Raw genomic sequence first — 44089 nt, 5'->3', positions numbered from 1 at the left:
AATCTGATATCTTTCTGTCTCGGTCAGTTGTGTATAGGCCATAGTGCATTTTCCTGTGGCGGGAAAGGTGCCTACTATAGCAACTGACCGCCTTTCTGAAAAATTGCACTTATTAGTCGAATCCGCCATACGTTAAAATTTGATTATCTCAAAGGATATATAATAATGAATACAAATACCTACCTCTTCCTCAACACAGAAAATATTAAATATTATGATGATCCACAAATAAATAAAGGAACCACTCCACAGCCTATCAGTAAATATTGGCCCAACCTTCCTGACGAGTTTCAAAGGCATATTGACGATGTAATTAATTTAAACGGTTACTTGTATTTTTTTAAAGGTTCAAAATATCTTAAATTCGATATAGCGAAAGCTCAGGTGAGTGAAGGGCCAAAACCCATTGTAGACGGATGGCCTGGATTAACAGGAACCGAATTTGAAAACGGAATAGATGCAGCCACAGAATGGGTAGACGAAAAACAAAATATTGTTTATTTTTTTAAAGGAAGCCATTATCTCAAATATACTATCAGTTCACACACGATTTATATGGATACTATATCAGCCGGGTGGGGAACAATTAATAAATATGCAGAGTACAGTAATAATCTAGATTCCGTTATTTTATGGAGAAATATTGCCAGCTATTTTATTTACTTTTTCAAAAACAATAATTACATCCGATATAATACGAAAACAGGCGCTATTGATGCTGGACCTGGATCCATCCAAGCTGGTTGGCCTGGAGTAACCTTCAACAAAATTCAAGCCGCAGTATCAGTTGACGCAGATTTGTTAGGCAGTAAGCGGGACAATAATAATGGAAAGTGTGGAGTATGCGGTACCAATGACACAGGTAAACACTGTTTTGAATTACCTCACAGTATCAGATTTGGCCTGACAGCCTACGCCAATACAAGCACTCATCAGCAAACTATAAAAGTGTATATTGACAACCTTCTGGTAGATACATTGACCAGAAGAGGAACAGATAATGTCATTGGCGTTAAAACCTATACATCAGGTACAGGTAAAGTCTGTATCGAAATTGTCGGGGATAGCAAACCATGCAAACTCCGTTATTTCGATAATACCCTTGACGGAAAGCCTGGAGCCGTTATCATCGGCGCCGAAAATGGTAACAAAAATAACTATAATGACAGCATAGTGGTATTGAACTGGCCGTTGTTGTAAATTTCTTACTAAAATAATATTACAGCTATGCACATTCATCTCTATACTTGACCAAAGTTAGACAATCTTAAGAGTTCCTGTGTAAATATTTATCCGCTGGTTTAAATATGGGGCTAAAAAAAGCCCCTTTGTATATGTCACGCAAGATATACCCTTCATCTTTCAAGTTGCTGCTTTGTTGGCTGCTTTCACTCACCCCAGTCACATAGTTATCTATGCTCCTGGGGATTCATTCACTTGCCGCCTCGCTGCAACTCGAAATCTATTAGGTATATATCATACAAGATGATTAAATTAACCAGATTCCATATTAAAAATCTTGCAAAAATATCGCTCGATCAAATGGTGTTCGGTAAAGAGAATTTTGTTGATCTACTGTGGTAGCGTTAGAAGACATACCATACATAATCCCTATCTGGCCTGACGCAAGATTTCCTGTCATAAGCGTATTCATATTGTACTGGCAAAGTTCTACCTTCCATTTATCTGCCACAGTGTTATACCACTCGATTATTAATGTGCCGTTATTTTCAGCAAGCAATCCAATTCGCCAGCGTGACCAAGTATTTTTCGGCCATTCATAACTCAGTGCAACACCAGAAGAAGTACTACCTAGTGTCGGTTGACCTTTATAAATACCATCTATTTGTTTACCAACAAAATTAACTGACTGAATCAAATTAGCCGCTTGAAGATTCCAAACCATGACATAAGGCGTTGCAGTATCAATCGAAGTACCCAATGGAATGTTTGATGGCATCCATTGAGGCTTACCTTTATACCCCCCAGTCAAGTGAATCGCCATATAGCCGTAACCAATATTTCGATATGTACCGCTTGCACTGGTTTTCTTGGATAATACACACACTGTAATTTCAGGGTATGGATTACAAAATAAATCAAGCTCACAATAGCAATGTCTGGCATCAACAGGTATATCTGTTGCAATCCCGAAACATTGACTACCATAACTGCTAGATTTAGACAAAGTTAGCGCCTTGAAAGCTTTCCTTCCCCCAACACTGACTATATCCCAAGCGCTAGTCGCATAGGCTGAATCCTTAAACAACACGCCAACTTGCTGTGTTGTCGCATCTATCCACCGACCTTCATGATACAAATTTGGCTCCCATACCGTTATTGGAACGGAATTGGAATTAGATAAATTTTCAATTGAGATTGAACTTTCATGTTGTTCTAATTTCATGACTAAAATATCCCCCTATATAAAGATAAAATTACACTTCAATCTTACTTTTCATACCTAAAATCAGGGTTAGATTTAATTTAAAAATAAATAAAAACCCTCACAATCATTTAAAAAAAGAAGAAAAACCCAACCAAATAAAATACCAGCTATAGAAATTTAAAAGAATCAAAAAAAACAAACAGCATTGAATTCACTAATGAATTGTTAATATATAGCTTTATTTATAATCCATTAATGGTATTAATTTTTACATATACAAAATAACTTTTCAAAACATGGATCACTTGGAGAAAACTCAGTCCAATTTTTGTGATCTGATCAATTGCAAAAAATCCCAAACCACTAAACGGACTGAGTTATAACTATAATAACACTAATATACCGAAATGAACAACACCAGATAAAAAATAAGAGAAATGATGAAACTTTTGTATCTAAATTATCTGTCAATTAAATATTAACATTGAGTTAAAAATCAGTGAAAATAATATAAATCATCTATCTATTTAATTTAGCCATGAACTTTATTAATAAAAAACAGTGATGTTTGTTTAATTTTTAAAGAGATAAATAATAGAATCCTATGATAAGGTGATTTGTATAAATTAAAAATTAGGATAAGCATTATAGAGGGATCTAAATAAGAAAAAACGAAAATAACTAACCTAGGAGTATTAATTATGGCAATTGTTTTTACATCAATAGATCCACGCAGCAATCCCTTACAAACATCAAGCCAAAATTATGTTGATATACCTGGTTTGGAACTTAATGTTTCAAAGTATTCGAATTCACCATGCTTAACAGCATTAATCACGTTAAATATACCAACTCCCTATGCTTCAGGTAACAATTTTCCTGGAGGGAACTTTATCATTGTAACTGATAAAGGCGAACAATTGGCTTTTGGTGGATTTACTTACAGTAATAAGAGTCCAGAATCCTATGGACGTATGCCATTCACACTGGTCGCCCGTTGTTCTCTTGCGTCTAATGTTTCTACTATAAAAGCTCAATGGAGTAATGTACGTGGTAGCACGGTACATATCGATTCATATGCATCTATCTCTGCGGTTATTCAGTGCAATCATTTGGCTTAATTAATTTCAGCGATTATACCCTATAGATTTCAAGATGCATCGCGGCGGCAAGGGAGCGAATCCCCGGGAGCATAGCGAACTATGTGACCGGGGTGAGTGAGTGCAGCCAACAAAGAGGCAACTTGAAAGATAACAGGTATATATTACAACAATATATGGGGCTAAGAAGAAAGCCCCTTTATATATATCATAAAAGATAGTTAAATAATCAAACTCAATACTCCATATTAAAAATCTTGAAAAAATATCGCTCGATCAAATGGTGTTCTATAAAGAGAATTTTGTTGATCTACTGTGGTAGCATGAGAAAGCGTACCATACATAATCCCAATCTGACCTGACGCAAGATTTCCCGTCATAAGCGTGTTCATATTATATTGGCAAAGCTCTACCTTCCATTTATCGACCACAGTGTTATACCATTCGATGATTAATGTACCATTATTTGCCGCAAGCAATCCAATACGCCAGCGTGACCAAGTATTTTTCGGCCACTCATAACTCAGCGCAACGCCAGCATGAGTATTACCCAACGTCGGTTGGCCTTTGTAAATACCATCTGTTTGTTTACCAACAAAATTTACTGACTGAATCAAATTAGCCGCTTGAAGGTTCCAAACCATGGCATAAGGCGTCGCCGTGTCAATCGAAGAACCTAACGGAATGTTTGATGGCTGCCATTGAGGCTTATTTTTATATCCCCCACTCAAGTGAATAGCCATATAGCCGTAACCAATATCTACATATGTACCGCTTGCATTAGTTTGTTTAGATAGCACACACACTGTAATTTCAGGGTATGGATTGCAAAACAAGTCAAGCTCACAATAACAGTGTCTGGCATTAACCGGCGTATCTGTTGCAATCCCAAAACATTGACCATTAGCGCCAGATTTAGTCAAAGTTTGCGATTTGAAAGCTTTCCTTCCTCCAACAGTTACTACATCCCAGGCACTCGTCACACGGGCTGATTCCTTAAACAACAATCCAGCCCGTTGCGTTGTAGCATCAACCCACCGGCCAGCGGGATACAAATTTGGCTCCCATACTGTTATTGGCACTGCATTGGAATTAGATGAACCGTCAGTTGAGATTAGATGTTCATTTTGTCCTAATTTCATAATTAAAATATCCTCTTATAAAAGATACAATTACACATTAATTTTTTATTTCTCAGAGAGAATTCATTTTTAATGCTAAAATAAAGAAATATCTTCATGTCTATTTGAAAAACAAGAAGATAAATTCAACCACATGAAATAAATTACCAATTCATAACGCCATTTTCAAAAAACAAATTACGCCTATTTCAGTTAATAAACAAAAAATTATAATTTCTCTTTATTATTATAGCTTATTAAAACAATCAGCAGGAATTGTGAATCCATTTCAAATAATAACCTCTGAATCATATGGGTTTTATTTTCATAGCTAAACATCAACCATAATATAAGTCAAATTTTATTAAATACTCTGTTAACCAAAACAGCATACACAGTTACAAAAAACTCAACAACATTAAATCTATTAACAAGTTACCAATATATAATCTTGCTTATAACCTATCAAAAGCATTAACTTCAATAATATAAATACTCCTATATAGCCGACAGGTAAAAACATGACAAAATTAAAGTATAATATTTTAACATCATTCTTACCCTATTTTTTCAGTTGCAAGAAAAAAAATTAAAATAATATGCTAAAGTCTAATCATCATAAAGGACATATAACAATGAATACATCCAGTTATCTTTTTCTTAATGCAGAAAATATTAAATATAATGAAATCTCTGGCTCTAATGGCGTATACTCAGGTTATCCCAAACCTATCAATAATGATTGGCCTAACCTTCCTGCCGAATTTCAAAGGCATATCGATGATATTATTAATTTAAATGGCTATTTATATTTTTTTAAGGGTTCACAATATCTTAAATTCGATATCGCGAAAGCGCAAGTAAGTGATGGACCGAGGCCCATTGTGGAAGGATGGCCTGGATTAGCAGGAACCGAATTTGAAAACGGGATAGATGCAGCCACGGAATGGATAGATATAAATACCCCAGACAAAACAGATGTTGTTTGTTTCTTTAAGGGTAGCGATTGTATCGATTATACCGTGAGCTCACATACGATAAACCAGAGAACTATCTCTGAAAAATTAGGAACAACAGGAAAATATGCAGAATTCAATGCGAATCTTGATGCGGCTATTTTATGGCGGACCCGAGGATACCATTATATCTTCATATTCAAAGGTAATTCTAACATTCGATTTAACCTGAAATTAAATGCTATTGATGGAGGGCCAACTACCCCTAATAAAACTAATTGGATAGGCGTCACTTTCAACAAAATTCAAGCCGCAGTATCGGTTGATACAGATTTATTAGGCAGTGACAGCGATATAGGTAGTGACAAGAATACAAGCACCTACTTATTCCTTAACTCAGAAAATATTAAATATGATGACCTATTAGATAAAGTAGACACTGGCTATCCCCAATCTATCCGTAACAATTGGCCCAACCTGCCTATAGAGTTTCAAAGACATATTGACGATGTGATTAATTTAAATGGTTATTTGTATTTTTTTTAAAGGCTCACAATATCTCAAATTCGATATAGCGAAAGCACAGGTGAGTGAGGGGCCAAAACCCATTGTGGATGGGTGGCCCGGATTAAAAGGAACTGAATTCGAAAATGGGATAGATGCCGCTACAGAATGGATAGATGTAAAAAAAGATATTGTTTACTTCTTTAAAGGTAAAGATTGTGTCAATTACACCGTGAGTTCACATACCATTGACAAAAAAACCATCGCAGAAAGATGGAATATTACCGGAAAATACGCAAAATTCAGTGCAAATCTGGATGCGGCTATTTTATGGCGAAATGTCGGTCCTTTTATTTACCTTTTCAAAGGTAATGATTATCTCCGATTACATCTGATGTTGAATACTATTAATGGTGAGCCAGCCCCGATTCAAACTAAATGGAAAGGTGTTACTTTCAATAAAATCCAAGCGGCAGTATCGGTTGATGTCAATGCATTAGGCAGTGATATCAGTGGGAGCTGTGGTGGAGCATGCGGTACCAATAACACCGGTAAACATTGTTTTAAATTGCCTCATAGTATCCGGTTTGGCCTGACAGCTTACGTAAATACCGACATTCATCAGCAAACCATAAAAGTGTATATTGACGATCTTCTGGTAGACACAGTAACCGGTAAGGGAATAAGTCACATAATAGATGTCAAAACCTACACATCCGGTACAGGAAAAATCTGCATCGAGATTACCGGAGATGACAAACCATGCAAACTCCGTTATGCCTATAACCCACTCGACGAAAAACCGGGAACCACCATTATCGGCGCCAGCAATGGAATCAATAACAATTACGACGATAGTGTGGTAGTGTTGAATTGGCCATTATCATAAGACAGAAATGTATTGCTGTTATATCTGAAAGCAGAAAGTTAATAAATCACCAAAATAATGTTTAACTCAACTATGATTAAGGATACACACTAATGAATACCAATACCTACTTCTTTCTTAATACAGAAAACATTAAATATTATGATGATCCTCAAATAAACAAAGGAGATACTCCCCAGCCTATCAGTAATGACTGGCCCAACCTGCCCATCGAGTTCCAAAAAGATATTGACGATGTGATTAACTTAAACGGCTCATTATATTTTTTCAAAGGATCGCAATATCTTAAATTCGACATTGCAAAAATGCAGATAATCGATGGACCAAAACCCGTTGTGGATGGATGGCCTGGGTTGAAAGGAACTGGATTTGAAAACGGCATAGACGCAGCCACAGAATTGACAACAAATACCGTTTGTTTTTTTAAAGGCAAAGATTGCATCGATTATACAATGAGTTCACATACAACCAATAAGAAAACTATTTCAAACCGATGGGGAACAACAGGGAAATACTCAGGATTCAGTGAAAATCTGGATGCTGTTATTTTATGGAAGAATATTGCCGGCTCTATAATTTATCTTTTCAAAGGCAATCGCTATATCCGATATAACACGAAATCGAATGCTATTGATGGTGGACCTACCACCATTCAAACCTATTGGCATGGAGTGACTTTCAATAAAATTCAAGCTGCGGTATCGGTTGATACCGATCTATTAGGCAGTAACAGCAGTGGAAATTGTGGCGGAACATGTGGCACCAACAACACCGGTAAACACTGCATCCAGTTACCTCACAATGTAAAGTTTGGCCTGTCTGCCTACGTTAATACCGATATCCATCAGCAAACGATAAAAGTGTATATTGACGACCAGCTGGCAGATACATTAACCGGTAAAGGCATAAATAGCGTATTGGGCTTCAAGACCTATCCATCAGGCACAGGCAAAGTCTGCATCGAAATTGCAGGTGATGGCAAACCATGCAAGTTGCGTTATGCCAATAATCCTCTTGACGCAAAACCAAGGACAACCATTATTGGTGCTGAAACAGGTACCGCCGATAAGTATAACGACAGCGTAGTGGTGTTGATCTGGCCGCAGGCGTGAATCACAAAAAGTAAAAACATATCGTCCTGGCAAATCCAGCAATGTCAGTAGAGATGAAATATATCTATCAATTGAAGCGGCGTTATGTCGCTTTTTGTTGTGCTCCACGATAGATATATCAGCAAAAAGATACTTCTCTCACGGCTATAGTACACTGTGATAAACAGAAAAAATAATATTTCAACTTTTAGGTAACGTAATAACCAGGAAAAAACCGGCAATCCGCCAAATACCCCCTCATTCGATAAAAATTAACTTTTTTATCTTTTCTTTCTCTATCTCCCATTGCTATGAATATTCAGTCATGCAGGCATTCGACCCTATTTCTAGCCCACAAGGGATCACAGAAAAGGCGAGATAACCCGCTTGTTACGATAGCCAAACCCTGAAATGACGCCAGGAATATATGCAAGAAATAGCATTATCAAATGGAAAGTAATTTCAGGTAGGTATCAATTGTTCAGAGAAAAATAACATACTTGCCGAGGAAATGATGGAGAATATACTTAAATATGGAGATACCGTGACAATATTAAACAGCTATAAGAACTGGAGCGGTGGATATCTCAGTGTATTTGGCAACGGTAATAGACCCGGTACCAAATATGCTGTTGTAACAGTAGATGCATCTTTAGCTATTTATGGCGGAGCATGGCGAATTGAATCAGCAACAGAAAAACCTACCGGGAGTGAGATAATGAATAATGATATTATCTTACTTCACAACCTGTATTACTGTGATGGCGGTTACTTACGGTACTATGATGTGAGGGATCAAGATGAGCAATCAACGGAGATACACCAAGTCTACACCTCAGATATCCGTAAAAAAGCAAGCTTGGAATGGGTTATTTATTGCGAAACTACGCCGCCAAATGGAAGCATCAGAGAAGGCGATAGCCTTTCTCTCTATAATCAGTGGGGAAACAAAGGCTTCCTCGATACCCATAATCATGCCGGAGACACAGGTTCGTTATATCAAGTATTTATGTCCAATAATGCTGCCCGTAAAAGCCATACCGGTTTATGGAAAATGACAAAGGTGAATGATCCTTGTCCTCCCCCTGACGTATTAACCAATATCATGCCATTGTGGCGCAAGATGCGGTAATAACAAGCATCGTTATAACTCAAATGAAGCTGGCAAGAGCGAATAAAACCGGCTTTTGTGCGTTTTAGCCAGCAAATAGACAGAGAGGATATTTATTCACGAAGCGTCTAAAAATTATCAATAAATTGGCTGGCAGAAGATCAAACACGCCCCGATAAATACAAGCCTGATTATTTTCAGGCTCAAACCGTTATGTGGTTCCTCCACTGCCATCATTGGATTAATTTTTTGTTCCTGGATTAATAAAAAATAAGCTTAACATAATAAGCTCCCACACTATAAAGTCATCCCTCTATCAATTAGGAAAACTTACTAAATAGTGAAGTAAGTCTAATACCTAAGATAAATCATGGATTAGTCCATTATCATCAATTAATTTTTATAGCACCTTTTGCCATAAGCATATTGGATAGGATTTCTCGAGCTGGTCATTTTATCCATCCATGTACCACATTAAATGAATTAGCAATAAATAAGTAAAAATAGAAAGGAATACTTATGAGTTGTCACACAAAGAAAGCTAGCTTGATCTTCGCAACTAACCTTCCGAGACGTGCTAATTCTAAGCCATGTCATGGTGACTGTTATGCAAAATAAAACATCATTGTTATCAGGTACACCCGAACAACATGAGTAGCGAAAAGAAACGCCGCATTAAACGTATCGCGGTAACCCTGCCAACACGGCTGGGGCCGTATCGGGATATTGAAGCCACGCTGACAATGGATGCGGAAATCGCCACATGATCGGGTTGCCAACTTGAGTGACATCATTGTGCATCTGAATTACATCATTAGAGACGCGTAAATTTCTTTTCTTTGTCTATCACAGGTCCCTGTAAGGGGCCTGTCATAAGGAGTATTTTATGCAGGATTCATCAGAAGTATCAGTTACAACGCTGTCACTTCCCAAAGGCGGCGGCGCTATCAGTGGTATGGGAGAAGCACTTAACGCCGCCGGTCCTGATGGAATGGCAACTCTCTCCCTGCCGTTACCTCTCTCTGCCGGGCGGGGTCCTGCTCCTGGGTTATCACTAACGTATAGCAGCAGTGCAGGTAACGGGCCTTTCGGTATCGGCTGGCAATGCGGCGTCACGACTATTAGCCGACGTACTCAACACGGTATTCCACAGTACGATAATAACGACACATTTTTATCCCCAAGCGGTGAAGTGATGAATATCGCTCTGAATGATCAGGGACAACCCGATATTCGACAGGACGTTAAGACGCTGCAAGGCGTTACCCTGCCGGTTTCCTATACCGTGACCCACTATCAGCCCCGCCAGATACAGGATTTCAGTAAAATCGAATACTGGCAACCGGCCTCCGGTCAGGAAGGTCGCGCGTTCTGGCTGATATCATCACCGGACGGACAATGGCATATTCTGGGAAAAAAAGCACAGGCTTGCCTGACTAATCCGCAAAATGACCAGCAAATCGCCCAGTGGTTATTGGAAGAAACTGTGACGCCGACCGGTGAGCATGTCAGCTACCAGTACCGGGCCGAAGATGAAGCTAATTGCGACGATAACGAAAAAACACGTCACCCGAATACCACCGCACAACGCTATCTGGTGCAGGTGAATTATGGGAATGTCAAACCGCAAACCAGCCTGTTTATATTGGATAACACACCACCTGCCCCGGAAGAGTGGTTATTTCATCTGATCTTTGACCACGGTGAGCGGGATACTTCACTTTATGCCGTACCAACATGGGATACAGGTACAGCGCAATGGTCTGTACGCCCGGATACTTTCTCCCGCTATGAATACGGTTTTGAAGTGCGTACCCGCCGTCTGTGTCAACAAGTGCTGATGTTTCACCGCACCACGTTGCTGGCCGGAGACGTCGGCACCAATAACACTCCGGAGCTGGTCGGACGCCTGATACTGGACTATGACAAAAATGCCGGTATCACCACATTAACTGCCGCCCGTCAATTAAGTCACGAACCCGACGGCACTCCTATCACCCTGCCTCCTCTGGAGTTAGCCTGGCAACGATTCGACCATGAAAAGATACCGGCCTGGCAACGGTTCGATGGGCTGGATAACTTTAATCCCCAACAACGTTATCAACTGGTTGATTTGCGCGGAGAAGGGTTGCCCGGCATGTTATATCAGGAACGTGGTGCCTGGTGGTATAAAGCCCCGCAACGTCAGGAAGGCGAAGACAGTAATGCCGTGGCCTACAGCAAAATAGCGCCGCTGCCCACCCTGCCCAATTTGCAGGAAAATGCCTCATTGATGGATATCAACGGGGATGGTCAACTGGATTGGGTGGTCACCGCCTCCGGTGTCCGGGGATACCACAGCCAGCAGCCCGACGGTAAATGGACTCACTTTACGCCAATCAATGCCTTGCCAGTGGAATATTTCCATCCAAGCGCCCAGTTCGCCGATCTTGTCGGGGCAGGCTTATCCGATTTGGTGTTAATCGGGCCGAAAAGTGTACGTCTGTATGCGAACCAGCGAGATGGCTGGCGCAAAGGTCAGGATGTCCCCCAATCCGCAGGTATCACCCTGCCGGTCACCGGAACCGATGCCCGTAAACTGGTGGCATTTAGTGATATGCTCGGTTCCGGTCAGCAACATCTGGTGGAAATCCGGGCTAACCGCGTCACTTGCTGGCCCAATCTGGGGCATGGCCGTTTCGGTCAGCCACTGATCCTGCCAGGATTCAGCCAGCCCGAAAGCAGCTTCAATCCTGAACAGCTGTTTCTGGCCGATATTGACGGCTCCGGCACCACCGACCTTATCTATGCTCAATCCAACTCCCTGCTGATTTATCTCAACCAAAGCGGTAATCAGTTTGATGCCCCACTAACATTAACTTTGCCTAAAGGGGTACAATTCGATAACACCTGTCAGCTACAGGTTGCCGATATCCAGGGGCTGGGAGTAGCCAGCCTGATTTTGACCGTGCCTCATATGGCACCACATCACTGGCGTTGTGACCTGTCACTGACCAAGCCCTGGTTATTAAATGCGATGAACAATAACCGCGGCGCACATCACACCCTGCATTACCGCAGTTCTGCCCAATTCTGGTTGGATGAGAAGTTACAGCTCACTAAAGCGGGCAAATCACCGGCTTGTTACCTGCCGTTTCCAATGCATCTGCTATGGCATACCGAAATTCAGGATGAAATCAGCGGTAACCGACTCACCAGTGAAGTCAGCTACAGCCACGGCGTCTGGGATGGTAAAGAGCGCGAGTTCAGAGGGTTTGGTTGTGTCAGACAGACAGATATCACGACGTTTTCTCACGGTACCGCACCGGAACAGGCCGCACCGTCACTGAGCATCAGTTGGTTCGCCACCGGGATGGATGAAGTAGATAGCCAGTTAGCTGGGGAATACTGGCAAGGAGACACTCAGGCTTATACCGGATTTGAAACCCGCTATACCACCTGGGACAATGCCAGCCAAACAGACAAGGTGTTCACCCCCAATGACACACAGCGTCACTGGCTGACCAGAGCACTTAAAGGCCGGCTGCTGCGCAATGAGGTCTATGGTCTGGACGGAACAGATAATCAAACAATCCCTTATGCCATCAGTGAGTCGCGCTATCAGGCACGGTCTATTCCCGTCAATAAAGAAACTGAATTAGCCGTTTGGATCACCGCCATTGAAAACCGCAGCTATCACTATGAGCGTATTACCAGTGACCCACAGCTCACTCAGCATATCCAACTGCAACAAGATATTTTTGGCCTCCCTCTGCAAAGCGTTGATATTGCCTGGCCGCGCAGGGTAAAACCCGCTGAAAATCCCTACCCGCCAACGCTGCCGGATACGCTGTTCGACAGCAGCTATGATGACCAGCAACAGTTGCTGCGTCTGGTTCGGCAAAAAAGTCGCTGGTATCACCTGATTGACGGAGAAAACTGGCGGCTGGGTTTACCTGATGCGCAACGCAGTGATGTTTATACCTATGACCGGACTAAAATTCCAGCAGAAGGGATTTCTCTTGAAGTGTTGCTGAAAGAAGATGGCTTGCTGGCAGATGAGAAAGCTGCGGTTTATCTGGGACAACAAAGGACATTGTATACCGCAGGTCAATCAGATACACCGCTGGAAAAACCAACACTTCAAGCACTGGTGGCATTCAGCGAAACTGCCATGCTGGACGAAACTTCATTGCAGGCTTACAAAGACGTCATGGAAGAGCAGGAGCTAAATACCGTACTGACACAAGCCGGTTATCAACAGGCTGCACGGCTGTTTAATACCGGATCAGAAAGTCAGGTATGGGTAGCACGTCAGGGATATACCGATTACGGTGATGCCGGCAAATTCTGGCGGCCTCAGGCTCAACGCAACTCATTACTAACAGGAAAAACCACCCTGAGCTGGGATACCTATTATTGTGTGGTCACTCAAACTCAGGACGCCGCAGGATTAACGACGCAAGCCCATTACGATTATCGTTTCCTGACACCGGTACAACTGACAGATGTTAATGATAATCAACACATTGTGACACTGGATGCGCTGGGCCGCGTGACCACTAGCCGGTTCTGGGGCACAGAGTCCGGACAAACCACAGGTTATTCAACACCAGAAGAGAAACCCTTTACGCCACCAGATTCCGTTGATAAAGCGCTAGCGTTAACAGGTGCGCTTCCCGTTGCTCAATGTACAGTTTATGCCGTTGACAGTTGGATGCCGTCGCTATCCCCGTCTCAGCTTTTCGGATCACAAGAACAGGCCGAAACCCGATGGAAGCAACTTCGTACCACTCAGGTAGTCACCGAGGATGGGAAGGTGTACGCTCTGGGCTGGAAACACGCGACAGACAGCCAGAAACTGACTGTTCATGAAGCCTCCTTATTGGCGGATATTCCCCGTTTGCCTCCACATGGGCTGATGATCACCACCGACCGTTACGACAGCGAGCCACAGCAGCAGCACCAACAAACGGTGAGTTTTAGCGACGGTTTTGACCGGTTACTCCAGAGTTCTGTTCGTCATGAATTCGGTGATGCCTGGCAACGGCAAGAAGACGGCGGGCTGGTAGTGGATGCTAATGGGACGTTGGTCAGCGCGTCAACGAACACCCGTTGGGCCGTTTCCGGTCGCACGGAATACGATGACAAAGGTCAGCCTGTGCGCACTTATCAGCCTTATTTTCTGAATGACTGGCGCTATGTCAGTGACGACAGCGCGCGCGATGACCTATTCGCCGATACCCACATTTATGATCCATTGGGACGTGAATACAAAGTCATCACCGCGAAGAAATACCTGCGGGAAAAACAGTACACCCCGTGGTTTATCATCAGTGAAGATGAAAACGACACCGCGTCAAGAAACCCATAATTTTACCCGTTGCCCCGCAATACATGGCGGGGCAGTATCTATCAACATGAGGAACAGTAATATGACATCCTTTTTTAATCCGGTAACCTTTGCCGGCACTCCTACCGTCAACGTTCGGGACAACCGTGGCCTGACCATCCGTGAAATCAGTTTTCACCGCACTACAGCAGGAGGTGATACCGATACCCGTATCACCCGTCATCAGTACGATGCTTATGGATTCCGGATCCAACGTATTGATCCGCGCCTGTATGACGCCATGCAAACTGATAGTTCAGTAAAACCCAATTTTACCTGGCAGTACGATCTGACCGGCAATATCCTAAGTACAGAGAGTGTTGATGCAGGCCACACCGTCACCCTCAATGATATTGAAGGCCGCCCGGTACTGACAAAAACCGCAACCAACGTTATACAAACCCGGCAATATGAAGCCACTTCCTTGCCGGGCCGCCTGTTATCAGTCACTGAACAGGTATCTGGAGAAGCAACTGCCCGAGTGACTGAACGCCTTATCTGGTCCCGGAACACACAGGCGGAAAAAGACCACAACCTTGTCGGCCAGTGTGTGAATCACTATGACACCGCGGGGCTAACCCAGTTAGAAAGCCGGTCACTAACCGGAACCGTCTTATCACAATCCCGTCAATTGCTGTCCGATAATTATCAGGCAGACTGGAAAGATGGTAACCAAGTCACCAACCAGAGTCTACTGGATAGCGAGGCCTACACCACACAAAACACCTTTGACGCTACCGGTGCATTACTGACGCAGACGGATACAAAAGGCAATATACAGCGTCTGACCTACAATATTGCCGGACAATTGAGCAGCAGCAAGCTGACAGTAAAAGACCAGAGTGAACAGATTATAGTCAAATCCCTGAATTATTCAGCCGCTGGGCAGAAACTGCAAGAAATACATGGTAACGGTATAATTACCGAATACACTTATGAACCGGAAACACAACGTCTGATTAGCATTACCACCCACCGCGAATTAGACAGCAAAGTGTTACAAGATTTACGCTATGAATATGATCCGGTGGGTAATGTCATTAATATTCGTAATAGTGCAGAAGCCACCCGCTTCTGGCGCAACCAAAAAGTGGTACCGAAGAATACCTATAGCTACGATTCTCTATACCAGTTAATCGAAGCAACTGGCCGGGAAATGGCAAATATCGGCCAGCACAATAACTTACTACCCTCTCCTGTTCTGCCTTCTGACAGCAATACTTACACCAGATATATCCGTACCTATACTTATGACCGTGGCGGCAATCTGACTCGAATCCAACACAGTTCACCCGCCATCCAAGGCAGCTATACTACAAAGATAACGGTTTCAAACCGCAGTAACCGCGCAGTGTGGAGCACATTGACCGATAATCCAATGCTCGTGGATGATTTGTTTGACGCCGGCGGCCACCAGAATACATTAGTACAGGGACACTACCTGAGCTGGAACACCCGCGGTCAGTTAGAACAGGTGATACAGGCAACTCAGGGAAACAGAATCAATAGTGATAGGGAATGGTATCGCTATGGCAGCGATGGAATGCGATTGCTGAAAGTGAGTGAACAGCAAACCCAATACCTCACTCACCAACAGCGAGTCATTTATCTGCCAGGATTGGAGCTGCGCACAACCCAACACGGCCCTATCATAAAGCAAGAATTGCAAGTTATCACTGTGGGTGAGGCCGGTCGTGCACAAGTGCGGATACTGCACTGGGAAACCAAACCACCAACAGATATCAAAAACAATCAAATACGTTACAGCTACGATAACCTCCCCGGCTCCAGCCAGCTTGAGCTAGATTACAAGGGGGGAATTATCAGCCACGAAGAGTACTATCCATTCGGTGGTACGGCTTTATGGTCAGTGAGAAACCAAACTGAAGCCAGTTACAAATTTATTCGCTACTCAGGCAAAGAACGGGATGCTACGGGGCTGTACTACTATGGTTATCGATATTATCAACCGTGGGTAGGGAGATGGTTAAGTGCAGACCCTGCCGGAACAGCAGATGGAGTGAACCTTTACAGGATGGTTCGGAATAATCCAGTGACATTACATGATCCCGATGGATTAGCACCGGAACAGTGGTATACCCGGGAAGCGTTTAAACAATTACCTTTCAGCGAGCATAGTTTGGGTACACGCGATGAACTTGCGCCAAAAATATCAGGCACAAATAGTTTATGGCATGAAGCTTATCGTGGGCCAACCAAAGAACGGGAAACATTGGGTCTCTTTAACGAGTTGCCTTTTGCAGAACCTAAAGTGGCAACGGCTGAAGAAATTAACCTGCATGGCATAACAACTGAAAACGTCACTGTTTATCGTGTGGAAGTGGCGCAACAATCAGAGAAGTTTCTTTATACTGGGATTACCGGTACCGGGGGAGTGAAAATAGCGATTCCTAACAGGAATAACGAACATGGCGGCAAAGAGGACTACCTGAATAAAACCATGCCAGGCGAGGCGCAGAAGAGAGGTGGATGGTATCAATTTTCTAAAAATTATATTGCTGCCAATAAGGGTAAATCCAGTGGCAATCTTGCGTTCTATAATTTCGGCAACCCACGTCGGGCATTACAGTTTTACGAACAAAAAACTGAAAATCCCAAAGAAAAACTGCCGTTTGTTATAAAATCATTCGAGATACCTTCTTCAGTATTTAAAGCGATTGCAGAAGATGCCATTTTAGAAAAGGACTACAAAAAGTTCCCGACAGCACCAATGAATGTCGATGTTGCAGCATTTAACCAACTTGGTCTACAACCTCACCATGTTGATTTACTCGTTGGCTCTATCATTCCTAAGAGTGGAAGAGTCTATTCGGAAAATGAGCATTGGAAGTTAATGGATAAACCCTCTCAGGTCACCAGCCGGCCACTGCTGCGCGGCAGACGATAATAAAATAGCCAGGCTCATCCCAAAAAATTTGAGCGGGCATCGTTGCAAATACGGATATTCAGCATTTCCGGTACGTTCTGCTGTCCTTATATAATCATGCAGGTCTCCTTTAAAGGAAACCTGCATACCCGAAAAATTAAAAATGAAACATCAATCCTGATTTTTTCTCTCAGTAAAAGCCGGGACAGGCTCAGGTGTCGGGACAGAGCTATCACAATTATAATGCTCTCCTGTCAGCCCTATTTTTTTACAGGCAGTAGACAAAACATCATTAGGTGTTGCCCACTCATCTTTCCAGTTATTTCCGTCATAACGCTCCTTCTTAAACAGATCCCACATAATAAGGCCAGTTTTACCGTATTTGATCGTACCATCCAATATGCTGTTGAGCTTGGCTTTCGTGAGCGGTAAATTGCCGGTTGCAGGTTTACCAACTTCAAACCCCACCGTAATAGGCGGCAAAACCAATAATTTTTGCGGTTGAATTGATGCCTGAGCGTAATTACGCGCTCCTTTCAGTTTGACATGAAAAGTCACAACTTCATTGCCTGATTTAAGCCAGTTAATATATTGACCATAATAATACTTAACTTGTCCCGGAAGGTCACAAGGAATATAAGTTTCACCTCCCCCGATAAATCCACAGTCTTTTTCACTCAAATCATAAGTCATGACACCAATATAGCTGAGTCGGTTGATAATTTTGGGGTAACTCAGTGCGGTATTATAAATCAAACCATAGAGATTTCCTCCCCACCAGGCACCACCATAAATACCACTGTTCCTCGCGTTGGTTCCCCAATTAGCGGACATATTCGGGATACCCCCAGTTGCAGGACCAGCGGTACTTAACTGAAGCGATGGTTTAACTGCATTAATTGAAGTGTAAAAAGACTTTAAAATAGCGGCGAATTTATCCACGGTTGCAGGCATCGCGCGGGGAATTCTTTCTGCGCCAGGGACAATATTCATTGACGCATCATAAACATAACCACCTAATCCCTTTGCTATTAACGTTGATGTAATAAGAGTTTCACTGTTATTAGAGGGAACCTTGATTGAATCAGGCGTTAATTTCCAGCTTTTTGCATTAATATCAGCGTGCCAAAACTCTTCATAATCCACATCAATCCCTGCTACATCTAAGTCGGCAGCCAAATTAACAATATTTCTATATGCGCCATCTGCCGCCTTACCCGTAATACTGCTATCAAAACGAGGAATTTTAGTCATTGGATTGGGAAAAATATCATAGACCGCACCCGGTTCATTACCACAAGCGTCTTTTTTATTGGCGGTTATATCATAAATTTTTGGATAACAACTAAAGTTCCATCCGCCTACAGCAATATAAGTACTCACTCCATGAGATTTTAAATCAGCAATAATACCTTTTAATGTCACAAAATCAGACCTGGCATTTTCAGCTTCTCTTGTGCTAATGACTTGGTCAGAGGTACAGGTATAGCCAAATAACCCTGAACATTTCAGGCTATTTTTCTCATAATTAACAAAACCAGGCTGGACAAAAGACAATACCAGCGTATTAAAGTTACTCTTGTTTTCAGCAATATCTCCACTTAATTTTTTAAAATTATCAAGACTGGCATAATACTCTTGAGTATCAACCTGTGCAGCAGGTCCACTCAGATAATATGCAGATATTTTAGGATTGGCTGCAATAACATTTCCTGACATGAAAGATAATAATACAGCACTTGCTAATATACATCGGTTTAATTTGTATTTAGACATACATCTATCTCCACTTGGTTAACATTATTTTTCTGACTATAGCCAATGAGTTATCATGACACTTCATTGCCTTTTCATCATGAATGGCATAAGTTTTTCCCTAATAGAGCGTTAATATATTCAGCGTGTTATTATCGACTGTGATGTAGTTACTGAACGGCTATATCCGCATTAATTATTTCAATGCATCAATTTCATAATAGTGTAGTTTTCACCGTTGTCCACAAAGGATATATAAATTATCCGGAATAATATCCCTCTCTATCTAAATAAAAAATCAATATTATTACAGAATAATCCCATCAACTTATATTTATGTTAATTGATTATTACAAGCATAATGCTTTAGCGATAAACATTTATTTCTACAATTGAACGCTACTTTCATTATATACATCATTTCTAAATTTCAATAAGAACATTACATATATCTCCCATAGTATACACGTAATAAGAGTCATGTATTTTGCTCTATAAGTATGACAATGCTTTTTCCCTTCCTAAAACATGGCTATTTATTATTTTCTACAATTCACTGGCACAAGATACCTGGAAGACAAACTTAAACACTGACGAAAAACAGCCAAGAAATAGATTGGGTAATGATCAATAAACCATGCCGCACCACCATAAAATTCATTATTAATCAATTAGATAAAAACATTACCATTAAATAAACGATCCCTGTTATCAGGAAAATCATGCAAGAAAACTTCAACAATTCTTCAACAAATTATAAAAAACTATAAAAAGGCATTATCTTAAATTTGCTGAATTAATGATCACAAACGTATACTCACTGTGCATTAAAACAAATCTGGAATATCAAGTAGTTTGTTAGTCGTTCAAGACATATCCCAGAAAATGAAACAACAAAGTTAAAACACAGGAAAATCACCATGACACGTTTAGGTTTATCTATAACTGTATTATCACTGTTATTCTCAGGCGCAGTATTAGCCGCACCGGCCACCCAATCTTCGGATACCAAGGTTACGTCTTCCCATGTGGAGAAAACCAAAACAGGCCAGCCAGAAAAGAAACCAGGCAAAGCCACACCTAAACAACATTCGCATCATAAGGCGACGACAAAAAAGGCAAAAGGAGCAAAGACTCACTGAGTTATTCCACCTCATCTGAGGCAATCGCGCGCTGTAGAGATGGTTCTTGCAGTTACAGCCAACATCGCAGAGGAACTTGTTCCCATCATGGTGGTGTCGATAAATGGTTATAACACAGGTTTGATAGTGTAATAGCCGTAAATTCAGGGGGGCAAATCCCCCCTCAACATATTTAAAGTGAATAACTTAACAAGCACCTTCTGTATCGTCATCACCATAATATTTAACACCAATCCTGATAATATCCCGCCCCTGAGACTTACGATGCTTATTACTGTCACGCAATGAATAGATACAACCGCAATATTCCTGCTGATAAAATCTTTCCCGTTTACTGATTTCAATCATCCGAGCTGAACCACCTTGCTTACGCCAGTTGTAATCCCAATATTTAACCCCCGGATACTGACTTGCTGCTCGTTTTCCACAATCATTTATCTGCTGCATGTTTTTCCAGCGGGAAATACCCAAAGAGCTTGAGATCATGCTGAAATTGTTTTCATAAGCATACAAAGCCGTGCGCTCAAAACGCATATCAAAACACATCGTGCAACGAACACCTCTTTCCGGCTCCCATTCCATGCCTTTAGCGCGTTCAAACCAATTGTCGCTGTCATAATCTGCATCCACAAATGGCACATTGTGCTGTTCAGCAAAGCGGATATTCTCTTCTTTGCGGATCAAATATTCCCGTTTTGGATGGATATTAGGGTTATAGAAAAAGACAGTGTAATCAATGCCAGAGGCATGCAACGCTTCCATCACCTCACCGGAGCAAGGAGCACAACAAGAGTGCAATAATAATCGTTCCGCACTATCCGGTAACGTTAAAACAGGACGAACAAAGTTTTCCATTGGGCAGGCTCCATAATAAGTATAAGAATTAATTATAAAAATAGTTATTTTAGCTTCAAATCTTTCAACAAGGAATTCATCCGATGGCTTACTTGTCTTTACGATGGTATTAAATTACTTGAAATTCTGGCAGGCTATATCGTCGTAATCAAAGTTTGTACCAACAAGTTCACTATAGATAAATTTGTTCTACGCTAATAGCTAACTAAATTATAGACAAATTAAGATTCTTTTAACCAAAATAATTTAAATGGAGACCACGATGCGCCATGCAATTTCCCTGCGTGACCTCTCTTTTCCAGCAATCATCGCCGGATTTGTCGCTGTTTTAGTTGGGTATACCAGTTCAGCGGCAATTATCTTTCAAGCTGCGGAAGCCGCTGGAGCTACAACCATGCAGATCGGTGGCTGGCTGAGTATGCTGGGGCTTGGGATGGGTATCAGTTCTCTGGGGCTATCGCTTTATTACCGAACGCCAGTCCTTACTGCATGGTCAACACCAGGCGCAGCGCTGCTGGTGACAACCATGCAAGGAACATCAATCAATGAAGCCATTGGTATATTTATCTTTGCCTCTGCCCTGATCTTGTTATGTGGTATTACCGGCCTGTTCGCACGATTGATGAACTATATTCCACAAGCACTTTCCGCAGCAATGCTGGCTGGAATTCTGTTACGTTTTGGCCTTGATGCCTTTTCCTCGTTTTCAGTCAATTTTGTACTGACTGCCGGAATGTGTCTGACTTATCTGCTGACACGCAGATATTTATCACGCTATGCCATTGTCTTAACGCTGTTATCAGGGCTAATTATCGCCTTTTTGCAGGGAGATATTCATTTTGAACAACAATCAGCTGTCGCCTTTGCTATCCCTGAATTTATTGCACCTGTTTTCAAACTCTCTTCATTATTGAGTGTAGGCGTCCCATTTTTCATTGTCACGATGGCCTCTCAGAATGCGCCAGGCATCGCGACACTGAAAGCCGCAGGATATCAAGTCTCGGTTTCATCACTGATAAGCTGGACGGCATTAATCGCACTGATCTTGTCACCTTTTGGTGGCTTTTCCGTCTGTATTGCCGCCATTACAGCCGCTATTTGTATGAGTCCGGAAATCCACACCGACCCTAATCGCCATTATATGGCCGCTGCCGCTGCGGGTGTGTTTTACCTGATCGCGGGTCTGTTTGGTGGCTCAATCAGCATGTTATTCAGCGCACTGCCCACGGCCCTTATTCATACCATCGCCGGATTGGCTTTACTTGGAACAATTTCTGGCAGCCTGCTCCAAGCATTGCAGAATGAAAAACAGCGGGACGCTGCGGTAATTACATTCTTAATCACCGCTTCCGGCGTAACTCTACTTGGCGTAGGCGCTGCATTTTGGGGATTAATCGGTGGCATAATAACCACAATCCTTTTATCTTTACCTGGAAAAAACAAGACAGCTCATTAAACGTACAGTAAAATTATAATTTTCAGCACCTTATGATATTTATTATCCATAAAACTTGTGATAGTTTGCCGGTGCTTCTGTACTCTGAAAATTATGATGGAACATCAACAACCTTAATTTCTCTACTCGCAAACCGAGTTTTCTATTATGAAACTTTTTGATATTAGTAAGTTAGCCATTATTTCATCATGTCTGGCAATCCCCTATAGCTATGCAGATGACCATCCGATTCTTTCTCTTTCTGTCAGCCAGTCTGGCGGAAGTCAAACAACTGCTGATGGTAGTTTATCCAGAAAACCAAATAAGCAGGAATCACGTGTACTTCCTCTTTGGGGTGATGAGGCCAGGGCCAGAGGCTATGACTTACCGGAGCCTTTTGGCGCTAGTTACGGTTATATGAATATGCGACAGAATATCGTCGTAGACGAGATTAAAATTATTATACCGAACACCCCTGGATTTGAAGATTCACTGGGTATTCAAACAGGCAAAACCAGAGAAAAGAATGAATCGCATATGCTCAAGCTGGATACTTGGGTTCTGCCTTTTCTGAATGTTTATGGCGTTTATGGTTGGACAAAGGGCACATCGAAGACCAACATCGAGGGAATCAGCTTTATGGGTACTACTGTGCCTGAAATGAAAGATATTCCCTTCGCACTGGATTTTAAAGGTAAAACCTATGGTGCCGGTTTTACTCTGGCCGGGGGTTACGATCAATTCTTTGGTACCCTTGATACCAACTATACCTACACTAATTTAGATATCCTTGATGGTAAAATCAGTGCTTTGGTTGTCACACCGCGTATTGGTTATGAGTTTACATTCCAGCCAATCATCCCCGGACAGGGAAATACCAAATTGCAGGTATGGACCGGCGGTATGTACCAGAGAATTACTCAGGAATTTGAAGGCAATATTAGTAATCTGAATTTACCCCCCATGTTTGACAAATTGGTAAGTGCATTCGATGATTACGATAGTATGAAATTCAAAGTAAAACAGCATGTTGCTTCCCGCTGGAATAATACCGTTGGGGCAAGGCTGGAAGTCACGCGCAATTTCAATTTACTGACTGAAGTTGGCTTCAACAAACGTAATAGCTTCTATATTTCAGGTGAGTTCCGTTTTTAATGAAAATCCGCAGTACTTTATATGGGCTGGCTTTAGCCAGCTTTTTTATTTCTGATTTCTCATATGGTCAATTACCACTTAGCAGGGAAAAAATCGACGGCTGGCTGGAAAAATTAGGTGGCAGTAATACCTATGACAACAGTAAAACCATTGACTGGGGCATTTTGCCCGGTCCTTTTTATACCCCTGAATTAGGCGCTGGCATCGGTGTTGCCGTAGTTGGGCTTTACCGGCCAGATGATCACGACCATACCAGCCAAATCTCTTCCCTTTCCCTGAATGGATTTGCCTCTTCAACAGGTGCTTTTGGGTTCACATTTGATAACTACAGTTTTTTTGCTGATGATCAATGGCGCTTTTTCCTTTCCGGCACACTAAATAACGTTCCCACCTATTACTGGGGAAGCGGATATGACGCAGGTAAGGTAGATGATAATAAAGAAAAATACCGATCACAGGAATTGCGCCTGCAACCCAGAGTTCTCTATCAGGTTGCTGATTCCACCTATCTGGGTGCTGGCTGGCATTTTTCATCACTATACGCCAAAGATCCTGATAATGGCGCGAAAAAACTATTCGCCGCAGAAAAGGACGGACAATCCATATTAAGTTCAGGTATCAGTGCCTATTTCAGTTATGATACACGGGATTTTCTGCCTAACGCTCATCGGGGACAAGTTCTTGATCTTACTTACACCCATTTTTCCCCGACATTAGGCAGTGACCGCCGGTTTAACACCATTGATATGCAATACAGCGCCTATTACCAATTAAATGAAAAATCGGTACTGGCATTCGATAGTCATGGCCGTTTTACTGATGGTCAGGTGCCGTGGAATATGCTGTCGATGCTGGGTAGCAGTAACCGGATGCGCGGATATTATGAAGGCAGGTACCGGGACAAAAATGTTATCAGCACCCAACTGGAATATCGACACAAACTGGACTGGCGACACGGATTTGTCTTGTGGGCGGGAGCCGGCACTATGAGCCATTACGCCGAAGATATTGGCTCAGGAAACTGGCTTCCCACCATTGGGGCAGGATATCGCTTTGAATTCAAACCTAAAATGAATGTAAGACTGGACTTTGGTATCGGTAAAAAAAGCAACGGATTTTATTTTCAGGTGGGAGAAGCTTTTTGAAATTGCGTTTATGGATTGCCGTTCTAACTTTAGTTGCAGGATGTCAGGGAACTTTTTCACCAATTGTAGCAGTACAACCTGATCTAAATAGTGAAACAACCGCCGAAGCAACCCGTGCATGGCCTGCTCTTGACCCAATCCGCTCTCCCGAAGGATTAAGAGCCTGCTGTGCTTTTGGTTATGATTTGAAAACACAATTATTGGCTATTCCAGTCCCTTTTTATCAAATAGCTAATGTGCTGGATGCCGATGATCTTGGCGAACATCATTATAACAATAGCTTTTTTGGCACCGTCGCTTCATTAACAGGAATCAGTAATGAAAAAGTAGGGATAATATATACTCGTAGAGGTGGATTCATTGATATTTCCCATGTGCGAGATACGGCTGATAATGCAGTTTTTCTGTTCAGTCAAATTTGGCCTCGTCTTGGGGAAGAGTGGCAAATAGAATTAGGCAACGAATTAGCATCACGCCGCATCCAGTTTTATCAATTCACACCACCAGCAGCGATAGAACAACGTTATACCCTAAGTGCCTATCTGGCGGTAAAACTGGCTTTTGAACTTGCCGCATGGCATGAAATTGCCCAATGGTATGGTTATCAAGCTGTACCGGGGTTTTCTGAAAAAGTCTCCGCGTTTTCTCCTGAAGATCTCTACTCTAATTTGCTGGGAGCGCGTCTTTCCCTTTCATTGATACTGGCAGGACAAGTGCCTTCCATGAAGCAATATCGCTTATCAATGCAGGCTATTCTGCCGTCTGCACTGCATGAACTGGAAGCCCTATCCTCTGATGAAACCCGAAAAATGTTTGAACAAATCGATGGTATCTGGTGGGACAGTAAACGTCGTGTGCCTGATAAACGCCTGGTTCTTCAACGTGATTATCATACTCACAGCGATCGTACACCTAATATGGTGCCGACAGAGCAGCAGCATCCACTCAGGCTTACTTTGCCACAACAATATTCTGGCTACACATTATCTGAATTGGCCGAATTACAATTGTGGCCCAGCCATCAAATGAAAGAGCTTCCTATACCAGAACACTACTGGACTGTTCTTGATTTCCCACAATTAGCAGAGAAAGCGAAAGAGCAGCAAGAGAGTCATTGACTCATCTATTTCCATTGGCTGCACTTCTTCACAGAGACGTACCTAACCCGCAGTGATGCGGGCTAGGGCTTACCTTCTTTCCATACCGTAGGCCAACACTGCCAACCCGATAACTTTAATATTTCATGCGCTCAGTTTGCTGAAAACCGCCGCCTTTCTTCCCCGTCCCGAAGGACGAGGTTTCTCGGAGGATGACTCATGAGAAAATAAAGATGATATTATTAACCCAAATATATGAAAAAAACCTTAAATTACTATTGCTCAAATAATAATTCCATAAAATCATCATCAATTATTATTTATCATTCCCACAATGTCACAACACAATATAAACTTAACATCATCTATAATAAAACCAAACTATGCCAATCACAATCAACAAAGAAAAACCCACATCACCCAGAGATTATTTCACAGGATAAAAAAACGTATTAAAATATTTACAAAGATGAAAAACCAATAACCAGCTGATATAAAATAATTAATATTAAACAACATTTAAAAAATAAATAAAAGAATCACAAAAACATTAGCCAACAAAACAAACATCAACAGAAATAAAATTCAAAAAAAACAAAAAATTAGATATTAAATCTTTTATTGCATCATAAATAGAGTATTTTCATTATTTTTATGATGAAACCAGAGATTTACTCTTAATTTAGCTTAAATCATGCAAACACCTTCTTAAATAAGTTCAACCTGTCTATAATGTATATTTCTAAGTTATAAATATGTACGAAAAATATCAGCTTCATCTAAATAGATAAAATAAGAACTTACGTTAGAAACAATTATATTTATTCAAACTAGCTTAAGCTGATGAATTATTTTCAACTATATAATATATTGATTTATAATTTAAACTCATAAAATCAGACTCATTCTACAGATAGATACAGGAATCACTTTTAAATTTTTTTAATGTATTAGGGGATTCAGGGCCCCTATCTTCACCCCCTGATAAGATCAATTAAAGATATCCCTACTCTTGGAGAGGAAAAATGAATAAACTAGCATTATCCACTGCCGCCGCTCTTATTTTTACAGGCTCTGCTGTTGCGGCTGATAATTCTGCCGGCGGTACATTACATTTCTCAGGTGCAGTTACTGACACCACTTGTACTATTAACGGTGGCGCCGCAGCTAATCTGACGATAGTATTGGAACCTATCTCAATCACCCAAGCCGGACAAAAGGAAGGCTTGATTGATTTTGGTAAGAAAGCGTTTTCACTGGAATTTTCTAACTGCCAATCTAAAGCAGTTGGTTTCGACCCAGCAACCTCCATGTTGAAAATCCACTTCTCATCAGCACACTCCATTGCCAACGATGGTAATTACCTGATGAACCAAGAGCTCAATGCAAATGGTAAACCTAAAAACGTAGGTATCGCTATTGTTAAATATACAGAAGAGAATACCCCGATCATGCTGAATAAAGCTTTGGATACGGGAATCAAGGGTTCTACCCCAGCACCTGAAGTTGTCGATTTCTATGCGAAATATTATAAAGTAGGCACTGCTGATGCGGAACCAGGTAAAGTAATAACAATGGTGACTTATCACGTTGCTTACCTATAATCATTTACTACAACAAATAAAGCCTATTTGCCCAAATAGGCTTATTTACTTTGACAAAAATAACGTTATGAAGAAATTATTTCTAGCTACATTATTCTCGTTGACAGCTTTATCTGCACATGCCAACATCGTTATTAATACAACACGGGTTATTTATCCAGCCGATAATAAAGAGGTATCTGTTCAATTATTAAATACAGGCGATCAACCCTCTTTGGTACAATCCTGGATAGATGATGGCGATCCTAATTCAACACCTGAAACAGCTAAAGTTCCCTTTCTGCTCATCCCCCCCGTAGTCAAAGTTGATGGCAATAACGGCCAGCAATTGAGAATAAAGTACACTAATAGCAACCTACCTACTGATCGTGAATCGCTGTTTTATTTAAATGTTCTGGATATTCCACCTGTTGCAGAAAACATTGACGATAAAAACGTCATGCAAATTGCTATTCGTACCCGGATCAAATTTTTCTACCGGCCCGAAAAGCTCTCTATTTCACCTAAGCAGATCGAACAGCATATTGCATTAAAACGCGATGGCGACCAACTAAAATTGGAGAACTCATCACCCTATATCTTGAATATCGTCGGTCTTAAATCTTCCAATGAGCAACCTAACTTATTAAACGAGGGAACAATTATAAAACCGTTCTCTTCTCATTCATTCAGTACCAATCAAAAAATAAAAGCGGGAGACAAATTAACTCTAGCTATTATTGATGATTTTGGTGCTATAAATAAATTAACTTTACCACTTCAACAGTGATATTATTGGCATAGCATAGAACATGATACGAGAAAAAGTTAGTCCGTTAACTCTGATAATAACTACTATCCTGTATACAGATTGCTTATGTTATGCTGCAACATTTAATACTGATTTTCTGGCCGGCGAATCTGCAAAAGCAGATTTATCCCGATTTTCCTCTGCTTCTGAATTACCCACCGGCCACTATAGTCTTGATATATACCTGAATAATGACTGGAAAGGGCGATTTGATATTAATATCCAGAACGATGGCAAAGACATCTACTTATTAAATGAAGATCTGCCAAGACTAGGGATAAAAATTGATACAAATCAATTAGTAGAATCAAACTCATCCAAAGGTGAAACTCTTCTTACTAAAGTAATACATGAAGGAACCGCTAATCTTGATGTTCCTAAACTCAGCCTGCATCTGGTCGTTCCTCAGGCTTATATTAAAAATGAACTGAAAGGCTATATCGATCCTGCCTTCTGGGACAGAGGAATTCCAGGCGCTATGCTTTCCTATAATGCCAACTATTACCATACTCAAAACAGGAATAAACAAAATAGTAACTATGAAAATGAGGATAACGCTTACGTGTCACTTAATAGCGGTTTGAACCTGTTTGGCTGGCAATTACGTGATCAATCCTCTTATTACTATACACGCTCAAGTGGCAATAAATGGAGTAATAATACCCGTTATCTGCAACGGGGCATTTCATCAATTAACGCAGAACTTCGCATTGGTGATAGCTATACATCAAGTGATCTATTCGATTCTTTCCGTTTCCGGGGTATCAACCTGAAAACAGATATGCGCATGTACCCCGATGCCTGGCAAGGGTTTTCCCCTATCGTCCGGGGAGTTGCACAAACTAATGCTCTGGTAAAAATCTCTCAGAATAATGTTGTTATTTATCAGGGTAACGTACCACCGGGCCCCTTTGCCATTGATACTATTTTACCAACAGGTTCAGGTGGAGATTTATTTGTCGAAGTCACAGAAGCGACAGGGAATACCAACAGCTTTACCGTTCCCTTTTCATCTATTCCTAATATGATGAAAGAAGGTCTTGGCAAATACGATATCAGTGCAGGTAAAACACAAATTGCCAATAGTCGTTATAAACCAAACTTTTTCCAAGCCAGCTATCAATATGGCTTTAATAATGTCCTGACGGGTTACACAGGCACCATCATCAGTAAAGATTATTACTCATTACTGTTAGGCAGTGGTTTCAACCTACCGATTGGCGCTATCTCACTTGATATTTCACGATCCAGTGCCAAGTTTGATAATAGCCCAACAATGAAAGGCCAGAGCTACAAAGTGTCTTATAGCCGCTATATTCCACAAACAGGAACGAATTTCTCTCTGGCAGCTTATCGCTATTCAACTAAAAACTACCTGAACCTGATCGATGCCATTAATCTACATGACTGGATAAGCAACGGATATAACCGACAATACTATTCTCACCAGAAAAACACCTTCAATATCAATTTAAACCAGAGTCTTGGCAACGGTGCGGGTTCACTTTTTCTTTCAGGAACATTCCGTGATTATTGGGGAACAAAGAACAAAAACAGAGAGTATCAAATGGGATATTCCAACAGTCTGGGTAAAATCAATTATACTCTGACAGCAAGCCGTGTCCGATACAATATCAATGAAACAGAAAATAAAGAGGAGCAGCGCTATTATCTGACACTGTCGGTTCCTTTTGAGCTGTTTGACTCCCCAGCCTACCTGACGAGTAATATCTCAATCAATGATAAGCATTACAACAACAGCGATTTGGGATTGAGTGGCAGCGCAGGCCAGAATAACCGCCTGAATTACCACTTTAACATTTCAGATCAGAAAAGTGGATCGACAACAACCAGTGCAAATCTGACCTATAAAACATCCGTTTCCACACTGAATAGTTCTTATAGCCAATCCAAGGATTATCGCCAGATGGGGCTGGGTACAACAGGTAGTTTAGTCGCTTATCGGGGTGGAATTCTGGCAGCTAATCAAGTTGGGGAAACCTTCGCAATCATTGACGCACCAGGCGCAGTTAACGCATCTGTGAATGGTGATAAAAGTATGGTAACAAATAACAGCGGTAAGTTGCTGATACCTTATCTTTCTCCTTACCGTAAAAACGCCATTATGCTAGATACCAGTGAAGTGCCGGAAGGGGCGGCTGAACTTATCGGTAACATCAGAGACGTTGCTCCCTATTCCGGTGCCATTACCCATCTCGGATTTAAAACAGACCAGCGAAAAATTTTTATTTTCTACGCCACTCAGGCCAATGGTAAACCTCTACCTTTTGGTACTGAAATTGTCAATTCAAAAGGTAGCAGCCTAGGATATGTCGGTCAGGGTAGTCTGGTTTTCCTGCGAGTAGAGAAATTACCACAGCAAATTTATATCCGTATCAGTCAGTCAGGCGAAAAGAGCTGCATAATAAACAATCCACAGCCTGAAATGGACTCAACCGCCAATATTTGCCGTTAAGGGAGAAAATAATGAAACTTAAGCTATTGTATCTGGCGGCTTTAATCAATCTGGGCAGCAACAGTATCGCTTATGCGGACTGTAAACCCAATTATGCAATAACCGCACCAGCAATCACAATTAATATGACAGATAATCTCTATCTGAACAGTAATGAAACTTGGCTACTGAGCACCCGGTATTCCGGCTATTTTACATGTACCAAAAACGCATTATGGAAACAAAACTCTGTTGCTAATGGCTCTCCTTTTACCAGAAACAAAGTTGTTTTGGGATTCAATGGTGGTAAAGATTATGTAGAAGTGGCTATCACAGATCTTTCTCCCAGCGGCACTATTAGTCTGGGGAACAGCAATACAACATATCCAGCCAGCAAATTACAGGCACAATTTACGCTTAATGTTAAGCTACTGAATGGCAGACCCGGCGGTAATAATATTCACGTCTTTTCCGGCAATAATGCAACATTAAAAACAGCTGTTATTACGATGGACACCACTAATCTAGGGATCCTTGACGCCATTGTTCGTTTTGCTACAGATTTCCTGACCTTTATTCTCACCTGGGTGTGGCCAACCCATTCTGAGGATATCTATTACCAACCAATCACCATGATTTTTGATCGCAAAGAGACAACTTGTAACTTCTCAAATGCGGGATTAACAGTGAATCTGCCAAAAGTTAACCGCGCTACACTGCTTAACGGAACAAATAGAGGAGAAACCCCTTTTACACTCAACTTTGCATGCGATTATCTCAAAAACGGTAAAACTTCACGTTCAGTTAAAGCCTACCTAAGCAGTAATAATTTACTACCAAACGACAACCGAACGTTAATTGATAGCAAAGCAGGTGCCGCTAAAGGCGTTGGTATCCGAGTCTCTCAACAAGGTAATTCAACACCCATAATTTTCAGCGCTTCGCAGTCCTCCTCTCGCGGAGCAACAGAGCTATTCAGCAAAAATGCCGGCAACGTTATCGATAAACACTTTACAATCGATTTTAATGCTTACTACTACGTTTATGATCCCCAAAACATCATAGCAGGGGAATTGAAAGCAACTTCTGTTCTGAACTTTGAATACAATTAACCAGGAGGCAAGGGAAATATCTTCTACTTCTCTCAGCCTAACCAAAAATTTATGTTTCAATAAGTAACAATGTGTAACAAAGTGTTTCTGCAAAAAAATCCATTTACATTTACAAATTACTCGCAATTCATGTAAGGCAATGATAATTCTAATATTAAATAATCACGTGTACTCGCTTAATTTCCTAATAAAATGATACAATTATATTAAAAGCAGGAAAAAATATTATCACTTATCAATAACGTAAAAAACAATAACACAAAAAATATATTTTTTTATTTTATTTAAAATATAAATAAAACTATAACGTTTAAATATATAAAACAGATAACAATCAGACACACAACAATACAAACAACAATAAAAAACACAAAATAAATATTCAACCCAATGTGTTGATAAATAAAATAAAAAATTAAAAATCAATAACATATAAACAAAACGCAAAGAGATAAAGAACCAATTATTAGACAAAAATATATTTATGTCCAATGAAAAATATAACAAACATAACTTATCCAATCAAAAGTAAAATATGAATTACATTCAAAAAAACACTATTGACATAAAAATAAAGAAGTCAACATTTATATTCCAAACAAACAGATCATTAAAAAACGCTTATTCTTATCTATAGCTGTATTATTGTATTATTATAACATCTATCCAAAATAGACAATTGTAACACATTGTTACTTATTTTAACTTAACATTTAGAACCATATCGAATATCCTGCACCACACCAATGATAATGAGTATATTATAAAATCAACTCAAGTCTGACAGATACAGCTCAATTTTAACTCACAGAGGAAAAGCCATATCGGTAACAGGTTACCTTTTTATGAAAATGATACTTATTCTTATAGCAGCAATATTAATATCAATTAGTTTATTACTCGCTGCGGTGTTTTTACGATTGGCAGTACTATAAATAAATGGGGTCGAACTGAGCTCAATAATTTTGGATACTCTACCAGCTGGTTTACAGATCATTTTTCTTTTAGAAAAAACCTCTCAGGCATGAAATGAACAAAACAATCATTATTGTACCTGATGAATAGCCCAGTCCAAGAAAGCAACGTTTTATACAAAAAAGACAGATAACCATCTATAAATTAATAAAAAATCACAGAATAAATTAGCAAAATAACAACTTTCATTACAGAAAATATATTTATGAATTACTAATAACTCTGGCTATGCTGGATTTATTTTGCTAGCATTTAGCCTGTTTTTTATTCAGAGCAAACGAGGAAAAGCAATGCCCTCTCAAACGACGAGGACAACTGCCATCTTCGCTTTCTTTATTTCACTATTGTTTTCCGCTTTTAGTCACGCATCAACCAGCACCGCTAAAAGCATGGAGTATTCTCACAATGGCACACAAAGCAATTTGCCGGATTTGCGAAAATACCCTTCGGGCATCCCACGTAAGAAAGCGTTTTTAAATGTTGTTGTCCCTGTAATTGATAAACACAATCAACGAATTATGCAGGAACGGAAATGGCTACTGGAACACCAGAAAGCCAAACATTGGTCCAATCAGGATATCAGGTTCCTGCAACGTATTTGCAAAAACTATAATGTGAGCTGTAGCAGCTCGCCTAAAAAAGTTAACTGGAACAAGCTACTGAGCCGTGTTGACATCATCCCAACCCATTTTGTCGCGACTCAGGCTGCAACAGAATCTGGCTGGGGAACGTCTAAACTTGCACAACAAAATAACAACTTGTTTGGTATGCGTTGTGGTAACAGCTGTAAGAAGACCCAAGGTAAGATAAAAGGTTATTCGTCCTACCCGACTATCAATGATTCTGTCGAAGCCTATATGAGAAATATGAATACCCACAACGCTTATGAATCATTACGTGTTTCACGCGCTAAACAGAGAAACAGCCAGGAATCGCTGAATACTAGCAAACTGATTGATAATCTTGAAGGATACTCACAATTAGGTTCTACTTACAACAGCTACCTGCATAAAGTGTTTAACAGCAATAAAGGACTTATTACCCAAGCACAAGAGTTCGCTAAAAACGACCATCACTAAGGTGCTAAATAAGTATGAACCCGCATATATAGCCCTAACAGCCAATATCATCCGCCTCATAACAACGGTATGAAGCGGATGATTTTTTACGTTCACCGGAGTGTCTTTCTCATTGTATAGAATATTTAGCAAAAACCACCGTAAACCCTTGTCCAATGCTGACGGTGATATAAGGCGAAAAGTCCGGAGGACTTTAAGAGCACAATCTGGCTTCGCCTAACATTGGACATCAGAAGAACCTGCGGTGCGCTTTCTCGCAATCAAAAAGGCAGAGGGGTAAGCGGGGGAAAGCGCAGCTGAGGGTGGCGAAATGCCACGAACATTATGCGAATGCCCGACATGATTTTCGGCATAAACTCTCAAGACAACTCGTTGACGAAAACCAAGCAGTGATAGTCGAGACGTTGAAATCATCAAATATGTTAAAAAACCGTAGATTAGCAAAACATATCGTAGATGTCTCATGACAGAGTTTTGTCTTGAAGTTAGAATACAAAGCGGAGTGGAAAGACGTGCATATCATCAGGCTTGATCAATGGTATGCCAGTTCGAAAACGTGTCATTGCTGCGGTGACAAGATGCCAGAAATGCCCTTAAAAGAGCATTTCTGGCAATGTGTGGTATTGAACACGACCGAGATATCAACAGGGCATAGACGAATTAAAAGCGGCGGGACTCGTCGTTTCTGCCCACTGAGGCTTGTGTCAGATTCGTCAAGCACGAGCAACAGCCTGTGAAGTGGGAAGCCTTGCCCGACAGGGCGGGGAGCAGTCACATATTATAATATTGTTCATTGTTACCCTTGTATTGCGACAAAATGATTAGCCAGAGTTTAATATGAATTTCTTTTCTTTTGAGTTTCTAGGGTCCTTTGTTGCCCTCTTTTTCTTGTATTGGATGCTACAAAAAAGTGCAAAAGCACAAAACTACTTGTTAATAATCGCAAGTTATCTGTTTGTCTTCTCTTTTAATCCACTTTTCGCCGGTATCTTATTTGGCTATACGCTATTTATCTATCTTTTGACAAACATAGCTGACAAATTTCTACCCAACCGCATCACATTTACCATTCTGATGATAGGTATTCTGGGATGTTTCACTGCATTCAAATATTACTCTTTCTTTCAGGAAAGCCTGCAACAAGCGTTTGCCCAATTTGGTTTATTCATAGATTTACCCATACTGACATTACTCCTGCCTTTAGGTTTATCTTTCTATGCATTTCATTCCGTCAGCTATGTCATTTCTGTTAAAAGAAAAGAAATCCCCCAGGCATCATTCCCTGATGTCATTTTATACCTCTGCTTTTTTCCCAGTATTGTTGCCGGACCAATAAACCGGGCTAAAGATTTCTTACCCCAAATCCAAATTTCATCAAGAGTGATCATTGAACCATCAAGAGCAATATTGCTGATTGCATTGGCAATAACCAAACTATTCCTGTTCAGCTCTTATCTATCCGAAAATTATGTAAACCCAGTTTTTGATGATCCTACCAGCTACAATGCAGGGCAAATCCTGGTTGGTATTTACGCCTATGCCTGGCATATCTATTTTAATTTTTCTGGCTATACCAATCTTGTTACCGGATTAGCGCTACTCCTCGGATTCAAGGTACCTGAAAACTTTAATGCCCCTTATCTGGCAGAAAACTTACAAGCCTTCTGGCGCCGTTGGCATATCAGTTTATCTAAATTTATCCGTGATTATGTCTATATTTCTTTTGGCGGTAATAAGAAGGGATTTGTACGTAAAAATCTTAATTTGTTTGCCGCTATGGTCATCTCCGGTTTATGGCATGGCGCCGGAATTAACTTCATTATCTGGGGAGCTATTCATGGGTTAGGATTAATCATCCTCAATATCAAACACCAGTTATTTTCTTTAAAAAACAAAAAAAACGGAAATACTCCCCAAAATCCAGTAACCTCATTTTTATCCAGAGTGATCACCTTCCACTTTGTCTGTCTGGCATGGGTTTTCTTCCGTTGCCCTACTCTGGATGATGCCCTGATATTATTAAATCAATTGATATTACCAGATTTATTTCACTCGATAATAGCCAGCGGTTGGCTGTTGCTGATGTTCTGGGGACTCTTTATTATTTATCCGTGGCTGATTAATCTAAAAATAGCCGTTGGGAAAATTCATTCTCAGATTTCATGGATATACTACCCAATACCATTAGCGATTATTCTGACTTTAGTATTTATGCTTTCACCACAAGGAATGCCAGGATTCATCTATGCTAATTTCTGAATTCAAATCCAATTTGAAAACTGCCGGGCAAGTCATTTTTATCGTGGTATTAACCAGTCTACTGTTAATCTGGCTAAATCACCGTTCACTGGATAGATTCTGGCAACAGAAATACCACCAGCAAAGCCTGTGGGCAGCCTTACAAGGTAATCCACTCTGGGATTTAGGTGATAATCTGGAACAAGGCCTATTTGCTGCGGGAGAAACATTCATCTTACATACCACCAGCAATAACAGTGACAATCATCAGCAAACTCCCCTGGAAACGAATATCACACTTCCCGCGGGTTTTCAGATCGGGCTGAGGCTCCTGGGTGGTTATACCTCTCCTATTGCAACTCTTCCGGCAACTTTCCCTGAATTATTACAAAAATCCCCTCACGCTAATTCTGTCGACTCATCAATACTCCACAATTCAGGCAATAATATTCATTCCAGTATAGTTATTGCCAAAACCAATGTGATGCTGACAGCCAAGGATAAAGTACTTTTTGCCGGAGACTCAATGATGCAAGGCATTGCCCCTCATCTGAAACGCCGGCTCTATCAGAATTACGGTATTTCAAGTATTAATCTCAGCAAACAAAGTACCGGGCTTGCTTACCCCAGTTTTTTTAACTGGCCGGAAACTATCAATAAGGCACTGGAAGCTAATCACGATATCAAGCTGGTTGTTATTTTCCTGGGCCCAAATGACCCCTGGGATATGCCACCAAGACATGGAAGCACCTACCTGAAATTCGCGAGTCCTGATTGGGAAAACCTCTATCGCCAACGTATCGATATGATCCTTACCGAAACACATAACCACGGTGCTAATGTTATCTGGATTGGCCCTCCCAATATGCGACAGAAAAAACTCTCTGCTAATATGGAATATCTAAGATCATTGTATCAATCAGAAGTGGCGAAAGCCGGGGAAATCTACGTTTCTGTTAATGACATTTTTAAATACCATACGGATGATTATTCTGATTATATTGGCGATAATAGTAACAAAATTAAACTCAGAAGCGGTGATGGTATACATTTTAGTTTGAAAGGCCAGCAAACTATCTCGGACAATATATTCTCATTAATTGAATTTATTCAGGAACCAGCCAAACAAAATGGAAAGATTTAAACAATGCCGCCGGCGATATCACTCCACCGGCCTTGGTCTGGTCATCATACTCTCTTTAAGTTTGATATCATGCCATAAGCAAAGACCAGAGCCGTTGCCAACGCAACAGCCTGTAAACGCAAACCAGCAGTTAACAGACTTTGGTGAAGACAATCTCACCTTACTGGCAGATAAACTTCACAACAGCCGCCATAATCAACTGCATTTTGTTCAGATAGGTGACTCCCACACTGCCGCAGACTTTTTTACCGGCAAACTCCGGTCTCTATTACAACAACGTTTTGGTGATGCCGGTATTGGCTTTATCAGCCCAATAAATGTGCCCGGCCAACGTAACGCGATAATCAGCATGACGAGCAATAAACGACAATGGGAACTAACGACCAGTCGCAAAGATAATCAGCCTGATTTTCCTCTCGGTGGTGCAATTGCAGAACCCGATAGCCAAACAAGTCAATTAACTTTAGAGCTATTTTCACCATCTCGTGATCGCTATCAACTTAAGACGTTATACCAAGCAACGGGGGATTCTCAAATTCTGGTTCAGTCTGCAACCAAGAGAATACTTAAATTACCGATAACTCACGGCCAATGGCAATTTTCCACTGAAGAATCGGTCACATTCCCGGTTAATATTATGGCAATACAAAATAATCAGTTAAAATTGGGTGGCTGGTTTATCAAACGTAAACAGCCAGGTGTTATGTTGTCCGCTTTAGGTATTAATGGTGCAACTATTAGCATGATGGATAAGTGGCAGCCACAATGGATTAATACATTAGCGCAAATGCACCCCGATATGGTGATCTTTGCTTATGGCACCAATGAAGCATTTAATGATTCGCTAGACTTATCAAGTTATCACCAGCAACTGGAAGCCAAGGTAAAACAGATTCGTCATCAGTTACCACAAGCAGTTATCCTTATTATCGGGCCAGGGGATTCCTTGAAAAACAGTCAAGCAGCAAATTGTACAACACAACAACCAGCAATGTTGAATGACGTCATCCGTATTCAGCAGGAAGTCGCTCAGGAGCAGCACACACTATTTTGGAATTGGCGTGAATATATGGGGGGAGAATGTTCAATTAGAAGCTGGGCGCAACAAGATCTTGCACGCCCAGATTATGTTCACCTTTCAGCCATAGGCTATGAACGCAGTGCTGAAGCTTTATATCAGCAATTAATAAATGTTCTCGATCAATAAGCAACGATGAAGCTCCATTGGGAATCGTACTAAATACCAATATTGCATTTAGTGCAACAAAACCTTAGAGTTATGAATTACAATATAAACAAGTTCACAAGGTATCAATTTAATTAAAAACCAATCATCTTTTTCACTACATTTAATGCAATGAAAAATAAGTTTATACCATCTGTAACACATAGCGTTAAAAAGAGTATTTAAAATATGACTTTTTCAAGAAAGTATCCTAGAGGCTCTATAAGAAGATTCATTTCCGGCTGGAAAAAATGTAGTTTTGAACGTTACCAACAAGCCTACTCTCTTTATGGAGGTGGCATATCTACTCATCCCAATATTGTAAATTTTTTAAACAAAAAATCTGGGAATAGTTTTATCTTTTACGTTAAAGAAAATCCAGAAACAGAAAATGTTATCGAAGGTGCATACTTTACATGCAAAGATCATCATCTGGCAGCAAGTCATCAAAAAAACTACCACTTCTTCACTTATGATGAAATTATCTTTCCTATCGCCAAACATCTAAAAACCATAATCCCAGGGAAATCTAAAACCATATCGCTCCTGCATAAAGAAAATTTTATCAACGTTTGTTATGGGCGGTTAAACAAACGAACAGTTTGTCTTGCTAAAGAGAATTTTTCTTATAAAACAAAAAGAAATCGAAGTAATGAAATTAACAAATTTAAGCGTTCTGGCGGGGAAATACATCAAATTAACGATTTTACCTGTCAAGAGTTCGTCGATATTTACACTACACTGTACGAAAAACGCTGGACATATAAAACGCACGATCAAGAAGAGAAAGAAAAATTAATTGAATTATATACCGAACTCAAACAACATCTGTATGGGAATGTATTAACTATCAATGGTGCCCCGGTAGCCTATGATCTAGTCATAAAAGCAGACAGTCCGCAGTGGATTTCATTTGACGCAGTAGACGGCGGACTCGATCCTGAATATTCCAATCTCAGTGTTGGCAGTATTTTAATGTGGTTAAATATTCAAAATGCTTCAGACCTCTGCCAGCAACATCAAAAAACTATGCGATATTCTATTGGCAGACCTTCTCTTCCCTATAAAGATCGCTGGTGCAGTCGTCATCCATTAGTAAAGAGCTTATTCTAGTTTCATCAATATCTTTACATAACTAACTTATATGGCTTATATAGCCGTTTTCATAGAAAACGGCATTAATTGAACACCCAAAAAAGCACGTTAAATCTCAGCTCCTAAGATCTTCACCTTTCCCATCTTGTAACAACCCATTAAAAAATCACATCACGGCAAAGAAAACCATCCCAACCGCCGCTCCCGTTATTCCAAGAATAGTTTCCATAATTGACCAGGTTTTTAGTGTTTGAGATTCTGTCGCGCCAGTAAATTTACCAAACAACCAGAAACCGGAATCATTAACATGGCTCAATACCAGAGATCCCCCCGCAATACAGATTGAAAGAGCTGCAAGTTGAGCTCCCGAATATCCCAATACATCAACAACCGGCAGGATAAGACCAACGGTTGTCAGGCAGGCAACGGTCGCAGACCCTTGAATAACACGCACTGTACCAGCAAGGATAAAACACGCTAATGCAATTGGCAGGCCCGCGCCAATTAATGCATTCCCCAACGCAGGACCAACCCCGGAATCCACCAACACTTGTTTGAATACACCACCGGCCCCGGTAACCAACAAAATAATTCCCGCCGGTTGAATAGCAGAAGAACAAATATCCATCACTTTTTCTTTACTCATCCCACGACGAATTGCCAAACCATAAATGGCAATCAGACAAGCAACCAAAATCGCAGAGAATGGATGACCGATGAATTCAAGCCACAAATACAATTCAGAATCTTGTTCAACAAAATTCTCACCAACAGCTTTTAAACCAACCAAAACCAAAGGGAGCAAAACCAACGACAAGCTCAAACCAAAAGATGGCATTCTACCTTGACCAAGACTTGGTTCACTTATATCAACGGGTAAATCCAAGGTAACATATTGGCTGACAAAACTAGCAAAGATTGGACCAGCCAATAACATCCCTGGGATCGCCGCACTGATGCCAATCAAGATCATCCAGCCAAAATCAGCATTCATCTGTGAAGCCAACAACATCGGAACTGGGCCGGGTAACAGAAACGCTGCGGCTGCCGCAACACCAGCAAACAAAGGAATAACCAGTTTCACTACGTTACCGCCAGTACGACGCGCTACTGCAAACGCCACACCAATCAATAAAACAATCGCTACATCAAAAAACAGTGGCAAAGCACAAACCAGACCAGCGATTCCCAATGAATAATGCGCACGATTTTCACCAAAACTATTCAGTAACTTACTTGCAATCTGATCCAGTGCACCGGTTTCATGTAGAACCTTACCAAACATCGCTCCCAGTGCGACAACAATCGCCAGAAAGCCTAATGTTCCACCCATTCCTTCCTGCATTGTTTCGGTAATTTTATCCAATGGCATACCAGAAAAAACACCCGCCCCCATAGAAACCAGTATTAACGCAACAAAAGCGTGTATTCTGGCTTTCATCACCAGAAATAGCAGTAAAAGAACAGAGCCAACGGCTGTCAATACTAAGGTTAAAGTACTCATTATTTTCCCCCTGAAATGACACTATTAATTATTCTTATTGAGTGATTAATCACTTTATCAAGAGACGATCTAATATCGATCAGATAAACATCCTTTTCATCACTACCCGGTTCTTCTAATGTCTCAAATTGAGATACCAACATCTGAGATTTAAAGAAATGATCTTTACGTGCTTTCAACCGATTTTCAATTAAATCAAAGTCACCTTTCATATAAAGAAATGACAGATTCTTATTATTATCACGCAGCATATCCCGGTAATGCTTTTTTAAAGCAGAACAAACAATCAGGGAAACTGGATTTGTGCGTTGCATAGCAAAAACCGCATCATTTAGTGATTCCAACCAAGGCTTACGATCTTCATCATTCAGTGCATGACCTTTAGCCATCTTATTAATGTTAGATCTTGGGTGTAGAAAATCACCATCCAAAAAAGCGGAGCCCAGTTTATAAGCCACAGCATTGGCAACAGCAGATTTACCACTGCCGGATACCCCCATAAGCACAAAAACATGATTCGAATGCTGGGTATCTCCCATATAAACTCCTTAGCGCAGATATTTCACCCACAAAATGTTACCGGTAACTGTTATCGGTAACATTATCAGAAGTAGAGGTAAATTTCGCAACAACACGGAATATTCAAGAAATGGAAATGTGATATTTGTTACAAATAAATTCAAAAAAACGTAAATCCAGTTGACTGATTAAATACTTTCTCCTGGTGATAACTGAAAACCGATATCGATCATTTTCTGTGGTACATGTTCACCTTTCAGTCGTGCCATCAATAATCCAGCTGCCTTCCGTCCCATTAAGTCACGAGGTGTCAACACACTGGCAAGTTTTGGTGTCATCACCTGACCAACATCGTGACCATGAAAGCCAGCTACTGCAATATCATGCGGTACAGCTATCCCCTGACGCTGGCACTCAAAAATTGCGCCGATAGCAAGGTCATCATTGGTACAAAACAGACCATCTACATCTGGATACTTTGTTCGCGCTTCATTCAGTAACTGCCCCCCTAAGGTGTAAGAAGAGCTGTCAGGTGTCATGACCTTACCTGGCTTTAAACCTACGCTTTTCATTGCAGCTTCATAACCTTCCAGACGAATAATTGTCCTTTCATCCTGCCTTGCACCAAGATAAATCACCCGCTGACAACCACGTTCAATCATTGCCATTGTCATCTGTCGAGCTGCTTCAAAGTTATCAATACCGACTGCCGTGTCGAAACAAGGAGAAATACAGTCCATCAGCTCAACGACCGGGATCCCGGCCGTTTCCAACATCTTCAAAGTCCGTGGGGTGTGAGTACGTTCAGAAAGAATTAAGCCATCAATATTGTAGGAAAGCAGGGAAATTAAACGTTCCTCTTCCTTCTCTGAATGGTAACCATAGTGAGCCAGCATGGTTTGATAACCATTACGATCTGTCACATATTCGATACCACGGATAACTTCCGCAAAAACCTGGTTAGTCAAAGAAGGCAACAAAACACCGATAGCATGACTAGTAGAATTAGAAAGAATATCCGGCACTCGGTTCGGGATATAACCTAATTCATCCAAAGCATCAGCTATTTTCTTTCGCAATTGCTCAGAAACTTGATCAGGGTTACGCAAGAAACGACTTACTGTCATTTTTGTAACACCAACACGATCAGCCACATCTTGTAAAATAGGACGTTTTTTCTTCATATTTCAATGCAATACAAAATTAGTAAAGTTTAGGATAACAAACATAGTGCAATGACACATTTATACACTATCAGGACACGCTTTTTTTGAATTTAGCCTGGTAGTGGAACAGTGATCCCGATTTATTATCTATTCAGATTCTGTAGGATAACTTTCAGTCAATATATATTGTGAAATACAACAATAACATTTATCTACAATTCCAGCAAAAATGTAAAATTCAACCGACAATGTTTTCTACAGTATTTGTCAGTTAACCTCAGATAAGATTAAAACACTAAGCTGCTGATTAACCTGTCGCTACTCACATTATTTCCCAGAAAAGCATCAATACAGGTACTGATACCAGAGCAGTCAAAACATAAAATGCAAGAAAAATGATACAGTCATTTACCCACATTAAAAACAGCATTTAGCCCCAAATATCAGTCAGTACTAATGTAACTGTATTTTTAAATACTATTCTAGCTAATCATACTGATGATAGTATCTTACATAACCATAATAATGACAAAGCTGATTATTCCAGTTTTCGTTGTGACATAAATGGAAAAAATAAGTAATTAATTATCGCCTAGGGATGATTACAGTTATATTCATAACGATATAAAGATTTAACATCAGTAGATTATAGAAACATAATGCAGACATGATTCCTACTACATGAGTAAGCCTAACAGCTAACAAAAAGAGGCTCAGATCAAGAGTTATCACTGTGATCATGAAGAGGTGGAAATTTCTGGTTACTCTAAAACAGATATTCAGGCTCATTATTGCCTGATAAAGTAGATTTATGAATATATGAGAAGATTTCCATCATAGCGCGCTGCACTTAGAATATCGTGACTCATTCTCTTACCAGCTTAAAAAAGTTATTTTTTATGTCTACTATCACTAATAGAATTATTTACAGATTGATGAACCAACTGTCTTTTTCTTAACAAAAATAGATATCGGACGAAGCCGGTAAAGCAATCAATAAATCATCCCCCTGAAACGCAAAAACCCCCAGCAGGCGCTGAGGGTTTCTACTTCAATTAAAGCCTGGCAGTTCCCTACTCTCACATGGGGAGACCCCACACTACCATCGGCGCTACGGCGTTTCACTGCTGAGTTCGGCATGGGGTCAGGTGGGACCACCGCGCTATCGCCGCCAGGCAAA

Annotated in this window: 30 protein-coding genes, 1 rRNA gene and 1 pseudogene; 24 read left to right on the top strand and 8 right to left on the bottom strand. The window is 40.7% G+C overall.

The genetic code is table 11. The features are described from left to right. Positions 1 to 165: 165 nt before the first annotated feature. Complete coding sequence (locus C5470_RS18485; RefSeq protein ID WP_166291147.1) at positions 166 to 1200, top strand: fucose-binding lectin II; 1035 nt, start codon at positions 166 to 168, stop codon at positions 1198 to 1200. A 310-nt stretch (positions 1201 to 1510) separates the two neighbouring features. Here C5470_RS18485 and C5470_RS18480 read toward each other — a convergent pair whose 3' ends face one another. Then, entirely contained in the window at positions 1511 to 2407 is an 897-nt protein-coding gene (locus C5470_RS18480; RefSeq protein WP_166291145.1) for a hypothetical protein, read from the bottom strand. Positions 2408 to 3090: 683 nt separating this feature from the next. Here C5470_RS18480 and C5470_RS18475 point away from each other — a divergent pair. Next, positions 3091 to 3510, top strand: coding sequence for a hypothetical protein (locus tag C5470_RS18475; RefSeq protein WP_036844662.1), 420 nt, complete (start codon positions 3091 to 3093; stop codon positions 3508 to 3510). A gap of 227 nt (positions 3511 to 3737) precedes the next feature. Here the strand turns inward: C5470_RS18475 and C5470_RS18470 are convergent, their stop codons facing one another. Further along, positions 3738 to 4631 (bottom strand): type 2 periplasmic-binding domain-containing protein, encoded by an 894-nt coding sequence (locus C5470_RS18470; RefSeq protein ID WP_166291143.1) that lies wholly within the window; start codon positions 4629 to 4631, stop codon positions 3738 to 3740. A gap of 614 nt (positions 4632 to 5245) precedes the next feature. On the opposite strand from C5470_RS18470, the gene C5470_RS18465 reads away from it, so the two are divergent. From C5470_RS18465 to C5470_RS18435, 6 genes are all read left to right on the top strand, one after another. Next, positions 5246 to 6112 (top strand): hemopexin repeat-containing protein, encoded by an 867-nt coding sequence (locus tag C5470_RS18465; protein WP_242688125.1) that lies wholly within the window; start codon positions 5246 to 5248, stop codon positions 6110 to 6112. Continuing rightward, positions 6090 to 6959, top strand: a complete 870-nt coding sequence (locus C5470_RS18460) for a fucose-binding lectin II (RefSeq protein ID WP_242688114.1) — start codon at positions 6090 to 6092, stop codon at positions 6957 to 6959. Before C5470_RS18465 ends, C5470_RS18460 begins: the two co-directional genes overlap by 23 nt. Positions 6960 to 7051: 92 nt before the next feature. After that, positions 7052 to 8071: a fucose-binding lectin II gene (locus tag C5470_RS18455; RefSeq protein WP_166291141.1), complete on the top strand. Its 1020-nt coding sequence runs from the start codon at positions 7052 to 7054 to the stop codon at positions 8069 to 8071. A gap of 523 nt (positions 8072 to 8594) precedes the next feature. Continuing rightward, a complete protein-coding gene (locus C5470_RS18450; RefSeq protein WP_339916958.1) occupies positions 8595 to 9182 on the top strand; it encodes a hypothetical protein in 588 nt (195 codons plus the stop codon). 865 nt (positions 9183 to 10047) lie between these two features. Beyond that, the gene (locus tag C5470_RS18440; RefSeq protein ID WP_166291139.1) at positions 10048 to 14514 is read left to right on the top strand and encodes a SpvB/TcaC N-terminal domain-containing protein; all 4467 of its coding nucleotides are present in this window, start codon (positions 10048 to 10050) and stop codon (positions 14512 to 14514) included. Positions 14515 to 14575: 61 nt separating this feature from the next. Then, entirely contained in the window at positions 14576 to 17440 is a 2865-nt protein-coding gene (locus C5470_RS18435; protein WP_166291137.1) for an RHS repeat protein, read from the top strand. A 150-nt stretch (positions 17441 to 17590) separates the two neighbouring features. On the opposite strand, the gene C5470_RS18430 is transcribed toward C5470_RS18435, so the two are convergent. Further along, positions 17591 to 19195: a toxin gene (locus C5470_RS18430; protein ID WP_166291135.1), complete on the bottom strand. Its 1605-nt coding sequence runs from the start codon at positions 19193 to 19195 to the stop codon at positions 17591 to 17593. An 899-nt stretch (positions 19196 to 20094) separates the two neighbouring features. Between C5470_RS18430 and C5470_RS18425 the strand changes: the two genes are divergently transcribed. Beyond that, entirely contained in the window at positions 20095 to 20316 is a 222-nt protein-coding gene (locus C5470_RS18425; RefSeq protein ID WP_166291133.1) for a hypothetical protein, read from the top strand. Then, complete coding sequence (locus tag C5470_RS18420) at positions 20313 to 20429, top strand: DUF3761 domain-containing protein (protein WP_166291150.1); 117 nt, start codon at positions 20313 to 20315, stop codon at positions 20427 to 20429. The genes C5470_RS18425 and C5470_RS18420 overlap by 4 nt, the downstream gene beginning before the upstream one ends. 73 nt (positions 20430 to 20502) lie before the next feature. On the opposite strand, the gene C5470_RS18415 is transcribed toward C5470_RS18420, so the two are convergent. Continuing rightward, positions 20503 to 21171, bottom strand: coding sequence for an epoxyqueuosine reductase QueH (locus C5470_RS18415; RefSeq protein ID WP_036844679.1), 669 nt, complete (start codon positions 21169 to 21171; stop codon positions 20503 to 20505). A gap of 262 nt (positions 21172 to 21433) precedes the next feature. On the opposite strand from C5470_RS18415, the gene C5470_RS18410 reads away from it, so the two are divergent. From C5470_RS18410 to C5470_RS18340, 14 genes and pseudogenes are all read left to right on the top strand, one after another. Continuing rightward, complete coding sequence (locus C5470_RS18410; protein WP_166291131.1) at positions 21434 to 22627, top strand: benzoate/H(+) symporter BenE family transporter; 1194 nt, start codon at positions 21434 to 21436, stop codon at positions 22625 to 22627. Positions 22628 to 22774: 147 nt separating this feature from the next. After that, a complete protein-coding gene (locus tag C5470_RS18405; protein WP_166291129.1) occupies positions 22775 to 23761 on the top strand; it encodes a hypothetical protein in 987 nt (328 codons plus the stop codon). Beyond that, positions 23761 to 24906: a BamA/TamA family outer membrane protein gene (locus tag C5470_RS18400; RefSeq protein WP_166291127.1), complete on the top strand. Its 1146-nt coding sequence runs from the start codon at positions 23761 to 23763 to the stop codon at positions 24904 to 24906. The genes C5470_RS18405 and C5470_RS18400 overlap by 1 nt, the downstream gene beginning before the upstream one ends. Continuing rightward, entirely contained in the window at positions 24903 to 26024 is a 1122-nt protein-coding gene (locus C5470_RS18395) for a DUF4056 domain-containing protein (RefSeq protein ID WP_166291125.1), read from the top strand. The genes C5470_RS18400 and C5470_RS18395 overlap by 4 nt, the downstream gene beginning before the upstream one ends. Before the next feature lie 1004 nt (positions 26025 to 27028). Further along, positions 27029 to 27607, top strand: coding sequence for a fimbrial protein (locus tag C5470_RS18390; RefSeq protein WP_166291124.1), 579 nt, complete (start codon positions 27029 to 27031; stop codon positions 27605 to 27607). After that, positions 27594 to 28376, top strand: a complete 783-nt coding sequence (locus tag C5470_RS18385; protein WP_479724699.1) for a fimbrial biogenesis chaperone — start codon at positions 27594 to 27596, stop codon at positions 28374 to 28376. The genes C5470_RS18390 and C5470_RS18385 overlap by 14 nt, the downstream gene beginning before the upstream one ends. A 22-nt stretch (positions 28377 to 28398) precedes the next feature. Beyond that, complete coding sequence (locus tag C5470_RS18380; protein ID WP_166291120.1) at positions 28399 to 30873, top strand: fimbria/pilus outer membrane usher protein; 2475 nt, start codon at positions 28399 to 28401, stop codon at positions 30871 to 30873. Between the two features lie 11 nt (positions 30874 to 30884). After that, positions 30885 to 31964, top strand: coding sequence for a fimbrial protein (locus C5470_RS18375; protein ID WP_166291118.1), 1080 nt, complete (start codon positions 30885 to 30887; stop codon positions 31962 to 31964). Between the two features lie 1265 nt (positions 31965 to 33229). Beyond that, the gene (locus tag C5470_RS18370; RefSeq protein WP_166291116.1) at positions 33230 to 34018 is read left to right on the top strand and encodes a protein bax; all 789 of its coding nucleotides are present in this window, start codon (positions 33230 to 33232) and stop codon (positions 34016 to 34018) included. Between the two features lie 200 nt (positions 34019 to 34218). Continuing rightward, positions 34219 to 34714: pseudogene (locus C5470_RS22965) on the top strand (RNA-guided endonuclease TnpB family protein); the annotation flags it as partial. A gap of 141 nt (positions 34715 to 34855) precedes the next feature. Further along, positions 34856 to 36277, top strand: a complete 1422-nt coding sequence (locus C5470_RS18355; RefSeq protein WP_166291114.1) for an MBOAT family O-acyltransferase — start codon at positions 34856 to 34858, stop codon at positions 36275 to 36277. After that, positions 36264 to 37400: an SGNH/GDSL hydrolase family protein gene (locus C5470_RS18350; RefSeq protein WP_166291112.1), complete on the top strand. Its 1137-nt coding sequence runs from the start codon at positions 36264 to 36266 to the stop codon at positions 37398 to 37400. Before C5470_RS18355 ends, C5470_RS18350 begins: the two co-directional genes overlap by 14 nt. Then, positions 37387 to 38607, top strand: a complete 1221-nt coding sequence (locus tag C5470_RS18345) for an SGNH/GDSL hydrolase family protein (RefSeq protein WP_166291110.1) — start codon at positions 37387 to 37389, stop codon at positions 38605 to 38607. The genes C5470_RS18350 and C5470_RS18345 overlap by 14 nt, the downstream gene beginning before the upstream one ends. 207 nt (positions 38608 to 38814) lie before the next feature. Then, positions 38815 to 39738, top strand: a complete 924-nt coding sequence (locus tag C5470_RS18340) for a GNAT family N-acetyltransferase (RefSeq protein WP_166291109.1) — start codon at positions 38815 to 38817, stop codon at positions 39736 to 39738. 148 nt (positions 39739 to 39886) lie between these two features. Here the strand turns inward: C5470_RS18340 and gntU are convergent, their stop codons facing one another. The 4 genes from gntU to rrf all read right to left on the bottom strand — a co-directional run bounded on the left by gntU (position 39887) and on the right by rrf (position 44085). Next, on the bottom strand, positions 39887 to 41224 hold the full coding sequence (gene gntU, locus C5470_RS18335) for a gluconate transporter (protein ID WP_166291107.1): 1338 nt from the start codon (positions 41222 to 41224) through the stop codon (positions 39887 to 39889). After that, positions 41224 to 41763 carry a gluconokinase gene (gene gntK, locus C5470_RS18330; RefSeq protein WP_166291105.1) on the bottom strand — a complete coding sequence of 180 codons (540 nt, stop codon included), beginning with the start codon at positions 41761 to 41763 and terminating at the stop codon, positions 41224 to 41226. The genes gntU and gntK overlap by 1 nt, the downstream gene beginning before the upstream one ends. 168 nt (positions 41764 to 41931) lie before the next feature. Then, entirely contained in the window at positions 41932 to 42927 is a 996-nt protein-coding gene (gntR, locus tag C5470_RS18325; protein WP_166291104.1) for a gluconate operon transcriptional repressor GntR, read from the bottom strand. A gap of 1042 nt (positions 42928 to 43969) precedes the next feature. Then, positions 43970 to 44085, bottom strand: a 5S ribosomal RNA gene (gene rrf / locus C5470_RS18320). Positions 44086 to 44089: the final 4 nt, after the last annotated feature.

The organism is Photorhabdus stackebrandtii, assembly GCF_011189495.1.
In the GTDB taxonomy this organism is placed as follows: domain Bacteria; phylum Pseudomonadota; class Gammaproteobacteria; order Enterobacterales; family Enterobacteriaceae; genus Photorhabdus; species Photorhabdus khanii.
The sequence above is the reverse complement of the archived record's forward strand: the minus strand, read 5'-3'. Positions and strand labels throughout refer to the sequence as shown.

Excerpts from the sequence above, each read along its gene's own strand:
- C5470_RS18460 (WP_242688114.1), top strand. The coding sequence starts at position 6,090 with ATGGTTATTTGTATTTTTTTTAAAGGCTCACAATATCTCAAATTCGAT.
- gntR (WP_166291104.1), bottom strand. The coding sequence starts at position 42,927 with ATGAAGAAAAAACGTCCTATTTTACAAGATGTGGCTGATCGTGTTGGT.
- C5470_RS18390 (WP_166291124.1), top strand. The coding sequence starts at position 27,029 with ATGAATAAACTAGCATTATCCACTGCCGCCGCTCTTATTTTTACAGGC.
- C5470_RS18465 (WP_242688125.1), top strand. The coding sequence starts at position 5,246 with ATGAATACATCCAGTTATCTTTTTCTTAATGCAGAAAATATTAAATAT.
- C5470_RS18375 (WP_166291118.1), top strand. The coding sequence starts at position 30,885 with ATGAAACTTAAGCTATTGTATCTGGCGGCTTTAATCAATCTGGGCAGC.
- C5470_RS18400 (WP_166291127.1), top strand. The coding sequence starts at position 23,761 with ATGAAAATCCGCAGTACTTTATATGGGCTGGCTTTAGCCAGCTTTTTT.
- C5470_RS18470 (WP_166291143.1), bottom strand. The coding sequence starts at position 4,631 with ATGAAATTAGGACAAAATGAACATCTAATCTCAACTGACGGTTCATCT.
- C5470_RS18350 (WP_166291112.1), top strand. The coding sequence starts at position 36,264 with ATGCTAATTTCTGAATTCAAATCCAATTTGAAAACTGCCGGGCAAGTC.
- C5470_RS18340 (WP_166291109.1), top strand. The coding sequence starts at position 38,815 with ATGACTTTTTCAAGAAAGTATCCTAGAGGCTCTATAAGAAGATTCATT.
- gntU (WP_166291107.1), bottom strand. The coding sequence starts at position 41,224 with ATGAGTACTTTAACCTTAGTATTGACAGCCGTTGGCTCTGTTCTTTTA.
- C5470_RS18480 (WP_166291145.1), bottom strand. The coding sequence starts at position 2,407 with ATGAAATTAGAACAACATGAAAGTTCAATCTCAATTGAAAATTTATCT.
- C5470_RS18380 (WP_166291120.1), top strand. The coding sequence starts at position 28,399 with ATGATACGAGAAAAAGTTAGTCCGTTAACTCTGATAATAACTACTATC.
- C5470_RS18355 (WP_166291114.1), top strand. The coding sequence starts at position 34,856 with ATGAATTTCTTTTCTTTTGAGTTTCTAGGGTCCTTTGTTGCCCTCTTT.
- gntK (WP_166291105.1), bottom strand. The coding sequence starts at position 41,763 with ATGGGAGATACCCAGCATTCGAATCATGTTTTTGTGCTTATGGGGGTA.
- C5470_RS18410 (WP_166291131.1), top strand. The coding sequence starts at position 21,434 with ATGCGCCATGCAATTTCCCTGCGTGACCTCTCTTTTCCAGCAATCATC.
- C5470_RS18405 (WP_166291129.1), top strand. The coding sequence starts at position 22,775 with ATGAAACTTTTTGATATTAGTAAGTTAGCCATTATTTCATCATGTCTG.
- C5470_RS18475 (WP_036844662.1), top strand. The coding sequence starts at position 3,091 with ATGGCAATTGTTTTTACATCAATAGATCCACGCAGCAATCCCTTACAA.
- C5470_RS18415 (WP_036844679.1), bottom strand. The coding sequence starts at position 21,171 with ATGGAAAACTTTGTTCGTCCTGTTTTAACGTTACCGGATAGTGCGGAA.
- C5470_RS18485 (WP_166291147.1), top strand. The coding sequence starts at position 166 with ATGAATACAAATACCTACCTCTTCCTCAACACAGAAAATATTAAATAT.
- C5470_RS18430 (WP_166291135.1), bottom strand. The coding sequence starts at position 19,195 with ATGTCTAAATACAAATTAAACCGATGTATATTAGCAAGTGCTGTATTA.
- C5470_RS18425 (WP_166291133.1), top strand. The coding sequence starts at position 20,095 with ATGACACGTTTAGGTTTATCTATAACTGTATTATCACTGTTATTCTCA.
- C5470_RS18440 (WP_166291139.1), top strand. The coding sequence starts at position 10,048 with ATGCAGGATTCATCAGAAGTATCAGTTACAACGCTGTCACTTCCCAAA.
- C5470_RS18435 (WP_166291137.1), top strand. The coding sequence starts at position 14,576 with ATGACATCCTTTTTTAATCCGGTAACCTTTGCCGGCACTCCTACCGTC.
- C5470_RS18345 (WP_166291110.1), top strand. The coding sequence starts at position 37,387 with ATGGAAAGATTTAAACAATGCCGCCGGCGATATCACTCCACCGGCCTT.
- C5470_RS18455 (WP_166291141.1), top strand. The coding sequence starts at position 7,052 with ATGAATACCAATACCTACTTCTTTCTTAATACAGAAAACATTAAATAT.
- C5470_RS18370 (WP_166291116.1), top strand. The coding sequence starts at position 33,230 with ATGCCCTCTCAAACGACGAGGACAACTGCCATCTTCGCTTTCTTTATT.